This window comes from Streptomyces sp. NPDC049040 (assembly GCF_043197715.1).
GTDB lineage: Bacteria > Actinomycetota > Actinomycetes > Streptomycetales > Streptomycetaceae > Actinacidiphila.
The window spans coordinates 1-57,671 of sequence record NZ_JBICTO010000025.1; the positions used below are offsets into that span (position 1 = coordinate 1).

Annotated in this window: 40 protein-coding genes (1 of these 40 running past the window's edge); 13 read left to right on the plus strand and 27 right to left on the minus strand. The window is 72.8% G+C overall.

Features of this window, described 5'->3' with window-relative positions; translation table 11 throughout:
- The 11 genes from ACGFMP_RS33975 to ACGFMP_RS34025 all read right to left on the minus strand — a co-directional run.
- The coding region (locus ACGFMP_RS33975) for an alcohol dehydrogenase catalytic domain-containing protein (RefSeq protein ID WP_393677480.1) at positions 1-770 on the minus strand (770 nt) is incomplete at its 3' end.
- Positions 771-827: 57 nt separating this feature from the next.
- Entirely contained in the window at positions 828-1,109 is a 282-nt protein-coding gene (locus ACGFMP_RS33980; RefSeq protein WP_393677482.1) for a phosphopantetheine-binding protein, read from the minus strand.
- Positions 1,106-4,177: an amino acid adenylation domain-containing protein gene (locus ACGFMP_RS33985; RefSeq protein WP_393677484.1), complete on the minus strand. Its 3,072-nt coding sequence runs from the start codon at positions 4,175-4,177 to the stop codon at positions 1,106-1,108. The genes ACGFMP_RS33980 and ACGFMP_RS33985 overlap by 4 nt, the downstream gene beginning before the upstream one ends.
- Entirely contained in the window at positions 4,162-5,721 is a 1,560-nt protein-coding gene (locus ACGFMP_RS33990; protein ID WP_393677485.1) for a class I adenylate-forming enzyme family protein, read from the minus strand. The genes ACGFMP_RS33985 and ACGFMP_RS33990 overlap by 16 nt, the downstream gene beginning before the upstream one ends.
- Positions 5,718-11,267, minus strand: coding sequence for an amino acid adenylation domain-containing protein (locus tag ACGFMP_RS33995; RefSeq protein WP_393677487.1), 5,550 nt, complete (start codon positions 11,265-11,267; stop codon positions 5,718-5,720). The genes ACGFMP_RS33990 and ACGFMP_RS33995 overlap by 4 nt, the downstream gene beginning before the upstream one ends.
- Entirely contained in the window at positions 11,264-14,350 is a 3,087-nt protein-coding gene (locus tag ACGFMP_RS34000) for an amino acid adenylation domain-containing protein (RefSeq protein WP_393677488.1), read from the minus strand. Before ACGFMP_RS34000 ends, ACGFMP_RS33995 begins: the two co-directional genes overlap by 4 nt.
- Entirely contained in the window at positions 14,337-15,086 is a 750-nt protein-coding gene (locus ACGFMP_RS34005) for an HAD family hydrolase (RefSeq protein ID WP_393677489.1), read from the minus strand. The genes ACGFMP_RS34000 and ACGFMP_RS34005 overlap by 14 nt, the downstream gene beginning before the upstream one ends.
- Positions 15,083-16,408: a glycosyltransferase family 2 protein gene (locus tag ACGFMP_RS34010; protein WP_393677490.1), complete on the minus strand. Its 1,326-nt coding sequence runs from the start codon at positions 16,406-16,408 to the stop codon at positions 15,083-15,085. Before ACGFMP_RS34010 ends, ACGFMP_RS34005 begins: the two co-directional genes overlap by 4 nt.
- Before the next feature lies 1 nt (position 16,409).
- Positions 16,410-18,206, minus strand: coding sequence for a condensation domain-containing protein (locus ACGFMP_RS34015; protein ID WP_393677492.1), 1,797 nt, complete (start codon positions 18,204-18,206; stop codon positions 16,410-16,412).
- The gene (locus ACGFMP_RS34020; protein WP_393677493.1) at positions 18,203-19,270 is read right to left on the minus strand and encodes a putative sugar O-methyltransferase; all 1,068 of its coding nucleotides are present in this window, start codon (positions 19,268-19,270) and stop codon (positions 18,203-18,205) included. Before ACGFMP_RS34020 ends, ACGFMP_RS34015 begins: the two co-directional genes overlap by 4 nt.
- Before the next feature lie 4 nt (positions 19,271-19,274).
- Complete coding sequence (locus ACGFMP_RS34025) at positions 19,275-19,904, minus strand: SIS domain-containing protein (RefSeq protein ID WP_393677494.1); 630 nt, start codon at positions 19,902-19,904, stop codon at positions 19,275-19,277.
- 1,241 nt (positions 19,905-21,145) lie between these two features.
- Here ACGFMP_RS34025 and ACGFMP_RS34030 point away from each other — a divergent pair.
- The 3 genes from ACGFMP_RS34030 (at position 21,146) to ACGFMP_RS34040 (ending at position 25,070) form a co-directional block, all read left to right on the plus strand.
- Positions 21,146-22,396, plus strand: coding sequence for a glycine betaine/L-proline ABC transporter ATP-binding protein (locus ACGFMP_RS34030; RefSeq protein ID WP_393677496.1), 1,251 nt, complete (start codon positions 21,146-21,148; stop codon positions 22,394-22,396).
- Positions 22,389-24,203 (plus strand): ABC transporter permease/substrate binding protein, encoded by a 1,815-nt coding sequence (locus ACGFMP_RS34035; protein WP_393677497.1) that lies wholly within the window; start codon positions 22,389-22,391, stop codon positions 24,201-24,203. Before ACGFMP_RS34030 ends, ACGFMP_RS34035 begins: the two co-directional genes overlap by 8 nt.
- A 102-nt stretch (positions 24,204-24,305) precedes the next feature.
- Entirely contained in the window at positions 24,306-25,070 is a 765-nt protein-coding gene (locus ACGFMP_RS34040) for an alpha/beta fold hydrolase (protein ID WP_393677499.1), read from the plus strand.
- Positions 25,071-25,159: 89 nt separating this feature from the next.
- Here ACGFMP_RS34040 and ACGFMP_RS34045 read toward each other — a convergent pair whose 3' ends face one another.
- Positions 25,160-27,571, minus strand: coding sequence for an ATP-binding protein (locus tag ACGFMP_RS34045; protein WP_393677501.1), 2,412 nt, complete (start codon positions 27,569-27,571; stop codon positions 25,160-25,162).
- Between the two features lie 592 nt (positions 27,572-28,163).
- On the opposite strand from ACGFMP_RS34045, the gene ACGFMP_RS34050 reads away from it, so the two are divergent.
- Positions 28,164-28,604, plus strand: coding sequence for a hypothetical protein (locus ACGFMP_RS34050; RefSeq protein WP_393677502.1), 441 nt, complete (start codon positions 28,164-28,166; stop codon positions 28,602-28,604).
- Between the two features lie 51 nt (positions 28,605-28,655).
- Here the strand turns inward: ACGFMP_RS34050 and ACGFMP_RS34055 are convergent, their stop codons facing one another.
- A complete protein-coding gene (locus tag ACGFMP_RS34055; RefSeq protein WP_393677503.1) occupies positions 28,656-29,195 on the minus strand; it encodes a carbonic anhydrase in 540 nt (179 codons plus the stop codon).
- Between the two features lie 122 nt (positions 29,196-29,317).
- Here ACGFMP_RS34055 and ACGFMP_RS34060 point away from each other — a divergent pair, with 122 nt between their 5' ends.
- Positions 29,318-29,974, plus strand: a complete 657-nt coding sequence (locus ACGFMP_RS34060) for a TetR/AcrR family transcriptional regulator (protein WP_393677505.1) — start codon at positions 29,318-29,320, stop codon at positions 29,972-29,974.
- A gap of 16 nt (positions 29,975-29,990) precedes the next feature.
- On the opposite strand, the gene ACGFMP_RS34065 is transcribed toward ACGFMP_RS34060, so the two are convergent.
- On the minus strand, positions 29,991-30,602 hold the full coding sequence (locus ACGFMP_RS34065) for a redoxin domain-containing protein (RefSeq protein ID WP_393677507.1): 612 nt from the start codon (positions 30,600-30,602) through the stop codon (positions 29,991-29,993).
- Between the two features lie 301 nt (positions 30,603-30,903).
- On the opposite strand from ACGFMP_RS34065, the gene ACGFMP_RS34070 reads away from it, so the two are divergent.
- On the plus strand, positions 30,904-32,244 hold the full coding sequence (locus ACGFMP_RS34070; protein WP_393677509.1) for a phosphatase PAP2 family protein: 1,341 nt from the start codon (positions 30,904-30,906) through the stop codon (positions 32,242-32,244).
- Positions 32,245-32,265: 21 nt separating this feature from the next.
- Here the strand turns inward: ACGFMP_RS34070 and ACGFMP_RS34075 are convergent, their stop codons facing one another.
- The 7 genes from ACGFMP_RS34075 to ACGFMP_RS34105 form a co-directional block, all read right to left on the minus strand.
- On the minus strand, positions 32,266-33,606 hold the full coding sequence (locus ACGFMP_RS34075) for an MFS transporter (protein ID WP_393677510.1): 1,341 nt from the start codon (positions 33,604-33,606) through the stop codon (positions 32,266-32,268).
- The gene (locus tag ACGFMP_RS34080; protein WP_393677512.1) at positions 33,603-34,211 is read right to left on the minus strand and encodes an ArsR/SmtB family transcription factor; all 609 of its coding nucleotides are present in this window, start codon (positions 34,209-34,211) and stop codon (positions 33,603-33,605) included. Before ACGFMP_RS34080 ends, ACGFMP_RS34075 begins: the two co-directional genes overlap by 4 nt.
- A gap of 72 nt (positions 34,212-34,283) precedes the next feature.
- Complete coding sequence (locus ACGFMP_RS34085; RefSeq protein ID WP_393677513.1) at positions 34,284-35,486, minus strand: LacI family DNA-binding transcriptional regulator; 1,203 nt, start codon at positions 35,484-35,486, stop codon at positions 34,284-34,286.
- A gap of 135 nt (positions 35,487-35,621) precedes the next feature.
- The gene (locus ACGFMP_RS34090) at positions 35,622-37,313 is read right to left on the minus strand and encodes a glycoside hydrolase family 13 protein (protein WP_393677515.1); all 1,692 of its coding nucleotides are present in this window, start codon (positions 37,311-37,313) and stop codon (positions 35,622-35,624) included.
- An 88-nt stretch (positions 37,314-37,401) separates the two neighbouring features.
- Positions 37,402-38,304 carry a carbohydrate ABC transporter permease gene (locus ACGFMP_RS34095; RefSeq protein ID WP_393677516.1) on the minus strand — a complete coding sequence of 301 codons (903 nt, stop codon included), beginning with the start codon at positions 38,302-38,304 and terminating at the stop codon, positions 37,402-37,404.
- A 28-nt stretch (positions 38,305-38,332) separates the two neighbouring features.
- The gene (locus tag ACGFMP_RS34100; protein WP_393677518.1) at positions 38,333-39,295 is read right to left on the minus strand and encodes a carbohydrate ABC transporter permease; all 963 of its coding nucleotides are present in this window, start codon (positions 39,293-39,295) and stop codon (positions 38,333-38,335) included.
- A 95-nt stretch (positions 39,296-39,390) separates the two neighbouring features.
- Complete coding sequence (locus ACGFMP_RS34105; RefSeq protein WP_393677520.1) at positions 39,391-40,761, minus strand: ABC transporter substrate-binding protein; 1,371 nt, start codon at positions 40,759-40,761, stop codon at positions 39,391-39,393.
- Positions 40,762-40,954: 193 nt separating this feature from the next.
- Here ACGFMP_RS34105 and ACGFMP_RS34110 point away from each other — a divergent pair, with 193 nt between their 5' ends.
- Together ACGFMP_RS34110 and ACGFMP_RS34115 are read left to right on the plus strand one after the other, a co-directional pair.
- Complete coding sequence (locus ACGFMP_RS34110; protein ID WP_393677522.1) at positions 40,955-41,959, plus strand: LacI family DNA-binding transcriptional regulator; 1,005 nt, start codon at positions 40,955-40,957, stop codon at positions 41,957-41,959.
- Positions 41,960-42,215: 256 nt separating this feature from the next.
- Complete coding sequence (locus ACGFMP_RS34115; protein WP_393677523.1) at positions 42,216-44,771, plus strand: right-handed parallel beta-helix repeat-containing protein; 2,556 nt, start codon at positions 42,216-42,218, stop codon at positions 44,769-44,771.
- Positions 44,772-44,835: 64 nt separating this feature from the next.
- Here the strand turns inward: ACGFMP_RS34115 and ACGFMP_RS34120 are convergent, their stop codons facing one another.
- Both ACGFMP_RS34120 and ACGFMP_RS34125 read right to left on the minus strand, forming a co-directional pair.
- Positions 44,836-45,606, minus strand: a complete 771-nt coding sequence (locus ACGFMP_RS34120) for an EI24 domain-containing protein (RefSeq protein ID WP_393677524.1) — start codon at positions 45,604-45,606, stop codon at positions 44,836-44,838.
- A gap of 99 nt (positions 45,607-45,705) precedes the next feature.
- Positions 45,706-46,098, minus strand: coding sequence for a TraR/DksA family transcriptional regulator (locus ACGFMP_RS34125; protein ID WP_393677526.1), 393 nt, complete (start codon positions 46,096-46,098; stop codon positions 45,706-45,708).
- Between the two features lie 225 nt (positions 46,099-46,323).
- On the opposite strand from ACGFMP_RS34125, the gene ACGFMP_RS34130 reads away from it, so the two are divergent.
- Both ACGFMP_RS34130 and ACGFMP_RS34135 read left to right on the plus strand, forming a co-directional pair.
- Positions 46,324-47,148 (plus strand): SDR family oxidoreductase, encoded by an 825-nt coding sequence (locus ACGFMP_RS34130; protein WP_393677528.1) that lies wholly within the window; start codon positions 46,324-46,326, stop codon positions 47,146-47,148.
- A gap of 113 nt (positions 47,149-47,261) precedes the next feature.
- Positions 47,262-48,182, plus strand: a complete 921-nt coding sequence (locus ACGFMP_RS34135; protein ID WP_393677530.1) for a hypothetical protein — start codon at positions 47,262-47,264, stop codon at positions 48,180-48,182.
- A gap of 33 nt (positions 48,183-48,215) precedes the next feature.
- Here ACGFMP_RS34135 and ACGFMP_RS34140 read toward each other — a convergent pair whose 3' ends face one another.
- Positions 48,216-48,857, minus strand: coding sequence for a hypothetical protein (locus ACGFMP_RS34140; protein WP_393677531.1), 642 nt, complete (start codon positions 48,855-48,857; stop codon positions 48,216-48,218).
- 302 nt (positions 48,858-49,159) lie between these two features.
- On the opposite strand from ACGFMP_RS34140, the gene ACGFMP_RS34145 reads away from it, so the two are divergent.
- Together ACGFMP_RS34145 and ACGFMP_RS34150 are read left to right on the plus strand one after the other, a co-directional pair.
- Positions 49,160-49,672: an SRPBCC family protein gene (locus ACGFMP_RS34145; protein WP_393677533.1), complete on the plus strand. Its 513-nt coding sequence runs from the start codon at positions 49,160-49,162 to the stop codon at positions 49,670-49,672.
- A gap of 68 nt (positions 49,673-49,740) precedes the next feature.
- On the plus strand, positions 49,741-52,098 hold the full coding sequence (locus ACGFMP_RS34150; RefSeq protein ID WP_393677534.1) for an FdhF/YdeP family oxidoreductase: 2,358 nt from the start codon (positions 49,741-49,743) through the stop codon (positions 52,096-52,098).
- On the opposite strand, the gene ACGFMP_RS34155 is transcribed toward ACGFMP_RS34150, so the two are convergent.
- The gene (locus tag ACGFMP_RS34155; RefSeq protein ID WP_393677536.1) at positions 52,019-53,125 is read right to left on the minus strand and encodes a pectinesterase family protein; all 1,107 of its coding nucleotides are present in this window, start codon (positions 53,123-53,125) and stop codon (positions 52,019-52,021) included. The two genes, ACGFMP_RS34150 and ACGFMP_RS34155, sit on opposite strands and share 80 nt — an antisense overlap.
- A 216-nt stretch (positions 53,126-53,341) precedes the next feature.
- Between ACGFMP_RS34155 and ACGFMP_RS34160 the strand changes: the two genes are divergently transcribed.
- Complete coding sequence (locus ACGFMP_RS34160; RefSeq protein WP_393677537.1) at positions 53,342-54,241, plus strand: alpha/beta fold hydrolase; 900 nt, start codon at positions 53,342-53,344, stop codon at positions 54,239-54,241.
- Between the two features lie 169 nt (positions 54,242-54,410).
- Here the strand turns inward: ACGFMP_RS34160 and ACGFMP_RS34165 are convergent, their stop codons facing one another.
- Together ACGFMP_RS34165 and ACGFMP_RS34170 are read right to left on the minus strand one after the other, a co-directional pair.
- Positions 54,411-56,609 (minus strand): SpoIIE family protein phosphatase, encoded by a 2,199-nt coding sequence (locus ACGFMP_RS34165; RefSeq protein WP_393677539.1) that lies wholly within the window; start codon positions 56,607-56,609, stop codon positions 54,411-54,413.
- Positions 56,610-56,743: 134 nt separating this feature from the next.
- Positions 56,744-57,671, minus strand: partial view of a polysaccharide lyase family 1 protein gene (locus ACGFMP_RS34170; protein ID WP_393677540.1) — the 3' portion only. 635 nt of this gene lie beyond the right edge of the window; the window shows 928 of its 1,563 coding nt (coding positions 636-1,563); the start codon falls outside the window, past its right edge; it ends in the stop codon at positions 56,744-56,746.

Below are 57,671 nucleotides of genomic sequence, written 5' to 3' on the forward strand. Positions count from 1 at the left end.
GAGACGACGCAGATGGGGGTGGCTCCGCCGGCGAGGGCGAATTGGGTGGCGTAGGAGCCGAGTCCGCCGCTGGCGCCCCAGATGAGGACGTTGTCACCTTGTTTCATGGCGGCGCCGTTGTGGGAGACGAGTTGGCGGTAGGCGGTGGAGTTGACCAGGCCGGGGGCTGCTGCTTCCTCCCAGCTGAGGTGTTCGGGTTTGGGCATGAGCTGGTTGGATTTGACCAGGGCGATCTCGGCGAGGCCGCCGAAGTTGGTCTCGAAGCCCCAGATGCGTTGTTCGGGGTCGAGCATGGTGTCGTTGTGGCCGTCGGCTGATTCGAGTTCGACGCTGAGGCAGTGGGCGACGACGCGGTCGCCGGGCTGCCATTTGTTGACGCCGGGTCCTGTGCGCAGGACGACGCCCGACAGGTCGGAGCCGATCACGTGGTAGGGCAGGTCGTGCCGTTTGGCCAGGGGTGACAGGCGGCCGTAGCGTTCGAGGAACGCGAAGGTCGACACCGGCTCGAAGATCGACGACCACACGGTGTTGTAGTTGACCGAGGAGGCCATGACCGCGACCAGGGCCTCGCCGGGGCCGATCTCCGGCACCGGCACATCGTCGAGGTGGATCGACTTGCGCGGGTCCTTGTCCGCCGAGGCCATCCCCTCGAACATGCCGGCCTCGCCCCTGTGCAGCGTCGCGGCCCGGTAACTCGCCGGCAGCCGCAGGGCGGAGAAGTCACCGGGGCGGGCCTGCCCGGAGGTGATGGCGTCAACGATGTCCTTCACTGCATGCCTCTTCGGTCGATCGGATGGCCTGGTGCGCATTGCCGGTCGTGCGGCGCGCTAGCGCACGCCGCGCTCGCGCAGGTAGCCCGCGAGCGCGGGCACGGTGTCCAGCGCGGACAGGTCGTCGTCCATCTCGACGACGACCCCGTAGCGGCTCTCCACCGCCTGGATCAGCCGCACGAATCCCAGCGAGGTGAGCCCGAGCAGGCCGAGCGGCTCCGGCTGCTCGGCCAGCGCCTCGCCGGGCGTGATCTGGCCGTCGCTTGCCTCGACGACCAGATCGGCCAGCTCACGGTGGAGTTCGGGATGCGGATCGGGGTGCAGCTCTGGGGCGGTCACTCGGGCTCCTCCTGTTGCAGCTCGTCGATGGTGCTGACCACCCCGTCGATGGTCGGGGTGTCGAAGAGGGCGTCGAACGGCACCTCGACGCCGAGGTGCTGCCGGATACGGGCGATGATCTGCATGATCGTCAGGGAGTGGCCGCCCAGATCGAAGAGGGTGGCATCCGGGGCGATGTCGTCCACCCGCAGCACCTCCCGCCAGATGTCGGTCACGATCCTGGTCAGGTCGCCGGCGCCGGCCGGGCCGCCGCCCTCGACGGCAGCGGGGGCCTCCGGCACCGCGGCGCCGGACGGCTCGGGGACGGGCAGGGCGGCCCGGTCCAGCTTGCCGTTGAAGGTGCGCGGCAGCCCGTCGAGCCGGTGGAAGTCCCGGGGGATCATGTACCGGGGCAGCCGTGCCGCGACGTGTGCCCGGATCGATGCCGGCACGCCCGACCCGACAAGGAAGGCGGTCAGCTCCCCGTCGCGGACCGCCACCGCGGCCTGCTCGACCCCTGGCGCGTCGAGCAGGGTGCGCTCGATCTCGCCCAGCTCGATCCGGTGCCCGCGCAGCTTGATCTGGTCGTCGGAGCGGCCGAGGAAGTCGAACTGCCCGTCGGCGCCCAGGCGTACCAGGTCACCGCTGCGGTAGAGCCGCCGGCCCGCCGGGTCGGTCACGAAGCGCTCGGCGGTGAGTTCGGGCCGCCCCCGGTACCCCCTGGCCAGCCCGGCGCCGCCGATGCACAGCTCGCCGGGGACGCCGAGCGGCAGCGGGCGCAGCCGTGCGTCGAGCACCTGGAGGGTGGTGTTCGCGAGCGGGGCGCCGATGGTCACCCGGTCCGGGTCGGCCGGGATCTCAGCGGCGGTCGACCAGATCGTGGTCTCGGTCGGCCCGTAGACGTTGACCAGGCGGCCGACGAGCGGGCGCAGCCGCCGGGCCAGCGGGAGCGGCAGGGCCTCACCGCCGCAGAGCGCGGTGACCGGGGCGCCGGTCCAGCCGGCGTCGAGCAGCAGTTGCCAGCTGGACGGGGTGGCCTGCACATGGGTGATGCCGGCCCCGTCGATGAGCCGGGCCAGCGCGCCGCCCTCGCGGACGGCCGCGTCGGCTGCGACCACGACCCGGCCGCCGGTGGTGAGCGGTGCGAAGAGCTCGAGGCCGCTGATGTCGAAGGAGAGGGTGGTCAGGTTGAGCCAGCGGTCGGCCGGCCGCGAGCCGATCAGCTCGCCGATGGCGGCGACGATGTTGACCAGCGCCGCGTGGCCGACCTCGACGCCCTTGGGGCGGCCGGTCGAGCCGGAGGTGTAGATGACGTACGCGAGGCCGTCCGGGTCCGTGGTGGCGGGGGGCGTCTCGGGCTCGGCGGCGAAGCCGGCCAAGCCGTCGAGGTGCAGCAGTTCGACGGGTGGCACGCCCAGGTCCGCCAGTGCGTCCGCGTGGCCGAGGACGAGCTTGGTGCCGGCGTCGGTGGCGATGAGTTCGAGGCGGGCGGGCGGCGAGGCCGGGTCGAGCGGCAGGTAGGCCGCCCCCGCGGCGAGAATGCCGAGCAGGCCCGCGACGAGTTCGACGTGCCGGTGGGCGCAGAGCCCCACGACGTCGCCGGAGCCGACGCCGCGCCGGCGCAGCCCGTGGCCGATCCGGTGCGCGGCGGCGACCAGTTCCCGGTAGGTCAGCGTGCCGCCTTCACCGGAGACCGCCACCGCGTCCGGGGCGGCGTCGGCGGCCGCCCTGACCATGTCGAGCACGGTGGTGGCCGGGCGCGGCCGTGCGGTGTCGTTGATCCGTTCCAGGAGCGCGGGCTCCGACGGCAGGAGCAGGTCCAGGTCGCCGAGCGGCCGGTCCTGCGCGGCAAGCCCGGCAGCGATCAGGGTGCGCAGGTGCCCGATGACGCGCTCGCCGTCCGCCGCGGCCAGCAGCCGGGTGGGGACGTGGATCCGCCCGGTCAGACCGTCGGGAGTGTCGATGAAGTGCAGGTGCATGGCCGCGCGGACCGTCGCGGTGGCGAACAGCCGGTCCACCGGGGACGGCGCCTGCCCGCCGGACTCCGGGCGGAGCCGTATGTAGCTGGTCGAGACGGGCGCCATCGCCAGGCGGGGCGGCAGTCCTGCCACGGCCCGGCCGAACGGGATCTCGCGGTGGCCGTACACCTCCCGCGCCTCGGCCCGCACCTCGCGCACCAGCCGGCCGAAGGACACCTCGGGGTCCGCGCCCAGCGTGACGGGCAGTTCGTTGACCCACATCCCGAGCTCGCCCGCGGTCTCCGGGCGCCGGGTCGACACATCGACGGCGACCGAGGTGGTGCTGTTGCCGTACCGGGCCAGCAGCGCGTGCACACCCGCGAGCAGCACCTCGAACCTGGTCGCCCCGAGCGCCTCCGCCCCGGCGGTCAGGGCGGCGTCCAGCGTCCGGTCCCAGCCGAGGTCGAGGTGGGTGGCGGCCTCCGCCGCGGCCGGGGTGGCCACCAGCCCCGGCAGCACCACCTCGGCAGGCGGCGCCGGCCGGGCGGACCAGAAGTCGCGCGCCGCCGGCAGGGCCTCGGCGACGCGCCCGGCCTGGGCCTGCGCGAAGCCGGCGAACCGGTCGAGGGATCCCGCCCCGAGCGGGCGGCCGGCCACGGCGGCGGCGAGGTCGGCCACCAGCATGTCCCGGCCGAGGCCGTCGAGGACCAGGTGGTGGGCGACGACCATCGCGACCGTACGCCCGTCGTCGACCCTCAGCACCACGCAGCGGGCGAACGGCCCGGCGGCGGCAGCGGTGCCTGCCGCGTCCTTGAAGTCGAACCCGACGGCGAGTTCGGCGGCGAGGACGTCCGCGAGCTCGTCCGCGCCGGCCGTGCGGTGCGCGACCGGGACCGGCTCGCCGGGAAACAGCAGCGGTTCACCGTCCGCCTCGGCCACGGTCGCGGCGAGCAGCGGGTGCCGTCCGGTCAGCGCGGCCCACGCGCCGTCCAGCGTGGCGGGCTCCGCCCCGTCAGGCGCGGTCACCACCGCGGGCACCAGATACGCCGCTGCCGCCCCGATGGCCCGCTCGGCGAACCAGAGACCCTGCTGGGCGGGGGTCATCGGGATGCCGGTCACTGCTTCAGCCATTGATTCGCCGCTTCCTCTCCTGTTTCCCTGTTGCCTGGCGCGGGCTCGAACAGCGCCCGCAGCCGGTGCTTGACGACCTTGCCGCCCGCGTTGCGCGGCAGCTCGTCGACGTGGACGATCCGGCTCGGCTGCTCATGTGCGGCCAGCCGGCCGGCGAGGAACCGGCGTACGTCGACCAGCCGCAGCTCGCGGGTGGCGACGAGCGCGGCCGCTGGGGCCAGCCCGAGGACCGGGTCGGGCAGGCCGAAGACCGCCGCCTCGACGATCTCGGGGTGCTCGTGCAGGGCCGCCTCGACCGCGATGGTGGAGACCTTGTCCGCGCCGCTCTTGATCACGTCGCTCTCGCGGTCGACCAGGAAGAGATAGCCCTCGGCGTCCAGGTAGCCGATGTCGCCCATCCGGGTCCAGCCGTTGCGGAACACCCGCGAGGTGGCGCCGGGATCGTCGAGATACGACCGCGGCGAGCCCGCGCTGCGCATCCACACCTCGCCCGGCACGCCCGCCGGGCAGGACCGCCCGGCCTCGTCGCACACCCGCAGCGCGCCGCCCGCGACCGCCAGGCCGATGGCCGCCGGGCGCTCCGGGCTGAAGATCATGCTGGTCTGCGTCGGCGCGGCCTCGGTCGAGGTGTAGTAGTTGACGATCGCGGCGCCGGGCAGCGCGGCCGCCAGCCCGGTGGCCACGGCCGGGGGCAGCGCGGCCGCGGTCGAGCCGAAGAGCGCCACGCCCGACGTGTCGTGACGGTCCAGCGCACCCGAGCTCAGCAGCTCGATCGCCATCGCCGGCACGACGAAGACGCTGCCCACCTCCTGCTGCGCGATCAGCCGGGCGAAGTGCTCCGGGCTGAACCGTGCCGTCACCAGCATCCCGGCGTGCGCGGTGAGCGCGTTGAACAGCATCGTCTGCCCGGCGTTGGTGCCGATCGGGAAGGCGTGCAGGAATTGCCGGGAGTGGGCCAGGGTCCGCAGCGGCGGATCCAGCCGGGCGCCGTGGGTGAGGTTGGCGTGCGCGGCCACGACACCTTTGGGCCGGCCGGTCGTCCCCGAGGTGTAGAGGATCTGCGCGGGATCGCCGGGCCGCGGCCCTTCGCAGGGCGCCGCCGCGGGCAGGTCCGCGAGGTCGTCCGGGCCGAGGCGCAGCCGGACCGGGGCGTCGAAGCGCTCGGTGTCAGGGCCGTGCAACAGGGCGGTGGCGCCGCTGTGTTCCAGCATGTACACCACTTCCGCGGGTGCGGCCCTGGTGGACATGGGCACGGCGACCGCGCCCGCGGCCAGCACCCCGGTGTAGGAGCAGGCGTACCCGATCCAGTCCCTGGCGCCGTACAGCAGCCCGACCCGGTCGCCGGGACGCACGCCCGACGCGCGCAGTCCGGCGGCGATCGCCTGCGTCCTGTTCTGCCAGGCGGCCAGGTCGAGGGCGCCCGCGCCCTGCCGCACCGCGACGTGCGCGGGTTCCTTGGCGGCCCGCGCGGCGAGCAGCCGCGGCACGGTCAGGGCGACCGCGGCGCCGGCGCGCGTGGCCGGCGGAAGGTGTCGTGTGCTCATCGCACCCCCTGGTCGGTCAGTGCCCGCCGGTCCGTTCCCGCGGCCCGTTCTTCCCGGGCCGCCGTGTCCTGCGCGGTCGCGACGCGGCGGCGCACCGCCTCCGCCCCGACCTCGTCGTCGGGCCGGGCGTCGGGGACCTCGTCGTCGAAGTGCGCGGTCCGCGGCAGCCGCATCGCGGTCAGCGCCACGGCCGCGATGGCGACCGCGAGCAGCAGGTAGAGCAGCGCGATGCCGCGGCCTGGCCCGACACCGAGCACCCGGCCGACACTGCCTGCCAGCGGCGCGCCCGGGTCCATCAGCGGCTGGAGCAGATGCGAGCCGACCGGCCCGAGCACCGCCCAGCCGATCGGCAGGGTGGACCAGGCGATCACGGTGTTGACGGCGAACACCCGGCCGTGGAACCGCTGCGGGACCTTGACCTGGACGATCGTCGTGTAGACGCCGTTGAGCAGGACCAGCGCCAGCGACATCCCGAACGAGCCGACCGCGATGACCCACACCGTCGGCCGCAGGCCGACGACGACGCAGAAGGCGGCCAGCACCAGCGAGCAGCACAGCACCGTGTACAGCCGCCGGTGCCGCGGGCCGCCCCACACCGTCATCGCCAGGCCGCCGAGCAGCGCCCCGGCGCCGCCGACGACCGAGATCTCGGCGACCTGGTGGAGCCCCGCGAACGCCAGGACCAGCGGCGTCACCATCAAGAAGAGCGGCGACAGGAAGATGTTGAGGACCATGAAGAACAGGAGCATGGACCGGAAGCCGCGGTGCCCCCAGGAGAAGCGGAAGCCCTCCCGTATCTCGTCTGCCAGGCTCTCCTTGCGGCGCCAGGCCAGCGTGCGCGGGAAGCGGACGAGCAGCACGATGGCGACCGCGACCGCGTAGCTGGCCACGTCGATGACCAGGATGCCGCCGAGGCCGATCACCGCCAGCAGCGCCACCGACAGCAGCGGCATCAAGGTGGTGGCGCCGCCGCCGACCATCTGCACCACGCCGTTGGCATGGCCGAGGTACTGCTTGGGGACCAGCTGCGGGATGGCCGAGCTGTAGGCCAGGCGCTGGAAGGTCAGTGCCACCGCGAGGACGGCGAGCAGCGGGTAGACGTGCCAGATCTGCAGCGAGCCGGTCCACAGCAGGATGCCGAGGGCCAACTGGGTGCCGCCGGCGGCGATGTCGCCGCAGAGCATGACGCGCCGTCTGCTGTGCCGGTCGACGATGGCGCCCGCGATCGGCATCGCCAGCAGGCTGGGCAGCAGCCCGACCACGGCCAGCAGCGCGAAGTTCAGCACGGAGCCGGTCTTGTCCAGCACCCACAGCGGCAGGGCCACGTCGGTGAGGGTCGAGCCGAGCAGGGAGATGAGCTGCGCGAAGGCGACCGTCAGGAAGCGCCCCATGCTGGGCCGCGGCCCGCCTGCCGCGACCGGTCCGCTCGCCCGCGAGGTGCCGTGCAGCCACCAGGTCGCCCGCTCACCGCGAGCGGGCCGGGTCAGCGGCTCCGTCCGCTCCGCCGCCACCGCGGGGTCCACGGTGGTGACGATCTCGGCGAGCTCGCCGGCCCGCCACTTGAGGTAGAAGTGCCCGGCCTCGTCCAGCACGACGAGGCCGGCGCGGTCGGTCAGGAAGTGCCACTCGGTGAAGCGTTCCGCGTGGAATTCGGTCGCCGGGTCCCGGTCGCCCACCACGCTGATGATCGGCGCCCGCAGCCGCTCGGCCCCGGTGTGCATCAGCTGCGTGTAGTACGCCTCCGCGTTGTCGGAGTCCTGGCGCATCGTCCTGATGAGATGGCGGGCCTGGTCGGGTTCGAGGTCGTTCATGTCGACGCCGAGCCCGGTCAGCCAGTTGGTGTACAGCGTGTCGGACCGCAGCGGCTCCATCCGGGCCACCCGGGACAGGGCCGACCAGAAGCGGCTGCGCGGCCTGGCGAAGGGGAAGATCGCCCCGACGTAGACCGCTTCCAGCTCGCGGCCGCCGCGCTCCAGCCGGCGGGCGATCTCGATGATGAGCGCCGAGCCCACCCCGCAGTGGCCGTAGAGCGCGACCGGCCCCTCGACCTTCGCCATGATCTCCGCGCAGCAGCGTTCCGCGAGCTCCTCCAGCGGCATCGACGCCTCGTCCAGGCCGACGTCGTGGCCGGGGATGGCGATGGAGAACAGCCGCTGCCCGGCCGGCAGCGCGTCGGCCAGCGGCTGGTACACCACCGCGCTGCCACCGCCGTAGGGTGCGCACACCAGGCTGCGGACCCGTTGCCCGGCCGGTACCGGGCGGGTCAGCTCGTGCACCAGGTCACGGGGGCCGCGCAGGTCGAGGGGTAGGTCGACGAGACCGGCCAGCTCCCTGACGGTGCGCTGCCGGAAGATGTCCATCACCGTCACGCCCGCGCCGACGGCCCGCCGCAGCCCGGCGACCACCTGGACGGCCAGCAGGGAGTGCCCGCCGAGGTCGAAGAAGTCGTCGTCGAGGCCGACCTGCGGCACCCCGAGCAGCTCGGTCCACAGGTCCGCGATCAGGATCTCCGTGGCGGTGCCCGGCTCCGCGTACGCGGCCGCGACGTCGCGGACCCGCCGCGGCGCGGGCAGCCGGCGGCGGTCCAGCTTGCCGTTCGGGCTCAGCGGCAGTTCGGGAAGCTCGTCGAAGGTGCCGGGCACCATGTAGTCGGGGAGCCGCTGCCGCAGTGCGGAGCGCAGCGCGGCGGTGTCCTGCGGCTCGTCCACCACCAGGTAGGCCGCCAGCCTGCGGTCGCCTGGTACGTCCTCGCGGACGGCGACGGCCGCGTCGCGCACCCCGGGATGGTCGCGCAACGCCGCCTCGATCTCGCCGAGTTCGATGCGCAGTCCGCGCAGCTTGACCTGGGTGTCGATGCGCCCCAGGAATTCCAGCGTGCCGTCGGGGCGCCAGCGGGCCAGGTCGCCGGTGCGGTAGAGCCGCTGCCCTCCAGGGCCCGTGACGAACTTCTCCGCGGTCAGCTCCGGCCTGCGCAGATACCCATGGGCCAGCCCGACCCCCGCCAGGTGGAGCTCGCCGGGCACGCCCACCGGGAGCGGCTCGGCGCGCTCGTCGAGGACGTGGACGCGCATGTTGTCGATCGGCGCGCCGATCGGCACCCGGGCGCGGCCGGCCAGCCGCTCGGCGGTGCAGTGGAAGGCGGTCACGTCGATGGCGGCCTCGGTCGGGCCGTAGAGGTTGTGCAGTTCGGCGCCCGGCAGCGCCTCCAGGGTGCGCAGCGCCAGATCGACGGGCAGCTCCTCGCCGCTGCAGATGATCCGCCGCAGGGATCCGCACCGGCCGGCATCCTCCTCGCCGAGGAAGACCGCGAGCATGGACGGGACGAAGTGCATCGTGGTGACGCCCTCGGCCGTGATCAGGTCCCGCAGGTAGCCGGCGTCCTTGTGCCCGTCAGGGCGGGCCAGCACCAGCCGCGCCCCGGCCAGCAGCGGCCAGAAGAACTCCCAGACGGACACGTCGAACCCGGCGGGCGTCTTCTGCATCACCGTGTCCGCCGCGGTCAGTCCGAAGCGGCGCTGCATCCAGTGCAGCCGGTTGACGACACCGCGGTGGCCGTTGACGACGCCCTTGGGCTGCCCGGTCGAGCCGGAGGTGTAGATCACGTAGGCGGGGTCTCCTGGTCCCGCGAGCGGTTCCGGCCGCGCCCCGGCCGGGCCGGCCCAGACCGCGGGGTCGTCGAGTGCGAGCAGCGGGCGGTCGGTCGGCGGCAGGGAGTCCCGCGCCGTTCCCGAGGCCAGTACGGCGACGGGTTCCGCGTCGTCGAGCATGAATCCCAGCCGGTCGGCCGGGTGGTCCGGGTCGAGCGGCAGGTACGCGGCGCCCGAGATCAGCACGCCGAGCAGCGCGACGACGAGGTCGGGGCCGCGGTGCGCGCACACGGCGACGATCGCGCCGGGACCTGCGCCGTCGCGGCGCAGCCGGCCGGCGACCCGGTCGGCGCGCTCCACCAGGTCCCGGTAGCTCAAGGTGGCGCCCTCGAAGGTGACCGCGGGCGCGTCGGGAGTGGCGGCCGCCCTGGCCAGGACCAGGCCGTGCAGTGTCGCGTCGTCGGGGAAGCCGGCCGCGGTGTCGTTCCAGGAGTCGGGCGCCGCCGCGCCCGCCCGGCCCGCGGCCGCGAACAGGGCGCTGAGCGGCCGGTCGGGGTCGCTGGCGGCCTCGGCCGCGAACCGTACGAAGGTCTCGGCGATCCGCTCGATCGTGCCGCTCTCGAACAGGTCGCGGTTGTAGATGAACGCGCCCGACAGCCGGTCCTGCGCCACCAGGTCGAGCTCCAGGTCGAAGCGGGTCGCCACGACGTCGACGACGAAGGGCTCGACCGCAGGACCCGCCGCGGGCGCCGGGCCCGGCCCCGCCGGGGTGCGCATCGACAAGGCGGCCTGGAAGACCGCCGACCTGCCGGTGTCGCGGACCACGTCCAGCTCGGTCACCAGCTGCTCGAACGACAGCTCCTGGTGGGCGTAGCCGTCGAGGACCGTGTCGCGGACCCGGGCGAGCAGCTCGCCGAAGGTCGGGTCGCCCGCCGCGTCGACCCGGGTGACCAGCATGCTGACGAACATGCCGATCAGCGGCTCCAGCTCCGGGTGGGTCCGCCCGGCCTGCGGTGATCCGACGGCGAAGTCGTCCTGCCGGGAGTAGCGGGACAGGACCGCCGCGTACGCGGCGAGCACCGCCATGTAGAGGGTGGCGCCCTGCCGCTGCGCGAGCCGTCGCAGGGCCGCGGTGCGCTCCTCGTCCAGGCTCACGCCGATCGGCGCGCCGCGGAAGGTCGGCCGCGCGGGACGCGGGAGGTCGGTGGGCAGGTCCAGCGCGGGCAGCCCGGCCAGCCGGTCCCGCCAGTAGGCGACATCGCGCTCCCGGGCGCCGTCGGCGAGCCGCCCCGCCTGGCGTTCGCGCTGCCAGAGGGAGTAGTCGCCGTACTGCCTGCGCAGCGGCGGCAGCGGATCAGGCGGCGGATCCTGCCCGGCGGCGGCCGTCAGGGCCAGCAGTTCGCCGACGAGCAGCTCGGCCGACCAGCCGTCGCACACGATGTGGTGCACGGTCAGCGCGAGCACATGGTCGTCAGGCGCCAGGGCGTAGAGCGCCGCGCGCAGCAGCGGCCCGCGAGCGAGGTCGAACGGCTCGGCCAGCCGGGCGGCGACCGCCTCGCGTACCCACGCCTCGCGGGACGCAGGGTCGGCACCGACCGCCGCCGCGGTCTCCAGGAAGGTCGAGGCGGCGTCGTCGATGTGCAGCACGGGGCGCCCGTCGGCGGTGGCGTCGAAGCGCATGCGCAGCGTCTCGTGCCGGGCCGTGACCGCGCCGAGCGCGGCGCCGAGCGCGCCCGCGTCCAGCGCGCCGCGCAGCCGCACCACCACGGGGACCGTGTAGGCGGCGGTGCCCGGCGCGTACTGCTCCATGAACCACAGCCGCTCCTGCGCGGGGGACAGCGGCACCGGTGCGCCGGCCGGCCGGGCCGGGACGACCTCGGCAGGCACGGCGGCCGGTCGCAGCCTGGCCGCCAGCAGCGACCGCTTCGCGGCCGAGAGCTCGTCGGCGCCCGCGGTCATCGCGTCCCCGTCCTGGCGGCGAGCTGCGCCGCCGCCTCGTCGTCGGTCAACCGGTCGATCTCCGCGAGCAGTTCGGCCTCCACCGCCCGTGCGAACCCCTCGACGGTGGGCTGGTCGAACAGCAGCCGGACCGGGATGTCCAGGCCGACGACTGCCCGCAGCCGGCCGATCGCCCGCACCGCCATCAGCGAGTGGCCGCCGAGGGAGAAGAAGTCGTCGAGGGCGCCGACCCGCCCGGCCTGGAGCAGCTCGGCGAAGATCCCGGCGACCAGCTTCTCGGCGTCGGTGCGCGGCTCCTCGAACACCGCCTCGTCGGCGGCCGCGGGCGCCGGGAGCGCGGCGGTGTCGACCTTGCCGTTCGCGGTCAGCGGCAGCGCGGGCAGCGCCACCACGATGCCGGGCACCATGAGCGCCGGCAGCTGGTCGGCGGCGTAGGCGCGGACGTCCTGTACGGCGTCGGTGCCGGTCACGTACCCGACGAGGGTCTGGCCTGCCACGGTCACCACGGCCTGGCCCACGTCCGGGTGGCCGGCCAGGACCGCCTCGACCTCGCCGGGCTCGATCCGCACGCCGCGGACCTTGAGCTGGCGGTCGGCCCTGCCCAGGAATTCCAGCACCGGCTCGTCCCGGCGCCAGCGGGCCCGGTCGCCGGTGCGGTACATCCGGCCGCCGCCCCGGGGGTCGGGAGGGAACCGCTCGGCGGTGAGCTCAGGGCGGCCCAGGTAGCCGTCGGCCAACCCGTCGCCCGCCAGGCACAGTTCGCCGACCGCGCCGCGCGGCACCAGGCGGCCCGCCCGGTCGAGCAGGCAGGCGCGCACCCCGCCGATCGGGCGGCCGATCGGCGGCCTGCGGCCGGCGTCCGCCGCCGTCAGGTCTGCGGCGGTGGCGATGATCGTGGCCTCGGTCGGACCGTAGGTGTTGACCAGCCTGACCCGGTCGCCGTGCCGCTCCCGCCAGCGGCCGACCGCGGCGGCGTCGACCTGCTCGCCGCCCAGGATCACCAGGCGCAGCGCGTCCGGCCAGACCGGCCCGAGGTCGAGCAGCGCCTGCCAGTAGGCCGTCGGCAGGTCGAGGACGGTGACCGCCGGGTCGGCGGCCAGCACCTCGGGCAGCGACTGCGGACCGTCGGGCAGCAGCACCAGGGTGCCGCCGGCCGCGAGGGTCGGCCAGATCTCCTCGGCGTGGGTGTCGAAGCCGAGTTCCGCGAACTGCACCACACGGTCGGCGGACGTCAGCCCGTAGGCGCCGGCCATCCACCCGATCCGCTCCCGCAGCGCGGCGCGCCCGACGAGGACCGGCTTGGGCGTGCCCGTCGATCCCGAGGTGAACAGGACGTACGCCGCGTCGGGCGCCGCCACGGGGGAGCCGTTGCCGGGCCGTACGCCGTCGGCGGCGACCACCGCCGCGACACCGGACTGCTCGACCAGCAGGGTGCTGCGCCGGGCGGGCAGCGCGGGGTCGAGGGGCACGTACCCGGCACCGGTGCGCCAGACCGCCAGCAGGGCGGCGATCTGCTCGGGGCCGCGCGGCAGGCCGACCCCGACGAGGTGGCCGGGTGCGACGCCGGCCGCGCGCAGCTCGCCTGCCAGCTCGCCCGCGCGATCCCACAACTGCCCGTAGGTGACCTGGTCGGTTCCGCTGACCAGGGCGATCGCGTCGGGCGCGGCGGCTGCCGCCCGCTCGACCGCGGCCGGCAGCGGCGGGCCTTCTGCGGCCGCGGGCCCGGTGCCGAGCCGCAGCAGCTCCGCCTCCGCGGCCTCGTCGACGAGCGGCAACTCCCACACCCGCGCGTCCAGGTCGGCCAGCACCGCGTGCAGCACGGCGCAGAACCGGTCGGCCAGCGCCTCGGCGGTGGGCTGCTCGAACAGGTCGGCGCTCGCGGTGAGCAGGAAGTCCATCCGGACCTGCCCCGACCCGGTGTTGATCGCCGTCGGTGAGATGAAGATGTCCATCGCCACGTCGGTGAGGGTGCGCCGCGACCCCTCGCCGAACCCCTCGGCCGTGACGCCCTCGAAGCCCTCGGCCCCGTCGAAGCCGGTCGCCGACACGTCCATGGTGGAGTGCAGGGTGAGGGTGGCCTGGAAGAACGGGTTGTGGCTCGGGTCGCGGGCCAGGCCGAGGTCGGCGACCAGCTGCTCGAAGGGGACCTCCTGGTGGGTGAAGGCGCCCAGGAAGGCCTTCCTCGTCCTGCCCACCAGGTCGCGCACGGTGATGTCGCCTGACAGGTCGGCGCGCAGGATCAGCATCCTGACGAAGTAGCCGAAGACCGATTCCGCCGCCACCTCGTCGCGCCCGGCGACCGGGGTGGCGACGCAGAGGTCGTCCTGGCCCGCGGCCTGCGCCAGCGTCAGCTGGTAGGCCGTCATCAGCACCATGAACGGGGTGCAGCGCAGCTCACGTGCGGCGCGCTGCACCGCGGTCCAGACGTCGCCGTCGAAGTCCCGCGTGGCCGACACTCCGGCCGAGGTGCGCCGCGCGGGACGCGGGCGGTCCGGCGGCAGTTCGAGCACCGGGGGCCGGTCGAGCGCCGCCCGCCAGAAGGCCAGCGCCGCCTCGTCGCCGCCCTGCCCGGCGCGGGCGTGGTCCAGGTAGCGCATGCCGGGCGGCGCGATCCCCACACCCCGGTAGGCCTCCGCGGCCTGCCGGTAGAGCAGGTTCAGCGACCAGCCGTCGCCGACGATGTGGTGCGTCACCACGCACAGGACGTGCTCGGCCTCGGCCAGCCGCAGCAGGCCGATCCGGACCAGATGCCCCTGGCCGAGGTCGAAGGGGCGCCCGACCAGCTCACCGACGACCCGGTGCGCCTCCGCCCGGTCCCGCACGTCGGCGCGGTGCACCTGTACGGGCCGCGGCGCCAGCACCTCCTGCAACGGCTCGCCGTCGGACTCGACGAACCGGGTGCGCAGGCTCTCGTGCCCGGCGACGACGCTGTCCAGGGCCCGGACCAGCCGGTCCGCGTCGAGGTCGCCGCTCAGCAGGACGCTCGCGGAGATGTTGTAGGCGGGGTCGTCCGCGTCAAGCCGGTTGAGGAACCACAGTCGGCGCTGAGCTGCGGTCAGCGGGCCCCGATCACGCTCGGACACGGATGTCTCCTGTCGCCGCGCTCTCGGTGCCGGCCGCCGCCGTCAGGCGGTCGACCACGGAAAGCAGCCCCGGGGCGCGCCAGTCCGCGAAGACCGCCGCGACCCCGGTCGCCCCGAGCCGCCGCAGGTAGTCCGGGTCGTGGACGGTGGGGACCGCCAGCACCGTGCTGCCCGCCGACCGGGCGGCGGTGGCGCCCGTCACCGAGTCCTCGAAGACCAGCTGGCGGCCGGGCGGCGCCCCGAGCAGCCTGGCGGTGGCCAGGTACACGTCGGGCGCGGGCTTGAGCCGCGGCACGTCCCGCGCCGCCACCACCCGGGCCTCGCCGAACAGCCCGAGCAGCCCCGCCCTGCGCAGGATGGTGAGCGCGGTCTCGCGCTCCGTCACGGTGCCCACGGCCACCGGGACTCCCCGGCCGAGCAGCCGTTCGAGTACCGCCTCGGCGCCGGCCCGCGCGGTGATGCGGTCGACGGAGCCGACCAGCACGTCGAACGACCGCTGCTTGGCGGCCAGCGTGACGGCGGGGGGCACCCCGGCAGGCGACAGGGCCGCGACCTCCTCGGCCACCCGCGGGTCGGGTCCGCCGATGAAGTGCGGGAGCCCGCGCAGCGCCTGGTCCCAGGTGAGTTCGACCCCGGCCTGCCGGGCGGCTGCCAGCCAGGCCTCGTGGTGGAAGCGTTCGAGGTCCACCAGGGTGCCGTCGAGGTCGAAGGCGACGACGGATCGGGGGGCGGTCATCGCGCGCCCGCCGCGTCCGACCCGAGCGGCGCCAGCCGGACGACGGCCATCTCGTCGTCCTCGTGGCAGATCGAGGCCTGGTATCGGGGGGCGAGCATGGACAGCAGGTAGCCGAGGTCGTCGATCATGCCGATCCCGTCGCCCGGGTCCCTGCGCACCTGCTTGGAGCGGACGAGCAGCGCCGAGCCTGCGATGCGCAGGCTGTCCATGATCAGCGCCGACAGGTCGATCGGTGTGAGCATGCGCCACAGGTCGAGGTGCACCACGCTGTCGAAGGAGCCGTCAGGGTAGTGGGTGCGGACCCCGAACAGGTGCGGGTTGTCGGGTCCGAAGTCGGCGCCGTGGTCGATGGTCGTCGTCGGGCCGGCGAAGGACGCCGCGCTGACGCCGAACCCGATCCACAGGCTGCTCGCGGCGTCCGGCAGGCCGATGGCCTTGCGCACCCGGTCGGCGGCGACCCGGCCCGGATGGTCGCGGAGGAATTCCCTGCAGTCCTCGTAGAACGGCAGCGTCCTGGCGACCCTGCGGTGGTTGTCCGACGGGTGGGTGAAGAACTCGATGTCGTAGTGGCGGTATTTGTCGACCAGGTAGGGCAGGACCGGCTTGGTCCTCTCCCACTCGGTCGTCCAGTCCCTGAAGTGCGGTGCGTGGTGGCACAGCGCGGCAGGTTCGTAGCGGAAGCAGCCGCTGTCGCGCCCGAAGTGCCGGTGGATCCGGTAGGTGAAGTCGGTGTCCTCGTAGCCCCACTGGACGAACGACTCGTCGAACCCGCCGACCTGGTGGTAGAGCTCGCGGGGCAGTGAGAGGTTGTGGGTGAAGCCGAACATCCACCCGGTCCGCCGGTAGACGTCAAAGACTGCGGGGTCGGACTGCGGCAGATCGCGGTGGTCGCCCTCCATCGGCAGCAGTCCGCGCTCGTCCGGCAGCTCGTCGCGCAGCGTCGCGAAAGTCCCCCAGCTCGGCTCGATCCGGCGGCCGAAGACCACCTCGGGACCGGTGTCACCCGGCTCGCGCAGGTGCCGCTCCACGAGGTCGGGCGCGGCGATGGAGTCCGCGTCCATCAGCAGCAGCCGGTCGCCCAGCGCCGCGGCGGCCCCGGTGTTCCGCGCGGCGGACCTGCCCCGGTTGACGTCGTGCCGGATGCAGCGCAGCCGCAGCCCGGCCTCGTGGCGGCCCACCACCGCCCGCACGTCCTGGACGGAGGCGTCGTCGACCACGACCACCTCGAACAGGTCCCGGCCCACCGTCTGGCGGCCGAGGGAGGTGAGCGTCAGCTCCAGGCACTCGGCCTGGTTGAAGGTGGGGATGATGACGGACAGCACGCTAGGCCCCCAGGCGAGCGTCGGTGGATGGCGTCGGGCCGGCGGCGGCGGGCAGCCCGCCCGCCCGGCCGCTGCCCTGCAGGAGTACGGTCTGCCGCTCCCATGCGGCGCGGGACTCCGGCCGCTCGCCGGTGTCGCGGCAGATCACGTAGTGGTGCGGCGTCATGGTCAGGTTTCCGTCGAGCCGGCTCAGCAGGGCGGCGTGCAGCCGCTCGGGTGTCGTCGGCTCCGCCGCGACCAGGTAGGCGACCAGCCGTGACGGGCCGTCGTCCACCCGCCGGACGAACACCTGGGCGGCGGCGGTCTCCGGCAGGCCGGCGAGCAGCCCGCGTACGGCGTCCAGGTCGATCCGGCAGTTGTCGACCACGGCGGGGTTCCCCGGCGCGGCCAGCGGGGTGACGCCGACGAGGCCTGCCACCCGGTCGAGGCTCAGGTCACCGGCCTCGAACAGCCCGGTCAGTACGACCTCCAGCCCGGCCAGGACCTTCCGCGCGCTCGCCGCGTCCAGGCAGCGGCTGTCGCAGAACAGCTCGACGACCGCCCGCGAGCGCAGCGCCTTGACGTGGAAGTACAGCTTCAGCTGCTCCTTGTCGCGGCCTTCGAGGTCGCTGACCTCGGTGGCCGCGGCCAGCTCGCGCAGTTCGGCGGCGGACAGGACGGGCGGCGGTCCACCCGCTCCGGTCTCCGGCGCGACGTTGACGGTGCTCGACATGCCGATGCTGACCCCGCGTTCGGCGTTCGCCGCCGCCACCAGGCGCGCGACGTCCCGCGGATCGCTCTGGCCGCGCAGGTAGGCCAGCGCCGACGCCTGGTGCGCGTTGCGTACGGTGCGGGCCAGCGAGCCGGTGTCCAGCCGGACCAGCGCGGGCGCGACCTGGTAGAAGGTCCCCACCGAGGCGACGTCCGCCGGGCTGAACCGGTTGCCCGCCGCGAGGGCCAGCGGTATCAGGTCCGTGTCCGTCCTGATGCCGATGATCGCCGACAGCGCGCCGATCACGGCGGCCGCCGGGCTGACCCGCAGCCGCGCCGCGACCGCCTGCGCCGCCGCGGACAGCGCCACCGACCGGAGCCCGACGCCGGGGAACAGCGGACTCCCGCCGGCCGCCGGCGGATTGGGGAAGGCGGTCTGCGGCGACGTCTCCAGCATCCGTCGCCAGTAGGCCAGGGACACGTCGTTGGCCTTGCGGGCCGGCGCCGACTGCTCGTACGCGGCCCTGGCGAGCGACTGGCGGCCGGTCAGCACCGGCTCCGTGCCGCCGTTGCGCAGCAGTTCGAGGAAGTCCCCGCGCAGTACCGAGCACCCCCAGGCGTCGACCGCGAGATGCGAGAACACGAACACGACCTGCCGCGGCCGGCCTCCGGCCACGACGAGGCCCACCCTGAGCGGCCACTGGCTCGCGTGCCTGAAGGGCTCCCGCCACATCCGGTCCTCGTCCTGCTCCGCGAGCCGCCGGACCCGGCCCGGGACGGTCTCGGTGACCGCCACCGGCAGCGCGCCCTGCCCGTCGCACTCCTGCCGGGGCTCGCCGTCGGGACCGGTGGGAAACCGGGTGCGCAGGATCTCGTGGCGCCGGACGAGGGCGTGCAGGGCGCCGAGCACCCGTTCGCGGGTGGCGTCGGGCGGCAGGTGCACCCGGAGCCGGAGGCTGATGTAGTGGTTGTCGGGGGCCAGCGCCGCCAGGATGTCCCAGACGAACCGCTGCCCCCAGGTCAGCTCGGCGCTTCCGCCGCCCAGCGCGGTGAACTCCAGCGAGTGCGTCTCGCGCGAGGGCGCCGCCGCCGGTGCCGGCCCCGTCATGACGCACCGGACGGCGGCGCCTGCTGCGCGCCCTCGCGGGTGAAGAGCATGAACCAGTCGCCGACCCCGACCAGGTCGCGCACGTCCGGGTCGGCGACGGTCGGCTCGCGTGCGGCCAGCACGTAGCCGTGCTGCCGGAGCACCGGGGTGAAGTCGAAACGCAGGTAGTCGTCCTCCAGGCTCAGCAGCCGGTCGCCCTCGTTGGGCACGATCATCAGGGCGGGTACGCCGAGGCGGGCCAGCAGCCCGATCCACGCCTCGATGGCGGAGATCGGCATCTCGGAGAAGCTGTGGATGTTGACTGCCAGGTCGGGCCGCTCGGTCGCGAGCCGGTCCTCCATCACGTCAAGCGGGAGGACGGTCGCCTTGCCGTCGACCTTGCGGTACCTCAGGTAGTGCTCGCTGAGGAACGTCGACTCGGGGATCGAGTCGACGCACAGGTAGCGCGTCAGGCCGGGAACGCACTCCACCATGCGGTGGGCGAGACGCCCGTAGCCGGCGCCGATGTCGACGACGGTGAAGTCCTCACGGGACAGCAGCCCCCAGTGGCGTTCGAGGAAGTAGATCTCGTTGATCGAGTCGAGGAGGTCCCTGCTGGCCGTCGGCAGCGACTCGAAGTCGAACGTCCAGCAGCCGAAGGCGCCGTCCTCGCTCGTCCGGTCGAGGAGCTTGTGGGTGTCCAGGGAGCTGATGTAGCGGGTCAGGAGGAAGAACTTCAGCCGGGCGTTGTCGCCGAGCTGGCGCAGCTGCCACACGTAGGCGTTGTCGCCGCGGAAGTACCTGAGGTTCAGGTCCCGCAGGCGGCGGCTGCGCCGCCAGAAGCGGCCGGGCTTGAAGGGCGAGTCCAGGCGGCGGTAGCGCGTGCGCAGTTCCGCGAGTTCGGGATTGCGGTCGTCGAGCACGCCGGCCGACCCGGCGGGCAGCGGCCGAGAGTCGTCGTGGCGCCCGTGGCCGGCGTGGATCCGGTAGCTGCTGAGCTCGGTCGAGGTCCGTGTCAGGGTCAGCCCGAACAGGCCGACGAGGTAGCGGACCGTCAGGAAGATCCTGGAGCTGTAGTGGTTCACTGGGTCACCCGTCGACAGCGGCTCGGTAGCGGCAGGCGTCGCCGCCGCCCAGGACTCGGACCGCCATGTGGCCGAGCGACACGTGCAGATCCTCGGTGAGGCCGTAGTCCGCCTGGCCGAAGACGACGGATCGGTCGGACAGCCGCACCAGGTCGCCCGGGTCGCCGAGGGCGGACAGCACGGTCATCCCGAGGCCGCGGCCGGCTTCGGCGGCGCGCACCAGGTTGGGCGAGCGGCCGCTGACGCTCAGCAGCAACAGGACGTCGTGCGGCCGTCCCCAGGCGGGCAGCTGCCGGGAGAAGATCTCGTCGTAGCAGTGGTCGTTCGCGATCGCCGTGATCCGGGCGACGTTCTCGGTCAGCGCCACGGCCTGCGCCGTCCCGCCGAGATCCGCGGAGGCCGCCATGAGGTCACTGGCGATGTGGACGGCCGCCGTGCTGCTGCCGCCGTTGCCTGCCACCAGTACCCGGCGGTTCTCGCGTACCGCGAGCACCAGCGTCTCCAGCACGTCGGCCATCGAACCGACCTCGATCTGGGCGAGGGCCAGGGTCAGGTCGTCCACGTACTGCTTGACCACGGCGGCGGCGCCTGCCGATACGGAGGCGGGCACAGGGCCCGAGTCGGGTCCGTTCATGGGAGCGCTCCCACCAGCATGACAATCCCCCATCGCCAGTTTTCGAACACCGAAGGATCGGGATCTTGTCAGGGGATATGGCGGACCGTCAACCCGCTTTGAATGGCCAATTGCCGGGCTGAGGAAGGGCCTCATGGAGGGACGAAATGGCCTTCGCGCAGGTCAACCGTGCGGACGCCGGCGGGGGCCGGACGGGGTGCCCGAGGCGGCTCAGGCCGTGCCGGGCGCGGCTGGGGCCGCCGGCGGCTGGCCTGAACCGGACGGTGCCGCGGGCGGCCGGCGCGCGTCTGTCGCCGGGTGCGCCACCGCCGCCAGGAGATTCCGGATAGGGCGGCGGAGCCCTTCGCCCTCACCGGCGGGGTGAGGCCGGAAATCCGTACACGAATACGCGGTGAATTCGACCGGAGGGGCGCGGCAATCCCACTGCGGGCCAAGGTGGCGCAGGCGCGCGAATTGCTGTTCCGGCGGGTGTTGCCGCAGGTCACATCGGCCGGAAAACCGGAAAAGGGGCCACTCGGCGGCGGAGCGCGGCGCGGGGGGTGATCGCGGGCCGTATATCGCGGCACCGGCGGGGCGGTGCCGCTCGCGCCTGAGGGTGTCGCTCCGCGATGGCGCCGCGGTTCGAGTGCGCGGCGGGTTCCGGAAGCCAACCGTGCGCTGCCGTCGGCGCGGGTGTGTCCCTGCTCGGCCGGTCCCGCTGTCCCGGGCGGTCGCGGTCCTCTTCCGCGATCGACGTCAGCGTCGCCGCCGATGGAGCCACTCCGCCCCCGACTGCGGCCTGGTCCCGGATGCTCCGAAAACGATTCGGTCACGATGAAGAGAGGTTCAAATGCGCACAAGATGGGACATTCTTGCCGGGTCTGTCGGGTGCTCGTCAAGCCGGTTCGCCGGCGGTCGTCCACTCGCAGCGTGCACGGGTGGTCACATGGCGTCGTGACGCGAGGGGGCCTCAAATAGGGACATAGGACTCAAAGCAACCTCCCGATCGTGAGAAGGGTCATGGTTCCGACGCTCGCGGTTTGCCGGCCCGCCGGTCATGGGAACGCGGTCGATCACGGCCGTGGAGCGGGTGCATGTGCGCCGGACGGGTCAGGTGGGACTCAGCCGCCCGCGGCCGTTAGGTTCGATCTGGATCCATTGAGGCGGTTTTGCGTGACGGCGCACGGTCCCCGTGCGGAGCGCGGAGCCCGCCGTCGCCCGGCCGCCGGGTTCTGTCCTGTCCCCGGCCCCGGTAGGTATACGTGTCAAAGCTCGTCATCGAGCAGGTGTTCAAGGTCTTCGGGCGGAAGCCGAAGGAGGCTGTGCGCAGGCTGCAAGGCGGCGCACAGCGCAAGGAGCTACGCGAGGGAGGTACCACCGCAGCGGTGATCGACGCCTCCTTCACCGTGGAACCCGGCGAGATCTTCGTGGTCATGGGCCTGTCCGGATCGGGCAAGTCCACGCTGCTGCGGATGCTGAACGGCCTCCTGGAGCCCACCTCGGGCAGGGTGTTGTTCGACGGCCAGGACCTCGCGGCCCTGTCCTCGAAGGCCCTGCGCGACATGCGCTCCCGCAGGATCAGCATGGTCTTCCAGCATTTCGCCCTCTTCCCGCACCGCAGCGTCCTGGAGAATGCCGCCTACGGCCTCGAAGTACAGGGCCGGCCGCGCGAGGAGCGCGAGCAGCGGGCGACCGAGGCCCTCGCACTGGTCGGCCTGGCCGGCTGGGAGCGGTCCTGGCCGGACGAGCTGTCGGGAGGCATGCAGCAGCGAGTCGGGCTGGCCCGCGCGCTGGCCACCGAGGCCGATGTGCTGCTGATGGACGAGTCCTTCTCCGCACTCGACCCGCTGATCCGCCGCGACATGCAGGACCAGCTGCTGGAACTCCAGCAGCGGCTGCACAAGACCATCGTCTTCATCACCCACGACCTGAACGAGGCCATGCACCTCGGTGACCGCATCGCGGTCATGCGGGACGGCCGGATCGCCCAGGTCGGCACCGCCGCCGACATCCTCGTCGCCCCGGCCGACGACTACGTCGCCAGCTTCGTCCAGGATGTCGACCGCTCGCGCGTGCTCACCGCCGGCTCGATCATGGCCGAGCCCGTCACCGTCACGCCCGCGTGCGGCCCCGACGACGCGATGCGCGCCCTCGACACGGACGACGACGCGCACGCCGCCTTCGTCGTCGGGCCAGGCGGCGAGCCGGTCGGCACCGTCACCGAGGAGCAGGTCAGCGAGGCCCTGCACGGCCACCACGACGCAGGCCACACCATGGGCGACCTGATGGCGACCGGCCTGGTCACCACGGGCGCCGACACCACCCTCGCCGGACTGCTCACCCCCGCCTCGCGCACCGCGCTGCCGCTCGCCGTGGTCGACGAGACCGGCCGGCTCACCGGCGTCATCTCCACCGGCGCGCTGCTCGCGGCGCTCGGCGACCCGTCAGGGCCGGCCGGTGCGCCCGACGGCGGCGATACCGGCGCCACGGCGAAGGAGGTCGCCAGTGCCTAGGATCCACCTCGGGAACTGGGCGGAGGACGCCGTGAACTGGCTGACCCGCCACCTCTCCTGGCTCTTCGACCTCGTCAGCAGCGTCGTCAACGGCATGTACGACGGCGTGGAATGGGTCCTCGGCGGCCCCTCCCCGCTGCTGATGGCCGGCATCCTGGCACTCCTGGCCTTCTGGATGCGCGGCCTGCTGGCCGGCGTGGTGGCATTCGCCGGCTTCGCGCTCATCGACTCGCTCGCCCAGTGGGACCAGGCGATGCAGTCGCTGTCGCTGGTGGTCGTGTCCGGCGCGGCGGCCATCGTGCTGGCCGTGCCGCTCGGCATCTGGGCGGCCCGCCGCGACACGGCCGGCCTGGTCATCCGGCCGGTGCTGGACGTCATGCAGACGCTCCCCGCGTTCGTCTACCTGATCCCCGCGATCATCTTCTTCAGCCTGGGGACCGTCCCCGCCGTGATCGCCACGATCGTCTTCGCCGCTCCGGTCGGCGTACGCATGACGGAACTCGGCATCCGCCAGGTCGACCCCGAACTGGTCGAGGCCGCCGACGCCTTCGGCACCCCGCCGCTGGGAACGCTGCTGCGGGTCCAGCTGCCGCTGGCCCTGCCGACCATCATGGCGGGCGTCAACCAGGTCATCATGCTGGCGCTGTCGATGGTCGTCATCGGCGGCATGGTCGGCGCGGCCGGCCTCGGCGCGACCGTGTTCGGCGCGATCAGCCAGGTCGACATCGGCCTCGGCTTCGAAGGCGGCGTCTCGGTGGTCGTCCTGGCCATCTACCTGGACCGGATCACCGGCGCCCTGGGCGACCATGTCTCACCGCTGGGCCGCAGGGCGCTGGCCCGGCTCGGCTCCGCCACCGGCGGCATGCGCGTGCTGCGCTACCGGCCGCGCCCGGCCGTGGGCGTCTGCGGGGTCACGGTCCTTGCCCTGGTCGCCTGCTGCATGGGCGTGTTCGCCGGGAACGGGAACGGCTCAGCGCCGCACGTGTCCGCGGCGGCGAACGTCGGCAAGGGGCAGTCCGTGCGGATCGGCTCCTTCAACTGGGACGAGTCCATCGCGTCCTCCTACCTGTGGCAGGAGGTGCTGGAGCAGCGCGGCTACAAGCCGGCCGTCAGCACCTACGATCCCGGCGCCGCGTTCACCGGTCTTGCGACCGGCTCGCTCGACTACCTGACGGACGCCTGGCTGCCCACCACGCACGCGTCCTACCTCAAGCAGTACGGCAGGGACTACACCGACCTCGGCGCGTGGTACGACCGCACCTCCCTGGAGGTCGCCGTACCGTCCTACGTGAAGGGCGTGCGGACCATGGCCGATCTGAAGGGGCGCAGCGCCGAGTTCGGCGGGAAGATCATCGGCATCGAGCCAGGCGCCGGTGAGATGAAGCTCCTGCGCTCCACGGTCCTGCCCGGTTACGGCCTCGACAAGGACTACCAGGTGGTGAGCAGCTCCACCGCGAGCATGCTGGCGGAGCTCAAGCGGGACTACGCGCAGAAGAAGCCCGTCGCCGTCGTGCTGTGGTCCCCGCACTGGGCCTACAGCACCTACGACCTGACCAAGCTGGCCGACCCCCAGGGCCTGTGGGGGCCGGGCGACTCCGTGCACGACCTCGCGAACAAGGCGAGCGGCGCCAAGCTGTCCCAGGTCAGCGCGTGGATGCGGAAGTTCCACATGACGGAGGCACAGCTCGGCTCGCTCGAGGCCGCGATCCAGGGAGCGGGCCAGGGCAACGCCGCCCAGGGCGTGCGGAAGTGGATCGGGCAGAACCCCGCCATCGTGGACAAGATGGCTCCGGTCAACGGCGGTTGATCGGCGGACCCTCCCGCGGCCTGCCTGCCGCGCCCGTGCCCCACACGGGCGGGAGCAGGCCGCGGGAGGGTGTCCCGGCCCCGCGGGTATAGGGTCCCGCACGTGGTGAGTCCGGAAGTGACGTTCTTCGCCGGCCGCGACGGTGTGCGCCTGGCCTACCGGGAGGTGGGTGCGGGCAGGCCACTGGTCCTGCTGCACGGCATCACCGGCGACGCGGCTCTGTGGTTCGAGCACGGCACGGCAGGGACGCTCGCGGCACGCGGTCACCGGGTGATCATGCCCGACTTCCGCGGCCACGGCAGGAGCGCCAAGCCTCACGAGGCCTCCGCCTACCCGCCCGACGTGCTCGCCGACGACGGCTTCGCCCTGATCGAGCACCTCGGGCTGGACGACTACGACCTCGGCGGGTATTCGCTCGGGGCCCGCATCGTGGTGCGGATGCTGGCACGCGGGGCGGCGCCGGGCCGTGCGGTGGTCGCGGGGCAGGGCCTGCGTGAGGTGCTCGGCACCGGAGGCGGGGCGGGCGCCTTCCTGCGGCGGGTCTTCGCCGGGACGGAGGCCTTCGAGCCGGGCTCGCCAGGGGAGCGGGCGGCGCAGCGGCTCCGATCCGGCGGCGAGGACCCGGTCGCGCTGCTGCACGTACTGGACTCGATCGTCGCCACGCCGCGGGAGGCGCTCGGCCGCATCCGGGTGCCGGCGCTCGTCGCGGTGGGCGGGGACGACGAACGTGCCGTCTCCGCGGACGAGTTGGCCGCCTCGCTGCCGTACGGCACCCGGGCAGCGGTCCCCGGTGACCACAGGACGGCACTGGCCGCGCCTGAGTTGGTGGCGGCGATCGTGGACTTCCTCCACCCGGACGCCGGCTGAGGGCCGGCGGCGGTCCTCACCGACCGGTACGCGGACCGGCGTGGCAGGGCGCGGTTCCGGTCGCCCGCCGCGGCGGCCCACCGGGCGGCTCAGCGCACCGGCGGCCGATCCAGGCCCTCCAGCTGCCGGCGGACCAGTTCGGCGTCGGGGAGCCGGTGCTGCGCGGTGTAGAGCTCGTGGGCCCGCTGCCAGCTGTCGTACGCACGGTCGGGGCGGCGCTGCGCGAGGTGGGTCTCGGCCATGTGGTGCAGGACGTCCGCTTCGAGGTGGCTGTGGCCTTGAGCGCGGCAGATGGCCAGGGCCTGCTGGAAGTAGCCCAGGGCCCGGTCGTGCTCGTTCAGCCGGTGGGCGATGAATCCGAGGCTGTCGAGGATGCTGGATTCGCCGAGCTGGCGGCGGTCGGCGGGGTTCCTGCGGATCAGCGCGAGGGCCGCCCGGCAGTCGGCGCGGGCTTCGGCGTGGTCGCCGAGCCGGGTCCGCAGCCAGCCCACGCCGTTGAGCGCCCGGGCCTGCCGGTAGGTGTTGTCCAGCTTCCTGAAGACCGTCAGCGCGCGGAGGGCGTGTTCCAGGGCGCGGCGGTCGTCGCCGTGCCGCTCCCAGGCGCCGCCGAGGCTGTGGTGGATCTCGCCCTGGGCGGCGATGTCGCCGGCGAGCTCCGCCAGCTCCAGCGCCCGCGCCAGGTGCCGCAGGGCGTCGGCGGTCCTGCCGAGCAGCGCGTACGCGTCCCCGAGCATCTGGTGGGCCTGGGCGCGGACAGCGGGTTCTTCGTCTTCCCCGGCGCCCGCCACCGCGAGCTGCCAGGCCGCCGCCTGGTCCTCGATGAGCCCGCGGCGGCGGTGGTAGGGGTCGAGCGCCCAGGCCAGACGGTGGACGGGGGAGTCCCAGCCGTGGCCGCGGGCCGCCTGCTGGACGGCCAGCAGGTTGCCGTGTTCGGCGTCGAACCAGGCCATCGCCGCCGCCGCGTCGGGCAGCGGGTGCGCTACGGCGCCCTGGCCGGACCCGGCGGCCCCGGCACCGGGATGGTGCGGCGCGAGTAATCGGGCGCCCGCGCAGGCGGTGGCCACGTAGAAGTCCACCAGCCGGCGCAGCGCCGCCCGTTGCTCGGCCGGGGTGTGGCGGTCGCGGGCCTCCTCCGCGGCGTGCAGCCTGAGCAGGTCGTGCATCCGGTGGCGTTCGGGGCCGTATCGCCTGACCAGGTGGGCGTGGTCCAGCTCCCGCAGCACGGCGCGGGTCGCCGCGGGGGGCAGGTCGAGCAGGTTCGCGGCGGCGGCGGGGGTGATGTCCCGGCCGGGAGCGATTCCGAGCAGGGCGAGCGCGCGGGCGCCGCCGGGGGACAGGGCGCGGGTGGACCAGGACAGTACGGCGCGCACATCGGCCTGCGGCTCTCCCGCGTCGAGGGCGTCGAGCCGGTGGGCGTCGTCGCTCAGCTCGGCGGCCAGGGCCGTCAGCGACAGGTCGGGGTGGGTGGCGGCGCAGGCGGCGACGATGCCGAGGGCCAGCGGCAGACCCGCGCAGCACGCCAGCAAAGTGGCCGCCGCCGCGGGTTCCAGGCGCAGCCGGCCGCGTCCGAGGTGGCGGGCGAGCAGCCCGCGGGCCTCGTCGCCCGGCAGCACGCCGAGGGCCAGGGGCCGGGCGCCGTGCGCGGTGATCAGCCCCGTCAGCTGCCTGCGGCTGGTGACCAGCACCGGGCACGTCGCGCCGCCCGGCAGCAGCGGGACGACCTGTCCGGTGTCGCGGGCGTTGTCCAGCAGGACGAGCATCCGCCTGCCCGCCGTGAGGCTGCGGTAGAGCGCGGTCTGCGCCTCCTGTCCGACCGGGACCGCGGTGGGGGCGACGCCCAGGGCCTCGAGGAACCCCCGCAGGACGGCCCCGGGTTCCAGCGGCCGGCCGGTGGGGTCGAACCCGCGGAGGTCGGCGTGGAGCTGGCCGTCGGGGAACTGGTCCAGCCGTGCGTGGGCCCAGTGCAGGGCCAGCCAGGTCTTGCCGACCCCGCCCATCCCGCTGAGGACCACGGGCGCGCCGCCGCCTGCCGACCGCTCGTCGAAGGCGTCGTCGAGGCAGGACAGTTCACGGGCGCGGCCGGTGAACATGCCGGGCGGCGAGGGCAGTTGGCGCGGTGTCGGCGCCGGCGGGGCGGGTGCCACCGCAGCGGGAGCGGCGGCCGCGGTCCCGTGGCGCCTGGCCCGGCGGCCGGACTCCTCGATCCGGTCGCGGGCGGTGGCCAGCGCGCGCTGCTCCGCGGGCGTCGCGCCCAGCAGGTCGAGCAGGGCGTCGAAGCGGTCGGTCGGCGGCAGGGTGCGGGCGGTGAAGTACTCGGCTACCGCCGTCTGCGACCATCCGGTCTTCGCGGCAAGTTCGCGGTACGTCAGGGTGCTGTCCCTGCGGCCCCGCGCGTGCCGCCGCCGCAGATCCCGCAGCAGCGCGGCGAGGTCCTCCCGGGTCCGCACCGTCGCCGCGGCGGTGACGGAGCATTCGGGGGGTTCGGGAAGGGATTGCCGCACGCCGGGTTCCATCGTCGTCCTCCGTTGAGTACGAACTCGAACACTGATGGCGTGGCCGCAGCATAACAGCGCCTGCGGGGGCGGGTTGAGGGTTGCTCCGCGGTCGGACCGGACGGTGCCGGGTGTCGGAGGGGTGGCCGCCGACCGCCGGGATGTCTCGCAGCGGGCGGCGTTCGGGCCGCGCCGCGTCCGGACCGGGCCGGCGGTGCGGCGCGATGGCGCCGGTGCGGTGTGGTGTTGTGCGGTGCGGTGCGGTGCGGAGCCGTGCGTTGCCGTGCCATGCGATGGCGCCGGTGCGGTGCGGTCACCGCCGTCCCGTGGCCGCGGGGGGCTCGCAGGACGGCCCTCGGGGCGTGCGCCGTTTTTCGGCGGTCTTCGGCCGCGCACGGAATCCCCGGTGCCGCGTACGGCACGCGGTCACCATGGGGCACACGTCGGCGGGCCGCGCCGCGCCGGGGTGCGGTGCCGCTCCCCCTGCGGTGTCCGCGGACCGCCCTCGGCGCCAAAGCGGCGGTCGCGGGCGCCGCCGCCCGCCTCCCCCGCGTCATCGACCCATGACTCACGCATGCCGGAAAGGACCGTGGTGCAACCCATGATCAGACGACGTCTCCGCAGCAGACCGGTCGCGCTCGTTTCCGCGGCAGCAGCCGTCCTGCTCCTCGCGGTCGCCGCGCCGCAGTCCGCGTCGGCCGACACCATGCGCACGTTCAACGTGGCCCTCAGCTGTTCCTCCGGCCTGCCGTACGGCCTGAGCGTGGACAACGGCTCCGGCTGGTATTACCCCGACGGATCGAGCTACGCGTCCGGCGGCGTCAAGTACTTCTCCGTGTACATCCCCGCCACCGCCACCGCCCTGGCGATCAACACCGGCTTCTGCGACAACCAGCCGCAGACCCCCTACTGGGAGGGCTACCGCTACAGCGTCACCCCAGGCACCTCGACGATCAGCGCGAACGGGAACTGCCAGGACATGTACGTCTACCCCGGCCCCTTCGTCCGCTACTGCTCCCTCAGTTCGGTCACCTACAGCTGACCGCCGGAGGCCGGCCAGACGCCGCCCGCCGCGACCTGCGCGGCGGGCGGGTCAACGTGCCGCGGGCGACAGGGCGTCGACCACGGTCGTGACGCGGCCGGTCTCGACGGCGTACACATGGCCGGAGACGCTGACCTTCGGCGACAGCAGCGGCGACCCGAGCAGGCGCTCCACGTCCTCGCGGACCGTCCTGTCCGGTTCTGCCACCTCGGACGCGGCGAGCACCGGCTCCGCGACACCGGTCGCCTTCGCGGCCCGGTGCAGGAACGCCGGGTCGGCGAGGAATCCGGTCCCGCACTGGGTGTGGTGCAGGATCGCCACCTCGAAGAGCGGACCCTTCGCGTCGAACAACGCCTCGGCCAGGTAGGCCAGGTAGGCGAGGTCGTCGACCACCGACCCGGTGATCCGCCCTCCGGCATTGCGTATGACCGGTGCGTCGCCCGGCGCGAGCCCCAGGACGGCGGCGGGATCGATCCGGTGGTCGAGGCAGGTGACGACGACCACCTGGGCGGTCGGCAGGCCGAGCGCGACAGGGGTGTGGTCGCGGGCGAACCGCTCGTTGCGTGCGAGCAGCGGAGTCAACCTGGTCATGGCGCTTCCCTCCCGCCGGTGAGCAGGCGACGGGGGCGGCGGGGGCCCGGCGGCGCCTTGGTGGACAGTGTCCACCTTAGGTGCGGTGAGTGGACAGTGTCCACTATCGCTATGCTGGCCCGGTGACCCATGGCCGACCAGCAGCGGAATCCTCTCCGGCGGAGCCGCGCCGGCGGCCGCGTGGCGCGGTGCGCGACGGGCTGGTCGCCGCCGGACTCGAACTCGCCAGGAGCGGCGGGCCCGATGCCGTGGTCCTGCGGGAGGCGACGCGGTCCGTGGGTGTGGTGCCCAACGCCGCCTACCGCCACTTCGCCGACCGGAGCGAACTCCTCGCCGCGGTGTGTGCGGCGGCGATAGGCGAGCTCGCCGACCGGATGGCGGCGGCAGTGGCGAGCGTGACCGGCGAGTACGGCGACCCCATGGCGGCAGGTGAGCGGTTGCGGGCGATCGGGTCGGCCTACTTCGCGTTCGCCCGCGACGAGCCGGGGCTGTTCGCGACCGCCTTCGCACTGCCCCGGCAGCACGCGTACGGCACGCCTGACGACGCGGCGGGGCCGGATCGCACGCCGCTGGGCCGGCTGCGGGCCGCGCTGGACGAACTGGTCGACGCCGGTGTGCTCGACCCGGAGCGCAGGACCGGGATCGAGTACCCGATCTGGTCCACGGTGCACGGGATGGCGGTGCTGTCGGGCCAGGGGCCGCTGCGTGACGTGCCCGGCCTCGACCACGCCCGGCTGGAGGAGCTCGCGCTGAGGATGATCGGCGAGACCCTGCGGTAGGCCGACCGCCTGGGGGTCAGGTCGCCTTCGTGCCCGGCGTCCCGACCCCGTGCGTGCGGTCGTCCTGCTCGTACGGGTAGAACGTGGACCGGTCACCGGCGTCCCAGGCCTCGCGCAGCCCGGGGGCGGCGAGATCCCAGTCGGGACGGACCTCGCGGAGCACGTCGCGCAGGTCCCGCTGCAGGTCGTCCATCGACGGCCTGCCCCAGTACCAGTAGCCGTTGTAGAGGCTGTGGATGACCAGCCCCGGCTTCAGTACGAGTGTGTACGGGATCATCGGGTCGTGGTACGGGTCGGTGTACTCCTGGATTCCGAGGTCTTTCTGCACCTTGCGGCCGGCGTCGGAAAGAAAGGTCCACTGGGCACCCACGGCGGCGCGGAATTCCTTGGTCGACAGGAGGTTGTCGGTCGAGATGGTGACGATCTGCGTATAGGAGACGGCGATCTTCGAATAATTCGCCGCAAGTTCCAGATGCTGCTGGTTGTCCTTCGGGCAGTATTGTCCTCGCGCGAGCACCAGGATCATCGGATCGATTCCCTGGAGAGTGCTCAGCCGTCGGCGTGCCTGGGTGTGGTCGGTGAGTTCGTAGTCGGGGAAGGTACCGCCCGGCACGATGTCTGCACGCATTTTCCCGCTCCTGTGCTGTGGCACGCGTCGGCACCCCGGTGATCGGAATCGCACGCAAGGTAACACCCTGTGGAATCGGCGGGGCCGCCGACACGCACGGGGGGTCGCCGCGGGCGGTCGCGGAGCGTCGGCACGTCACCTCCCCGTACCGGGTCGAGAACCCGTGTACCTGCTCCGTTAACATGTTCGAACCCCGGTGACAGGCCTCTTCGCCCGCCCTTCCCCGGAAATGCGTACCACCCGGCGCGAAAAGTGAAAAATGATTCCAAAACCTAGCAAATCGACCAAATAATTGATAACCATGGCATCGCGGATATTTTCGCGAATACACAACAGAACCGCCTTCGCCGCGTGGCGCGAGCCGCGGGTGGCCCTGTGGGCGGCGGCGGGCGCGGTGGCCCTCGGGTTCCTCGTCACGCTCGAGATCGCCGCGCACCACTACGACCTGCCGGGCCCGATCTCCAGCCAGGTCCGCGAGGTGGTGTTCGCCCCCAAGTCGGGCGCGCTGCTCTACGCCAGCATGGCGCTGACGATGGTGGTGCTCACCTGGCGGCAGCGGCTCATCGCCCTCTGTGCCGCGATCGGTATCGATGTCGCCTTCCTGCTGGTGCGGTTGGCGGTCGGCGCCGGGTTCAGCTTCGGCAACGGCCCACTGTGGGTGATCCTGGGCTGCGCGGTCATCGCGCTCACGCGCCGCACCGGCCGGGAGCGCGCCCTGCTGCTGAAGGGCGCCGGGCTCGGCCTGCTGCTGGTGACCGGCCGCAAGACCGGCGACACCTGGCTGCTCATGACGTCCAAGACCCGGCCCGCCGTCTTCGACCAGTACGCGGCCACCGCCGATCACGCGCTGGGCAGCCCGTCATGGCTGATGGGCCGGATCGTCTCGGCCACCGGCCCGGTCGGCACCCACCTGCTCGACTACGTCTACATCCAGCTCGCGGTCGCCGCGGTCGTGGTGTCGCTCTACCAACTGCGCGACGTGGCGGACGAGCGCCGCTTCCCCCGCCACCACCTGGTGCGCACCTTCCTGGTCATCGGCCTCCTCGGACCGGGTATCTACGCGCTCTTCCCCACGGTCGGGCCGATATTCGCCTACGGCACCGAGGGCGGGCACTGGGCGGCGGCCAACATATGGCCCGACACGCCGCCGCCGATCACTTCCCCGCACCACATGGCATTCGACGCCGTCACCCCGCGCAACTGCATGCCCAGCCTGCACACCGCGTGGGCCACCGCCATCTTCATCCATTCCCGCAAGGGCCCGAGGGCACTGCGGTTCGCGGGCGCTTTCTGGCTCGTCGCCACGCTCTGCGCCACGCTCGGATTCGGTTACCACTACGGCGTGGACCTCATCGCGGGCGCGGTCTTCGCGCTCACGATCGAGGGAGCGCTGCGCTCACTCGACCGCGGCTGGGACCGGGCCGGAATCCAGCTGGTCGCCTACGGGGTGACGGTATTCGTCGCGCTCCTGCTGTCCTATCGCTATCTGCCGATGGAAATGGCCCGGCACCCCTGGGTGTCAGGACCACTTCTCATCGCCGCCCTGGTCTCGGTGGTCCACGGCTACCTGCGCGCCAACCGGCTGGCGGAGCCGAGGACCATGCCCGCACAGCAACGGGAACCGCTGCCGGAAATGGTCTGACGAGCGGTCCCGGCGGAGCGGTCAGAGTGCCTGCCCCTCGTACGCTTCGGGCGCCGCGGAACCTCGGCGCCGCACCGGCGGCATGTCGCCGTGGCGTGCCGGCAGGCTCTGCCGCCGGGATGCCGGCAGGTCCCGGACGCGGCGTATCGGGGAGAAGACGAGGACCAGGGCGGCCAGCGGGACGCCTGCCGTCGTGACCGCCATCGCGGTACGCAGGCCGAGCGTGGATCCGAGCGCGCCGCCGAGCAGCGCGCCCAGCGGGATCGCGCCGTAGCTGAGGAAGGCCGTGCTCGCGGTGAGGCGGCCCAGGACCTCCGGCGGGCAGTAGCGCTGCTGGAAACTCGCCTTGATGATGTTGCCGGCCACGACTCCCGCCGAGACGCAGAAGCCGCCCGCCACGAAGAGCAGGACCCCGGCTCCGCCGACGGTCATCGGCATGAGGACCGCCGGGACGGCGAGGCCCAGTTCGAACAGCAGCGTCGCGCGGGCGGTGCCGATCCGGGTGGCGACCCGGCGCGCCGCGAAGGCACCGGCGACACCTCCGGCACTGGTCGCCGCGATGAGCGAGCCGACCGTGCCAGGGGCCAGGCCGACGCTCCTGACGAGGAAGACCACCTGGATCGACTGGTATCCCATCAGGGCCAGGTTGGAGGCCGCCCCGAAGAGCGTCAGCGTGCGGAACCAGGGGTCGCCCATGATCAGCCTCAGTCCCTCGCCGACCTCGCCGGCCAGCGCCCTGGGACGACGCGCGGCCTTGGCCGCCGGCGGCTCGCGGTGCCGGATGCGGGTCAGGCAGACCAGGGAGACGAGGAAGGTCGCCGCGTTGGCGAACAGCCCGTTCACGGCGCCCGCCACCTGGGCGATCAGGCCGCCGGAGCCGAGCCCGGCGATCTGCGCGGCGGACGCGCTGCCGTGCAGTTTGGCATTGCCCTCCGGCTGGTCGTCGGGTTCCAGGATGTCGGGGAGGTAGGCGCTGTAGGCGGTCTGGAAGAAGACCGCGGCGGTGCCTGCCAGCAGTGCGACGGCCAGCAGCAGCCCGATGCTCAGCCGGCCGAATCGCGCGGCGACCGGCAGTCCGGCGAAGAGCACGAGGGAGACCGCGGCGGCCGCCAGCATGATCGGTCTGCGCGGCATCCGGTCCACCCAGACGCCGGCCGGCAGGCCGATCACCAGCCAGGGGGCCCAGCTCGCCGCGCTCAGCAGGCCGACCTCGAAGGTGCCGGCGTGCACGGTGGAGACGGCGACCAGCGGCATCGCCACCCCGGTGACGGACGCGCCGAACTTGCCCGCCGTCTCGCCGCACCACAGCAGGCGGAAATCGCGGTGGCGGCGCAGGAGGCCGCCGGGTGCGCGCCGGCTCATCCGGTGCCGCGTTCCTTGCGCGGGAAGGACTGGAGCTGCACCACGACGGGTCGCGCGTCGGGGGCGGGCTCGGCGTCCTGCGCCGGGGTGTGACGGGCGACTACGGCCATCAGCTCCGCGTTGAGTGCCGCCAGCTGGTCGGGCGTCATCCGCAGGTCGCGCCAGTCCGAGATGGTGCCGGCGCTCCGCCAGCCGTCGTCCCACTCCTCGCCGACGTACTTCACGACCCGGCTGAAGTAGAGCTGCACCAGCTCGTGCAGGTAGACCGACAGTGCCCCGCTGGAGTCGGGGTCGTCGCGGAAGTCGGCGGTGTTCAGCTCGTTCGTGACGCCGACCCTTTTCCACCAGCGCTCGCGTTTCGTGCCCCGGCCGACCTCCTCCTCGATGAAGCCGTGCTCGGCGAGGTGCCGCAGGTGCCAGCTGACGGTGCCGGTGTTCTCGCCGAGGCGTTCGGCGAGACCGGTGGCGGTGGCAGGCCCGTCAAGGCTCAGCAGCTCGAAGATGTTCATCCGCAGCGGATGGGCCAGCCCGCGCAGGCTGCGTGCGTCGATGCGGCGGGTGGGCCGTGCGGCGGGCCGCGGTGTGCCTTCGGGTTCGTCGGACATACCGGCAGCCTATCTTGCAGAGGATTCTCTGCAAAGGAAACGCTGCAAGGCAGGGTGCCGTGTCGCGGCCGGTCAGTCGGCCCGCACCGCACGCAGCCCCGGGGAGGCGAGGACCGCGGCCGGGCGCGCTGGTGCGGTGGAGTGTCGGACGACGAGTTCGGGTTCGTGGAGGAGTTCTTTGGGGGTGGGGTTGGTGCCGTTGATCTGGTTGGCGAGGAGGGTGACGGCGGCGCGTGACATGGCTTCTATGGGTTGGCGCAGGGTGGTGAGGGGTGGGTCGGTGTAGTTCATGAAGGCGGAGTCGTCGTAGCCGACGACGGAGAGGTCGTGGGGGACGGTGAGTCCTTGGCGGCGTGCGGCGCGGATGGCGCCGAGGGCGAGGACGTCGCTGCCGCAGATGAGTGCGGTGATGCCGGTGGTGAGGAGTTCGGTGGCGACGGCTTGGCCGCCTTCGAAGGAGAACAGGGCGTGGCCGATGGGGTGGTGGGTGTGGGGGGTGGTGGTGCGGTGGGTGAGGGTGGTGAAGGCGGCGGCTTTGCGTCGGGAGGGGGTGTGGTCGGCGGGGCCGACCATCAGGCCGATGCGGGTGTGGCCCAGTGAGGTCAGGTGGGCGTAGGCCTGCTGGACCGCGGCCACGTCATCGGTCGACACCTGCGGAAAACCGACCGGGCGGTGGACCGGGCGGTCCGCCTGGCCGCCCTGGGGCCGTGCGGCGTCCCGGCCGGCCGGGCGGACGGCGTATCCGCCGGCGCCGCCTTCGTACCCGGGCCTGCCGCCCGACCTGCCCTGCGCGGCGGCGGGCCGGTCGCGCTGCCGCGCCGCCTGGATCGCCGCCGAGTCGACCGCCGCGTTGAGCAGGACGACAGGGACGCCCCGCTGGAGCAGCGTGCCGTATTCGTCGGTGCTCAGGCCGCCGCAGAAGATGACGCCTGAGACCTGCTGGTCCAGCAGCATCGTCACGTACTCGGCCTCGGTCAGGCCGCCCGCGGTGCGGGTGCAGAGCACGGGGGTGAAGCCGAGTTGGACCAGGGCGCCGCCGGCGACCTCGGCGAGCGCGGGGAAGATCGGGTTCTGCAGCTCCGGCAGCACCAGGCCCACCAACCGCGCCCGCACCCCGCGCAACTGGGTCGGGCGCTCGTAGCCCAGCACGTCCAGCGCCGTCAGCACCGCCTGCCGGGTGCTGTCCGAGACCCCGGGCCTGCCGTTCAGCACCCGGCTCACCGTCGCCTCGCTGACCCCCACCCGCCTGGCCACCTCCGCCAGTCTCCGAGTCATGACGCGCCGCCTCCTTCCTCTTCGGGTCGTGCCGGGTCGTTTCCTGGGCCGTGCCGGGCTCTGTCGGATGGCTGTCGGGTCGCGGCGGGCGCCGCGGGGCCGGCCGCCGGGCTTCCCGCGGCGGCCGGATCCGGGTCAGTGCCGCCGCAGCCACACGGTGGTGTCGTCGGGCAGTTCGCCCGCCGCGGGGTCGAAGCCGGCTGCGCTGGCAAGGACGACCTCGGCGTCCGCGGGCAGCGGCACCGCCGTGCCCGAGAGGTTCGCCACGCAGGCGAAGCCGTCGCCGCGGGCGAAGGCCAGGACGCCCGGGGCGCTGTCGGGCAGCCAGCGGAAGCCGTCGCCGTGCAGCCCCCGCTCGGTGCGGCGCAGCCCCAGGGCCGCCCGGTAGAAGGTGAGCATCGAGTCTGGCCTGCCGTCCTGCGCCTGCGCGGTGTACCCGGCCCACTGCTCGGGCTGCGGCAGCCACGGGGGTGCGGTGGCGTCCGCGGGGCTGAACCCGAAGGGTGGCCGGTCACCGGACCACGGCAGCGGCACCCGGCAGCCGTCGCGGCCGATGTCGGAACCCCCGGTGCGGTGGAAGATCGGGTCCTGGCGCAGGCCGTCGGGGATGTCCTCCACCTCCCACAGGCCGAGTTCCTCGCCCTGGTAGAGGTAGCAGCCGCCCGGCAGCGCGAGGTCGAGCAGCAGCGCCGCCCGCGCCCTGCGGGTGCCCAGCTCCAGGTCGGTCGGTGTGCCGTTCTGGCGCAGGGACAGCGCGAAGGAGGTGTCGGAGCGGCCGTAGCGGGTCACGTGCCGGGTGACGTCGTGGCTGGACAGCACCCAGGTGGCGGGGGCGCCGACCGCGGCGTGCGCGGACAGCGTCGCGTCGATGGCCCGGCGCAGCTCCGCCGCGTCCCACGGGCAGTTGAGGTAGTCGAAGTTGAAGGCGCTGTGCATCTCGTCGGGCCGCAGGTAGTGGGCGAAGCGCACCGGGTCGGCGAGCCACACCTCGCCGATCAGCACGCGCGGCTGCGGGTAGCTCTCGGCGAGCGCCCGCCAGGCGCGGTAGATGCCGTGGACGTCGTCGCGGTCGATGTACGGGTGCGGGACCGGCGGCGCGGCCGGGTCGAAGTCCGGCAGCGCAGGGTCCTTCGCGGGCATCGTCGCGGAGTCGATCCGCACCCCGTCCGCGCCGCGGTCGAACCAGAAGCGCAGGACGCTCTCGTGCTCCTCGCGGACCTTGGGGTTGTTCCAGTTCAGGTCCGGTTGCTCGGGTGCGAAGAGGTGCAGGTACCACTCGCCGAGGGTGCCGTCGGGGTTGGCGGTACGGGTCCAGGCGGGGCCGCCGAAGACGGACTGCCAGTCGTTGGGCGGAAGTTCCCCGTCCCGGCCGCGGCCGGGACGGAACCAGAACAGCTCGCGGGCCTCGGCGCCCGGCCCTGCCGCCAGGGCCTCCTGGAACCAGGCGTGCCGGTCGGAGACGTGGTTCGGCACCACGTCGACGACGATCTTCAGGCCGAGGTCGTGGGCCTCGGCGATCAGGGCCTCGGCCTGCTCCAGGGTGCCGAACACGGGGTCGATGCGCCGGTAGTCGGCGACGTCGTATCCAGCGTCGGCCTGCGGGGAGGCGTACCAGGGGCTGAACCACAGGGCGTCCACGCCGAGGTCGGCCAGATAGTCCAGGCGGTCGCGTACACCGGTCAGGTCACCGATCCCGTCGCCGTCGCTGTCGGCGAACGAGCGCGGGTAGACCTGGTAGATGACGGCGTCACGCCACCACTGGGCGTGCGGGGCGGAGGTGGGCTGATCGGCCACGGGGGCGGACTCCTTGATCGAACGTGCGGGCATGACAGGGTGAAACGGACAAAACGCCGGGTCGAGGGCGGCGACGACCGGGCCGCCGGGGCACGGCGGCCGGGGCGGGACGCGGCAGCGGTCAGCCCTTCAGCGCTCCCGCGGACAGACCGCCGAGGATGTGCCGCTGGAAGAGCAGGAAGAGCACGATCATCGGCACCGCGGCGATGGACAGGCCGGCGATCATCTCGGTGGGCGGCACCTGCGTGGTGGAGGTGGAAAGCCGGTGCAGCGCGACCGACAGCGTCTGCTTGTCGGGGTCCTGGAGCACCAGCAGCGGCCAGAGGAAGTCCTTCCACATCCCGACGACCGCGAAGACGGAGATCACCGCGAGTACCGGACGCGACAGCGGCAGCACCACCCGCAGCAGGGTCTGCAGCCGGGACGCGCCGTCGATGCTCGCGGCGTCCAGGAGCTCACCGGGGATCTGGTCGAAGAAACGGCGCAGCACGTAGATGTTGAAGGCGTTGGCCGCGCCCGGGAGCCACAGCGCCCAGGGGGTGTTGAGCAGGTTGAGGTGCAGCAGCGGCAGGTCGGAGACCGTGAGGTAGGCGGGCACCAGCAGCGCCGCGGCGGGCAGCATCAGGCTGGCCAGCATCCCGGCGAAGATCACCTTGCCGAAGGCGGGCCGCAGTTTGGACAGCGCATAGGCGGCGCACACGTCCACCGACATCTGGATCAGCCAGCCGCCGGCCGCGTACCAGGCGGTGTTGAGGAAGAAGTGCGCGATGTCCATCTGGGTCCACGCGTCGCGGTACGCGGTGGCGTGCACGGACGCGGGCAGCAGCGTCGGTGTCCGTGCGGCGAACTCGCGCGGTGTCTCCAGCGCCGAACTCGCCATCCAGTACAGCGGGAAGAGGAATGCGGCGGCGAACAGCGCGGCGGTGAGGGCCAGCACCGTGAAATAGAGCGCGCGGTTGCGCGGCCTGGCGAGTTCCTGGTCGGAGATCAGGCTGCGGGTGGCGGGGGAGGCGGATGCGGTCATGTCGTGGTCCCTCGTGCTCCTCTGTTCTTCATCCCTGGTCGGACTCGCGGGTCAGCCGCAGATAGAGCGCGGCGAAGACGCCGAGCACGGCGAAGAGCAGCACGCTCATCGACGCGGCGAGCCCGAAGTCGTTGTTGACGGCGAAGGCGTAGCGGTAGATCAGCGTCATCACGGTGATGGTCGACGGGTCGGTGAAGCCGGTGAGCTGGAAGGGCTCGATGAAGACCTGCATGGTGGAGATGATCTGGAGGAGCAGCAGGACGAGCATGATGAAGCGCATCTGCGGCAGGGTCACGTGCCGCAGCCGGGCCCAGACGCCGGCGCCGTCCAGCTCCGCCGCCTCGAACAGCTCGCCGGGGATGGCCTGGAGCGCGGCCAGGTACATCAGCGTCGCACCGCCCATGTTGGCCCAGGTGGACACCAGCACCAGCGAGATCATCGCGGTGTGCGGCGACTGGATCCACTGCGAGGTGGGCAGGTGCGCGCCGCGCAGCGCGGTGTTGAACAGGCCGCCGCCCGGGTCGTAGAAGAACTGCCACAGCATCACGCTGACGATCGGCGGCAGCATCACCGGCAGGTAGACCGCGATGCGGAAGTACCCCTTGAAGTGCCGCAGTTCGTTGAGCAGTACGGCGATGGCGAACGGCACCGCGTAGCCGAGCAGCAGGGCGAGTCCCGTGAACTCGGCGGTGTTCTTCCAGGCGGTCCAGAAGAGCGGGTCGGCGAAGAGGTGGTGGTAGTTGTCGAGGCCCACCCACTGCGGGTCGGTGATCAGGTTGTCCTGCTGGAAGCTCAGGACGATGCCGCGGAACAGCGGATACCACGAGAACAGCGCGAAGCAGACGATGCCGGCCGCCATGAAGGCGTACGCCAGGGCGTTGTCGGCGACCCGGCGGCGCAGCCGGGCGCGGCGCGCGGAGCGCTCCCCGGTCCGGCCGCGGGCCGGTGCCGCGGGGGATCCGGGACGGAGGGGGGCCAGCGAGGTGGCCATGGGAAACTCCTTGCTCGGCGCCCGCGGGCCGCGCCGGTCAGGCGCCGGGCGGGCCCGCGGGCTGGTGCGGGGACGGGGGTTCCGGGCGGGGCGGTCTACCGGGCCGCGAGCAGGGAGTCGACCTGCCGCGAGGCGGCCGACAGCAGGGCGTCGATGTCGGCGTCCTTCTCGGTGAGGACCTTGGCCATGGCGGTGTCGATCACCGCGTAGATCTGCTGCGCCTTGGGCGGTTCGAGCACCAGCGGGATGCCGGGCAGGGCATGCTGGAAGGGCGCGTAGTTGGCGACCGGCTGGTTGGCGTACTTCTTGTCGGCGGCGGCCTTGGTCTGCGCGGCGGCGCCGGTCCAGATGTTGGGCTCGGGCAGGCCGACCGGCTGCCCGGCCTGCGCCGTCCGCTGGGCGCCCGCCTCGATGCGGTCGGGGTTCTCGTACTTGAAGGCCACCCAGGCCATGGCCGCCTTGATCTGCGCGGGGGTGTCCCGCGGGCTGAACATGAACCCGCCGCCGCCTGCCAGGGTGCCCTTGCCGCCGGGGATCGGGCCGAGACCGTAGTCCTTGGGGTCGCCCTTGTACTGCGAGGCGATGGTGGGGATGTTGTCGGCGGTGGCGAGGTACATGCCGAGCTTGCCCGCGCCCATCATCTGGAGCAGGTCCGCCCACTCCAGCAACTGCCGCTCGCCCATGGACCGGTCGCTCCAGCGCATGTCGTGCAGCTGCTGGAGGACGGCCTTGCCGGTGGCGTTGTCGAAGTCGGCCTTCCAGCCGCCGCCGGGCTGCTGCTTCGCCACGTCGCCGCCGCGCGAGTACATCTCGGCGGTGAAGTGCCAGCCGCCGGTGTTGGACTTGCTGTAGTCCCCGTAGCCGACGACGCCCTTGCCCAGGGCGGCGATCCTGGCGGCGTCTGCCCTCACCTCGTCCCAGGTCGTCGGCGGCTTGTCCGGGTCGAGCCCGGCCTGCCGGAAGAGCGCCCGGTTGTAGACCAGGCCCATCGAGTAGTTGCCCTCGGGCAGGCCGTAGGTGTGTCCGCCGGCGTCCTGGAAGACCTTGCGCAGCTGCGGCTTGACCTGTTCCACGGCGGGGAACTGCGACAGGTACGGGGTGATGTCGGCCGCCTGGTGCTTGGCGATCAGACCCGCCGGGTCGGTGTAGTAGACGTAGAACGCGTTCTCCAACTGGCCGCCGGCCAGTTTGGTGGCGAAGGTCTGGGGGTCCATCTGGCCCTCGTGCGGGACCACTTTGATCTTCGGGTGCAGCTTCTCGAAGGCCGAGACGTCCGCCAGGAAGAACTTCCGGTTCACCGGATCGGTCTTGGCGGGCATGTCGTTCACCGTGATGGTGACGGTGCCGTCGGATGAGGCCGACGAGCCGGAGGAGCCGCCGCAGCCGCTCGCTGCGAGGGCGAGTCCCGCCGCCGTGGCGACGGCGAGGGCGATGCGGGCTCTGCTGCCCGCCGCGAAACCGGTCATGGATCGTCCCTGGTCATGAGGGTGATGGAGGGGTCGGCCGCCCCCGAGGTGACGCACAAGTTACGTCGCTCTCACCAGGCACGCAATGCGGAAACACATTTACGCAAAAACCATACGGACGCGTCACGCAGGCTTGGAAGGGATGCAAGAAAGATGCAGAAAATCAACAGCGAACCGCGGATATAGTGCGCTCATGGTACGCAAACTCGTGCAGGTGGCCCAGAAGGTCGGGGTCAGCGAGGCGACGGTGAGCCGGGTGCTGAACGGCAGGCCCGGGGTCTCGGACAGCACCCGGCAGGCGGTGCTGACGGCGCTGGACGTGCTGGGCTACGAGCGTCCGACCCAACTACGCGGGGTGCGGGCGCGGTTGGTGGGCCTGGTGCTGCCGGAGCTGCAGAACCCGATCTTCCCCGCGCTCGCCGAGGTCGCCGGCGGCGCCCTGGTCCAACTCGGCTTCACCCCCGTGTTGTGCACCAGGTCGGCGGGCGGCCTGACCGAGGCCGAGTACGTGACGATGCTGCTGGACCAGCAGGTCTCAGGTGTCATCTTCTGCGGCGGGCTCACCGAGGACGAGAGCGCGGCACTGAAGGAACGCAACGTCCCCGTGGTGCTGTTGAACGCCGCCGTCGACCACGGCGGTTTTCCGCAGGTGTCGACCGATGACGTGGCCGCGGTCCAGCAGGCCTACGCCCACCTGACCTCACTGGGCCACACCCGCATCGGCCTGATGGTCGGCCCCGCCGACCACACCCCCTCCCGACGCAAAGCCGCCGCCTTCACCACCCTCACCCACCGCACCACCACCCCCCACACCCACCACCCCATCGGCCACGCCCTGTTCTCCTTCGAAGGCGGCCAAGCCGTCGCCACCGAACTCCTCACCACCGGCATCACCGCACTCATCTGCGGCAGCGACGTCCTCGCCCTCGGCGCCATCCGCGCCGCACGCCGCCAAGGACTCACCGTCCCCCGCGACCTCTCCGTCGTCGGCTACGACGACTCCGCCTTCATGAACTACACCGACCCACCCCTCACCACCCTGCGCCAACCCATAGAAGCCATGTCACGCGCCGCCGTCACCCTCCTCGCCAACCAGATCAACGGCACCAACCCCACCCCCAAAGAACTCCTCCACGAACCCGAACTCGTCGTCCGACACTCCACCGCACCAGCCCCCGCACCCCGCGACAGCCCCTGAGCGCCGCCCCGGCCGCCCGCCAGGGAAATCCGAGCAAGAAACGGACGGAAAAGCTTCGCCGCATGCACGGACGGCTGCAAGGCCGGCGCGGCGGTGCCAACGTCCCCGCAGGTCCGCGTACTTGTCAGGGGCGGCAGCCGGATTCCACGCGCCGCGCCGCCCCCGCGCGGGATCGACCGGGCGCATTGCCCCCGCCATGCGCCGGGGCTACGGTGCGGCGCACTCGAGCCACTCCCTCCTGTTGCGGAGCCCACCCATGTCCGGATCCCCCCGCGGCACCTCCATGCCCGGAACCGCGCCCGCCGCGGTCGTCACCCTGCTCGCCCTGCTGGCCGCCCTCGCCTGCTGGACCACCCTGCGCGCCTCGGCGTCCACCGCCGGAACCGTCTACGAGGCGGAGTCCGCCGCACTGACCGGCGGCGCCGCGGTGGCCGCCGACCACACCGGGTTCACCGGCACCGGTTTCGTCGGCGGCTACACCGACGGAAACCGGGGCGCGGCCACGACCACCTTCACCGTGACGGCGCCGGGCGCCGGCAGCACCCCCGTCACCCTGCGCTACGCCAACGGCACGACCACCACCAGGACCCTGTCGGTGTACGTCAACGGCGGCAAGGCGGTGACCACCTCGCTGCCCGCGACCGCCGACTGGAACTCCTGGGGCACCGTCACAGAGAACCTGCCGCTGAAGTCCGGTGCCAACACGGTGGCGTACCGCTTCGACAGCGCCGACAACGGCAACGTCAACCTCGACAGCGCCACCGTCGGCAGTGCGGCGCCGACCACCCCGCCGTCGACCCCGCCGACCACCCCGCCCACCGGCGGCGCCCAGACCTACGACGCCGCGACGGCCTTCTTCACCGGCGGCCCCTCGACCGGCACCTCCCTCCCCGGGTTCGCGGGCGCCGGCTACCTCACCGGCTTCACCGCCCAGGGCGCCCAGACCCAGATCGACACCGCGGTGCCGACGGCCGGCACCTACCCGGTCGCCGTCGGCTACGCCAACTCCACCGGCTCCGCGCAGACCCTGACGCTCTACGTCAACGGGATCAGGAACTCCCGGCTCACCCTGCCTGCCGGCAGCGGCTGGCAGTCGGTCTCCGCCTCCGTCGCGCTGCGCTCCGGCCTGAACCTGATCGGGCTCCAGCACGACTCCGGCGACACCGGGGCCGTCGCCGTCGACGGCGTGGCGATCGACGGCGGCTCCACCCTCGCCGCCCAGGGTGCGACCCTGCCCTACACCGAATACCGCGCCGCCGACGCCGCCACCAACGGATCCGTGCTGCCGGCCGGCCGCGCCTACCCCTCACTCAGCGCCGAGGCCACCGGCCGCAGCGCCGTCCAGCTCACCGGCACCGGGAAGTACGTCCAGCTCACCCTGGCCAAGCCGGCCGACTCCGTGGTCGTGCGCTACTCGGTCCCCGACACCGCCGACGGGTCGGCTACCACCGCCCCGCTCGCCCTCTACGCCGGCGGCGCCAAGGTCACCGACCTGACGCTGACCAACAAGTTCTCCTGGCTGTACGGCGGCGGCTACTACGACACCAACAACCCCGGCGACGGCCCGGGGCACCACTTCTACGACGAGGTCCGCTTCAAGAACTCCGTCACCTGGCCGGCCGGGACGGTCCTCAAGCTGCAGAAGGACAGCACCGCAGGCGGCACCGTCACCGTCGACACGGTGGACACCGAACTGGTCGGCCCCGCCTACGCCATGCCCGCCGGCTATGTCTCCGCGGCCACCTACGGCATCACCCCCGGCGGCGGCGATGTCACCGCGGCGCTCAACAGCGCGCTCGGCGGCCTGTCCGGCACCGGGCAGGGCCTGTGGCTCCCCGCGGGCACATACGGCATCTCCGGGCGCGTCAACCTGTCCGGTGTCTCGCTGCGCGGCGCCGGGCAGTGGTACACCACCCTCCGGTCCACCGCGGAGAACGGCTCCGGCGGCCTCTACGCGACCGGCGGCCGCAACCAGATCGCCGACCTGACGATCTCCGGCGACCAGACCTTCCGCAACAACGACCAGGGCGCAGCCGCCATCGAGGGCGCCTTCACCTCCGGTTCGCTGATCCTCGACGTGTGGATGGAGCACAGCAAGGTCGGCCTGTGGGCGGTGCCCGGCACCGGCCTGGACGCGGCCGGGCTGCGGGTACGCGACACCTTCGCCGACGGCATCCACGTCCACGGCGGCTCGGCCGGCTCCCGCGTGGAGCAGTCCGACGTGCGCAACACCGGCGACGACACCATCGCCCTGGACACCGAGGGCGGCAACGTCACCGGCTGCACGGTCTCGCACAACACCGTGCGCCTCCCGGTGCAGGCCAACGGCATCGGCGTCTACGGGGGCGGCAGCAACGTCGTGGAGGACAACGCCGTCAGCGACACCGTCGCCTTCGGCTCCGGCATCACCGTGAGCACCTACTTCGGCCAGAACTTCTCCGGACCCACCACCGTCCGCGGCAACCTGCTGCTGCGCACCGGCTCCCACCACTCCAACTGGGCCACCGACATCGGCGCCCTGTGGATCTACGCGGCCGACAAGGGCGACATCACCCAGCCGGTGAACGTCACAGGCAACACCATCAAGGACAGCACCTACCAGGCCGTGCTGCTCAGTTACGGCCACACGATCAGCAACCTGGCCTTCGACCACGACACCATCACCGGCGCCGGCACCTACGGCTTCGACATCGAGAACGTCACCGGCGGCATGTCGGTCGGCAACACCAGCGTCAGTGGCGCGCTCTCCGGCGGCCTCAACAACCCCGGCGGCTACCCGATCACCCGCGGCCCCGGCAACTCCGGCTTCTGACAACGACCCCACCCGCTCCCGCCGTCCGGTCGCGCGCCCCACCGCGGCCGGGCGGCGGGAACGGTCAGTCGCCGTCCGGCCCTGCGGGCCCCGGCGGCCCGGACGGCAGCAGTTCACGGGCGAGCAGCGTCGCACCCGCGACCGCGCCCGGCATCAGGACGACCGCCACGAAAGGCACGAGGAAGGCCAGAACCAGCGGTACCCCGAACCCGAGGACCAGCGTCAGCCGGCCGCGCATCAGCCGCAGTCGCCTGCGCAGATCGACGTCGCGCCGCTGCATGGACACTGCCGCCAGTTCCGCGGTGAGGAAGAACCCGGACACGCAGAAACCGGCCGCGGGCACCACGGTCTGCCCGACAACCGGCACGAAGCCCAGCGCGAAGAGGACCACCCCGAAGGCCGCTACCCGCAGCAGCACCCGCACGCTGTCCCGTACACCGATCCACAACTCCCGCAGCAGCGACTGCTCCGGCGGGTCGGGTGCGTCGCCCTCCGAGACATCCACCCGCTGGGCGAGCGATTCGTAGAACGGCTGACCCACCAGCAGTGTCACCGCGGTGAAGGAGATCACCGCGAGCAGCAGTCCGCCGCCGATCAGCACGGCGGTCAGCAACTCGCGGAAAAGGTCGCGCCATGCCGAGGCCCAACCGTCGGCGAACGGGGTCGCCCAATCGGCCAGATCGTCGGACCACACCACCAGCGCAGCCAGCGCCGCGGCGTAGCCGACGAAGGTGATCAGCGCGGGCAGCATCCCGAAACGCCAGTCCCGCCCGTGCCGCAGCACCCACCGCTGCCCCCGCGCCAGCAGCGCCAGGCCTCTCAGGAGATCACCCATGGCGCGGATCCTACGTCCGCACGGTGTCAGCAGGACCCGCGGCGGTCGATGCCGAACTCCCCGCACGGCAAAGGACAGTCGGTGGAGCGGTCCGCCGGGTCAGCGGGTGCGCGCCGCGGCGCACCGGACGCAGGTGGTCGCGGCCGGGAGGACGTCAAGCCGCTCCGGTGGGATCGGCTCACCGCAGACCTCGCACCGGCCGTACTCGCCGCGTTCGAGTCGCTCCAGTGCCTGGTCGAGAGCCACCAGGTGGTCGCGGGCCTGTTCGAGCAGTGCGCCGATGTGGGCGCGCTCGAAAGCGGTGCTCGACCCCTCGGGGTCGTGTTCGTCGTCGATCGCCACCATGGCATTCGCCTGGACGATCCCGTCGTACTCCCGGCTCAGGGCCGAGATCTGCTCGGTCGTGCCCTCCCGGGCGCCCGTCAGGCGCGCACGGGTGGCGGCGACGTCTTCCACGGGATGGACAGCGGCATTGCTGTGGGAGTCGTTCATCAAAGCGACAACACCGACATTCACGTCACCATTCCGGGTGCTCCGCGGATTCCGGGAAGCCCGCGGCCGCCGCGCGCGCCCGGCGCGCGACGGGCAGCTCCCGCGCCGGAGCGGACGGCGCACGACCGCTGCGTGCTTCCGAGCGCCGTTTTCGGTGCGCCGCCGTCATGGGACCTTGTGATACCGCTCTGGCACGGTCGCCCGGGCCTGCTCGCAGGGAGGATCATGGGACGCCGATGGCTGGTGACAGGGTGCTCGTCGGGACTTGGCCGCGCGCTGGCGGGTGCGGCGGCGGCCGCGGGTGACTCGGTTCTCGCGACCGCACGCAAACCCGCCGACCTGCATGGACTCCAGCGCTCCCACCCCGGCAGGATCGGCACGGCCGCACTCGACGTGTGCGACCCGCGGCAGTGCGAAGCGGCCGTGGCGCGGGCCGTCGAGCTGTTCGGCGGCGTGGACGTGCTGGTGAACAACGCGGGCAGCGGGCTGTTCGGCGCGGTGGAGGAGGTCTCCGACCACGAGCTGCGGGAACAGCTGGAGATCGTCGCGATCGGACCCTGGCGGCTGGCCCGGATGGTCCTCCCGCTGATGCGGGCCCAGGGATCGGGCCACATCGTCAACGTCTCCTCGATCGTAGGCCGCATGGCACTGCCGGGCCTGGCGGCGTACGTCACCGCCAAGCACGCGCTCGAAGGCCTGAGCGAGGCGCTCGCCGCCGAGGTCGACGGCTTCGGGATCAGGGTCACCGTCGTCGAGCCCGGCCAGTTCGCCACCCGCTACGACAGCTCGCTGACCGAGACCCGCACCCGCCTCGCCGCGTACGACCCCGTCACCGGGCCGGTGCGCGAGGGGATCCGAGCCATGCGGGGCAACGCCGACATCGGGGACCCCGACAGCTTCGCCGAGGTCGTCCTGCGGATCGTCGCGTCCGCGCAGGCCCCGCGGCGCGTACCGGTCGGCCCCGACGCGTACACCTACCTGGCCGCCACCGACGAGGCGCACCGCCAGGACTTCGAGGCGGCCAGGGACTTCGTCCTCGGCCCGCCCTGAGCCGCACCCGGCGGGTCCGGCCCCTCCGCGGGGGCGGGCGCCGCCCCGGGTGCGACCCGGCCGCGGAGAGGCGCCGAGGTGCGCGGGGGAGCGGACCGCCGGAGGCTGGTGCCATGCCGCCCCGCTCCCGCCGCGCAGCCGAGGCCGCCGACCGGTTCGACGCAGAGGCCGCCGTCGACGAGCTGTACGGGGTCGCGCCGGGGGACTTCGTGGCCCGCCGCCAGGAGCTGGCGGCCGCCGCACGCACCGCCGGGGACGCGGCCGCGGTGCGGCAGCTGAAGGCACTGCGGAAACCGACGCTCGCCGCGTGGGCGGGCAACCAGTTCGTCAGGGCGCATCCCGCGGAGGCCGAGCAGTTCGCCCGCCTCGGCAGGGACCTCCGCCGCGCCTTCGAGGAGGTGGACCAGGAAGCCGTGCGCGAGCTGACCTCGCAGCAGTGGCGGCTGATCTCCGCGGTGGCCCGGCAGGTCGCGGAGGTGGCCGCCGGGCACGGCCAGGCCCTCGCCGAGCCCGTGCGCCGCGATGTCGAGCAGACGCTGCGTGCGGTGGCAGCGGACCAGGAGGCGGCGCAGCAGTGGCTGTCGGGACGCCTCGACCGGGCGCTGGTCCCGTCCTTGGGCCTCCCGGCCGCGGCACCGGCCGGCAGGCGGAAGAAGAAGGCCGCGAGTGCTCCGCCCAGGGGCGACGGCCGGCGCGACGAGGCCGCGGACCGCGAGGCCGAGGAGCGGCGGCGGCGCCTGCTGGACGCCCGCGAGGCGCTGGAGGAGGCCCGCGGGAACCTGGACACGAGCAAGGCGGCCGAGCAGACCGCGGCCGGGGCCGAGGCGGACGCGGCCGCACAGGAGGAGCGGGCCGCCGCGTCCGCCCAGGAGGCGGAGCGCGATCTGCGGGAGGCCCGCGAAGCACTCGACGCGGCCGCCGGGCGGCACCGGCAGGCCGTCCGCGAGACGCGGGCTGCGGCACGCGAGCGGAAGAAGGCGGAGAAGGCAGCCGAAGGTGCCGCCGCCGCCGTCGCGCGCATCGAGGCCGGCTGAGGGCTGCCACGCCCGGCCGGGCGTGCGGCCTGGTCAGCCGCCGGGGAGCTTGAAGCCGGAGGCGACGTTCAGCGTCGTGGCGAAGGTCAGGTACATCAGCCAGATCCCGGTGGCGATGTGGAAGAGGCCGAGCCCCTTCTCGCCCCACACCATCGTCTTCCCCTTCGCCGCTCCCGCCGCGCGCCGGCCGAGCGGCACGCTGGCGAAGAACTCGAAGACGTAGACGCAGGCCAGACCGGTGAACAGCAGGCCCACCGGCCACGCCCCGACCCGGTAGAAGACCACCATGCCCAGGGCGGAGATGATGATGAACGCGATCGACATGCCGCCGTTGGTCCGCGCGTCGGACTGCTGGTAGCGGTTCCAGCCCAGCGCGAACCAGTGGATGCCGTAGACGCTGAAGGCGAGCGCGGCCATGAAGAGGGCCTTGTCGCTGAACACCTGGAACCAGGTCAGGCCGACGAAGAGGTAGATCCCGGCGAGCAGCTGGCACAGCCCCGGCATGAAGATGCCCCACACACCCGTGGCCCGGTCCACGCTGATGTCCCGTACGGGGGCGCGGAAGAGCTCCTGCGGGCCGTAGATCAGATAGCCGGTGCCCAGGCCGAAGAACCCGAGGACCACGGGCACGAAAGACGACTCGGGGAAGACGAGAGCGAATCTGACGGAGTCCATACGGTGCTGCTTTCGCTAGGGGAAACCGGAGCGTGGCGGGACTCGGGGATCCGGCCCGCATCAGATGGCCGAACCGTCACGGCGTAGGACCGACGTAAACCCACCCGCCGCACTCCGGGACTCCTGACACGCCGCTATCGCCGTGGTGACGCCCGGGTGGGCGGACGGAGCCGCTCCGCCGCGCCGGATGGCCCGGGATTCCCTAGGCTGGAGACGTGGGGGCCGGTAGGCCGTGCCCACGTGCGGTCGCAGCTCCCCATGTCGCGAAGCGACGGGAAGAGAACAGGGCAGGCAGGCATGCGATGAGCACCATCGAGGATTCCATCAACGTCCGCGTCCCGGTCCGTACGGCGTACAACCAGTGGACGCAGTTCGAGAGCTTTCCCAGGTTCATGGACGGTGTACGCCGCGTGGACCGGCCGCAGTCGACGCTCACCCACTGGGTGACCCGGTGCGGCGGCGTGACCAGGGAATTCGACGCCGAGATCCTGGAGCAGCGCCCCGATGAGCGCCTGGTGTGGCGCAGCCTGTGCAATCCCCGCCACTCGGGCACGGTGACCTTCGAGTCGCTGGACGACTCCCTCGCGCGGGTGACACTCAGGATCGACTTCACGCCCCGCGGCTTCCTCGAGCGGGCCGGCGACTCGTCGGGCGCCGTACGCCGGCGGGTGCACGCGGACCTGGAGAACTTCAAGGTGTTCATCGAGGGCCATGGCCGCGAGACCGGGCAGTGGCGCGGCGCCATCACGGGCAGCCGGGTGCGGCCGGACTCCGGTCAGGACCGCCCGCGGGTACCCGACTGGCCGAGCGGCTGACACCGGGATCGCCGGCGGGCGGTTCGGGGGTTTCCAGCCAACGGGGGAGCACAGAGAGGCCCACACGGGTGAAGAAGCCACCGACCGTCGACAAGTCCGAGGAAACGACCGGCGACCGGGCGGAGATCACCCCGCCCAAGGAGTGGGCGGCGGGGGTGCCCGCGGTGGCCCACGCGCTCACCTACGCGCTGTCGGAGACCTCAGTCCCGCGCACCACGCGGACCCTGGCCAGGATCAACCAGACCAAGGGCTTCGACTGCCCCGGCTGCGCATGGCCCGACCCTGAGCCCGGCAGCAGGCACAAGAACGAGTACTGCGAGAACGGCGCCAAGCACGTCAACGACGAGGCGACCACCCGCCTGATCACCGCGGACTTCTTCCGCCGCCACTCCGTCGGCAACCTGGCAGGCAGCTCCGACCAGTGGCTCAACCAGCAGGGCCGGCTGACCGAGCCCATGGTGAAGCGCCCGGGGTCCGACTACTACGAGCCGATCAGCTGGCACGACGCGTTCGGGCTGGTCGCGGGCGAGCTGCAAGGCCTGGACTCGCCCGACGAGGCCGCCTTCTACACCTCGGGGCGTGCCGCCAACGAGCAGGCCTTCGTCTTCCAGCTCTTCGCGCGGGCCTTCGGCACCAACAACCTTCCCGACTGCTCCAACATGTGCCACGAGTCGAGCGGCGCCGCCCTGAAGGAGACCCTGGGCACCGGCAAGGGCAACGTCAGCCTCACCGACCTCTACAACGCCGAGCTGATCCTCATCCTTGGCCAGAACCCGGGCAGCAACCACCCGCGGATGCTCTCCGCGCTGGAGGAGAACAAGCGCAGGGGAGGGCGGATCGTCGCGATCAACCCGCTGCCGGAGGCGGGCCTGCTGCGTTTCAAGAACCCGCAGAAGCCCCGCGGCGTGGTCGGACGCGGCACCCGGATCGCCGACGACTTCCTCCACATCAGGCTCGGCGGCGACCTCGCGCTCTTCCAGGCGCTGAACCTGCTGTTGCTGGAGGCCGAGGACGCCGCCCCCGGCACCGTCCTCGACCAGGCCTTCATCGACTCGCACACCAGCGGGTTCGCCGACTGCGCCGAGCATCTGCGGACGACCGTCTCCTGGCCCGAGGTGCTGGCCGCCACCGGCCTGACCCGCGAGGAGATCGAGCACGTACGCGACCTGGTGCTGCAAAGCGAGCGGGTCGTGGTCTGCTGGGCGATGGGGCTGACCCAGCACAAGCACGGCGTGCCCACCATCCGCGAGATCGTCAACATGCTGCTGCTGCGGGGCATCGTCGGCAAGCCGGGCGCCGGCGCCTGTCCCGTGCGCGGCCACAGCAACGTGCAGGGCGACAGGACCATGGGCATCTGGGAGAAGATGCCGCCCTCCTTCATGGAGGACCTGGGGCGGGAGTTCTCCTTCACCCCGCCGCAGGAGCACGGCCTGGACACGGTGGACACCATCAGGGCCATGCGCGAGGGCCGGATCAAGGTCTTCCTGGCCCTTGGGGGCAACTTCGTCCGGGCCACCCCCGACAGCCGGGTCACCGAGCAGGCCATGCGGCGCTGCCGGCTCACGGTCCAGATCTCCACCAAGCTGAACCGCTCGCACACGGTCTGCGGCGACACCGCCCTGATCCTGCCCACGCTCGGCCGCAGCGAGCGGGACATGCAGGCGGGCGGCGAGCAGTTCGTGACCGTCGAGGACTCGATGAGCGAGGTGCACGCCTCCCGCGGACACCTCGACCCCGCCTCCAAGCTGCTGCTCAGCGAGGTGGCGATCCTCACCAGGCTGGCGCGCAGGACGCTCGGTGACAAGGTGGCCGTGCCCTGGGAGGAGTTCGAGGCGGACTACGGGTCCATCCGCGACCGGATCGCCCGGGTGGTGCCGGGCTTCGAGCACTACAACGCCCGCGCGGCCAAGCCCGGCGGCTTCCTGCTGCCGAACCCGGTGAACGAGGGAATCTTCGCCACCGAGGACGGCAAGGCCCGCTTCACCCGCAACGCCTTCGCCGCGCTGAAGGCGCCCGAAGGGCACCTCATCCTCCAGTCGCTCCGCTCCCACGACCAGTGGAACACCATCCCGTACACCGAGAACGATCGCTACCGGGGCATCCACGGTTCGCGCCGCGTCGTCATGGTCAACCCGGCCGACATCGCCGCGCTCGGCCTGACCGACGGCGACCGGGTCGACCTGGTGGGCGTCTGGCACGACGGCGTCGAGCGCCGCGCCGAGGACTTCCGCGTGGTCGCCTACCCGACCGCCGCCGGCTGCGCCGCCGCCTACTACCCCGAGATCAACGTCCTGGTGCCCCTCGACAGCGTCGCCGAGATCAGCAACACCCCGACCTCGAAGGGGATCACCGTCCGCCTCGACCCGCGCCGGGCCGTGCCCACGGGGACCAGCGGTCCGGGCCCGACAGGTAGCTTTCCCGGGTGAAGGAGGCGGCCTGCGCGCGGGTGAGCTGGGGGCGGCTGTCCGGGTCGGTGATCCGCGCCCCCGGCCCGGCGTTCGCGTATTCGCTGAAGCGCATGCTCTGCCACGGGTAGCCGGCCGACATGTTCGCGTACGGCTCCGCCGCGTCGATTCCCGCGCCGAGCAGGCTGTTGCGCACGGTCAGCATCGGCACCGCGGTGGTGTCGGAACTGGGCACCCAGGGGCGGGCGAGCTTGTACGCGGCGTCCGGGGCGCCGCTGGTGATCACGCAGTCCACCGCGAGGAAGCCGTGCGGGTCCGCCGCCGTGGTGCTGGGCGCGAAGACGAAGCCGTAGGGGGCGGCGCCCAGGTCCGTCCGGTCGAGGGTGTGGAAGCGGCAGCGCTCGAAGACGGCGGTGGCGCGGCCGAAGACGAAGTCGACGTCGCCCTCGGCGTAGCAGTCGCCGAAGTACTGGCGGGCCAGGACGGTGGCCGCCGCCGTGTCGGCGTACAGCGTGTCCTGGTGGCCGAGGAAGCGGCAGCGGTGGAAGGCCGAGCGGTCGCCCTGCACCTTGATGGCGACCGCCTGCGTGCCGGTGACGCCAGGGTGGTCGGCGCGCAGCCAGTCGTTGGCGAAGGTGACGCCGCGGGCGGTGAAGCGGTCCGCCTGCGTGGTGACGGTGGCGGAGCCGGAGGTGCCGTAGGTGCCGCCCTCCGGCCGGGGGGTGCCGTTCGCGTGGTCGTGGACGATGACGACGTCGCGCGGGTCGCCCGTGGCGCCGAGCAGGGTCAGGCCTGCCGCGGCCCCGGTGATCAGGACCTTCTCGCGGTAGGTGCCGGGGGCGAGCACGATCGTCGCGTCGGCTCCCGGCACGGCGTCCACGGCATCCTGTACGGAGGTGAAGTCGCCCCGCCCGCCGGGCGATACGTACAGCGCGCCACGGCCGGGGCGTGCCGTACGGGCGTGGGCGGCGGGTGGGCGGGCGACCCCCAGTCCCAAGGCTGCTGCGGCTGTCCCTGCGGTGAGAACGGATCTGCGCGTGAGCGTCACTGGTCCACTCCTTCGTGGCTGTGGGGGGCGTCGGCCTGCCGGTGAAGGTGTTCGGCTCGAAGGTAAGCACTTACTATGCGATCTCGCCAGACTCTTGGGGAATTCCGCGCGGATTCGAAGAATATTCGACAAGCGCTTGCTAACCCGGGAATCCTCGGGCTGACGGCCCCGCACCCCGGCACGGATGCACAATGGGTGCGGTGAGGAGGCGTGCCGATGGCCGAGCGCATCATCCGCACGGACGGCGTCGACCTGTGCACCGAGTCCTTCGGCGACCGGTCGCAGCCGCCGGTCCTGCTGGTCATGGGCACGGGGGCCTCGATGCTCTGGTGGGACGAGGACTTCTGCCGGATGCTCGCGCAGGGCGGCCGGTTCGTGATCCGCTACGACCACCGCGACACCGGCCGGTCCTTCACCTGCGAACCGGGCGCACCCGGATACACCGCGGCGGATCTGGTCACCGACGCCGCCGGCGTACTCGACGCCCACGGGATCCCGGCCGCGCACGTGGTGGGTGTCTCGGCCGGCGGGGCGCTCGCGCAACTGCTCGCGCTCGGCCATGCCGAGCGGGTCCGCTCGCTGGTCCTGATCAGCACCTCACGCGCTGTGTCCGGCGGCAGCGAACTGCCCCCGCCGACGGACGACTTCATCCGGTTCGTGTCCACCGCGCGGGTGGACTGGTCGCGGGAGGACTCGGTGGTCGACCACCTGGTCGCGTACTCCCGGATGCTCGCGGGAGGCCGCCGCCCGTTCGACGAGGCCGCCGCCCGCGACCTCGTCCGCCGTGACGTCGAGCGCGCGCACGACGCCGCCGCCGCGCGGAACCACGACTCGCTCGCGGAGGGCCGGCAGCCGCCAGGGCCGCTGTCGTCGATCGCAGCGCCGGCCTTGGTGGTCCACGGGACCGCCGACCCGATGTTCCCCCTCGCCCACGGCGAGGCACTCGCACGGGAGATCCCCGACGCGAGGCTGCTGGTCCTGGAGGGCGCGGGCCACGGCGTCGACCCGGCCGACCGGGAGACGATCGCCCGCGCGATCCTGGAGCACACCGAGAGGTCCCAGGGCCCACGGGCGGCCAGGAGCGGCGCCCGAGGCGACCGCCGGCCGCCCGGCTGACGGACCGGCAGGGCGCGACGCCGCGGCCGGGGCCGAAGTGCCGGCGGACGATTGCCCGGATCATCCGGCAGGCAGGTCCTGGTTCTGCGCGACTCCGCGCCGGCCTGGCGCTGAGTCGCGGTGGCGCGCGCCCCCGCAGGGCCGGGGACGGCGGATCCGTCCGTACCGGTCAGTCCGCACCGATGAGCAGGAGCGCGATGTCGTCGGTGCCCGCGGCGGCGCTCGGGGCGTTCTTCAGGAGGAGGTCGGCGCGGGCATCGAGGGACTCGCCGGCAGGAGTGTCGGCCAGGGTGCGGGCCAGCCGCGCCGTCGACACGTCGGGGTCCTCGCCCGGTATCTCGACGAGGCCGTCGGTGTACAGCAGCAGCTCCGCTCCGGGCGGCAGCGGAATCTCGACGGTGGGGTATTCGGCGGCCCGGACGATGCCGAGCAGCGGCCCCGGGGGCACCTGGACCACGGACACGGTTCCGTCCGGGTGGCGGAGCAGCGGCGGCGGGTGGCCGGCGCTTGCCAGCCGGACGCTGCGGGCCCGCAGGTCGAGGTGTGCGTAGAGGCAGCTGGTGAAGAGCCCGGCGTCGAGGTCGTTCAGCAGCCGGTTGGTGCGTTCCAGCACCTCGGCGGGTGGCGCGCCCGCCGACGCGTGCACGGCGGTGCGGACCTGGCCCATCAGCGCGGCGGCGGTGGGGTTGTGGCCCTGCACGTCGCCGATGGCGGCGGCCGCGCCGGTGCCGCAGAGCCCGATCAGGTCGTAGAAGTCGCCGCCGATCTCCATGCCGTGTGCGGCGGCCTGGTAGCGCGCGGCCACCCGCAAACCAGGCACCTTGGGCAGTGTGCTCGGCAGGAAGCCGGTCTGCAGCCGCCGGGCGAACTGGTATCTGGCGTCGTGCACCAAAGCGCGGTCCAGGGCCTGGGCCAGCAGGCCGCCGAGTGACGCAAGGATGGCGCGCTGGTCGGAGGTGAAGGTGCGGGGGCGGTCGAAGGCCATCACGCAGCAGCCGACCGGCCGGTCGGAGGCGATCAGCGGCAGGTAGGCCCAGGCGGACTTGCCCGTGAGCGTCGACATGCCCGCGTATACGGCGTCCATCTCCTCAGGGGTGCTGTAGAAGGTCGCCTCCCGGTGGCCGAGCGCCCGCGAGGCGGGGGTGGGCATCCAGCGCATCTGGGCGCCGTCCAGCCGCCGGATCGCCTGGACGTCGTAGCCGCGGTGGCCGATGTTCTTGAGCCGGCCGTCCTCGAGGGCGAGCAGCGCCAGGCCCTGCGCGTCGAACATGGTCGTGATCGGCTCGGCGACCAGCTCCACCAGGTCGGCCACCTCGACGGCCTGGGTGAGCATCGCCGCGAGGTTCATGATCTCGTACATCGACCCCGCGGGAGCGGGAGCGGAAGCCGGGGCGGTGCCGGGGTCGGGGGAGTGCTCGGGGCGGTCGGAGCCGCCGGCCGCGGCCGGGTCGCTCCGGTGGCCGCCGGCCGCTTCCGGAGGGGGAGGTTCGGGGCGCGGCCGCTGCTCCGCGGAGGTGACGCGCACGCTCACGCCGGAGTCGCCGGGCCGGTGGTCGCCGGGGAAGATCGTGAAGGACAGTGTGGTGCCGGGCGGCCGCAGAGCGGTGAAGGCCGTGGGCTCCCGGCTGAAGAGCGCCTCGCGGAAGCGGTCCTCGAAGACCGCGTCGCTCAGCCAGGGCAGCAGCTGCCAGAGGCGCCGCCCGCGCAGGCCTTCGACCGGGACGCCGAGCAGCCCGGCCGCCGTCGGGGTGACGAAGGTGATCTGGCCCTCCGTGTCCAGCGCCATCCCGCCCTCCGGCAGCCGCCGGGCGAAGTCCACCGCGGCGGCCGTGTCGGCCTCGGTGAGGGTGTCCGCCGGGGAATTGCGCATCGTGCGCGGCTCGGGGCCGGGCAGCAGCGGGTGCCCCTGCGCCGAGGCGTCGGCGAGCAGCCGGCCGAGCGACCGGCAGCACGACTCGATGGCGGCATGCTGCCGGGGGGCCAGCCGGGGCGGCTGGGAGGCGGGGAAGAGCAGGGTGATCGAGCCCCACACGGTGTCGTCCTCGGCGATCGGGGCGCTCACGGAGCCGAAGCGGTAGGGCAGTACGACCGCGGTCGGCGAGGAGTAGCGGGTCGTCTCGCCGACCGGGAGCCAGATCAGCCGCCGTTCGCGGGCGGCGTCGGTGACCGGTGTCCGCATGTCCAGCCACAGCCGCCGCCACGGCCTGACGAAGGCGTCGGGCATCCCGGCCTCCACCGCGAGCCCCAGCACCTGTTCGCCGGCCGGCAGCAGGAAGATGCCACCGGAGTAGGCACCGGTCTCGCGTAGCACGTCGTACAGGAAAGTATCGAGTACTTCCAGGTCGGGATGGCGGTGGGAATGAGACATTCTGGCTAGTTTACGCCTTTTGATCCCCACGTCACCGGCCCGCGTGCGTGCCGGATCTCCCGGCCGACCTCCCGCAGGCCGGGTGCCGTCACCTGCGACGGAACCCGGCCTGCGGGCGGGGCGCCGGCGCGGCGCTACCCGGCGTAGGTCTCGTACTCGGCGACCTTGGGTGAACCGGTCGATCCGGTGATCTCGAAGGTGATCTTGCGCAGCGAGGTCCTGGTGAAGGTGAGGGGACTGCCCGCGCCGCTGCCTGAGGCCAGTACGGCGCCGGTGTCGGCGTTGACGACCCTCCAGGAGCCGATGGCGCCCGCGGAGCCCGCGGCCTCGCGGATGTTGATCCTGGACACCGCGGTGGCGGTGTCCCACTTGATCGAGATGGACCCGGTCGAGCCGGCCGGCGACCAGTAGGTGCCCATGTCGCCGTCCCGCACGTTGCCGTAGCTCGTCCCCGAGGCCTTGCTCGACCCGTCGGCGCCGGCCCCCAGGCTGAGGTTGGTCCCGCTGGGCTGGGTCGGTGACTGCGTGGGGGTGGTCGGCTGCGAGGTGGGGGTGCTCTGGGTCGGTGTCGGGGTGGGTGTCTGCGTCTGCGGCGTGCAGTTGCCGTTCGACACCTGCAGGCCCTTGTTCGCCCCGGCCGTCTGGGTCACGACGGCCGGCACGCAACCGGCCGGGTCGAGGCTGTAGGAGTACGGGATGCTGACGGTGGTGTTGGACTGCGGGTTCGGGCCCGCCGGGTGGTTCTCGGTGCCGGCCGCCGTCCAGGTCACGTTGTCGAAGGTGTTGCCGGCGACCTGCCAGTAACCGGTCAGGTCGGTGTAGAAGGTGCCCAGCACGTCCTGGGAGTTCTTGAAGTAGTTGTTCTCCACCTTGACGTGCGCGCCGGCCCGGGAGTTGATGCCCGACTTGGTGAGGCCCACGAAGTAGTTGTCGTAGGTGTGGGCCGTGCCGCCGCGCAGCAGCGGCGTACGCGAGTCGATGTTCTCGTACAGGTTGTGGTGGTAGGTGACGAAGGTGCTGTCGAGGTCGCTGTCGCTCGACCCGACCAGGCCGCCGCGGCCG

Coding starts and splice junctions, on each gene's coding strand:
- ACGFMP_RS34135 (WP_393677530.1), top strand. CDS start 47,262: ATGCCGCCCCGCTCCCGCCGCGCAGCCGAGGCCGCCGACCGGTTCGAC.
- ACGFMP_RS33990 (WP_393677485.1), bottom strand. CDS start 5,721: ATGAGCACACGACACCTTCCGCCGGCCACGCGCGCCGGCGCCGCGGTC.
- ACGFMP_RS34105 (WP_393677520.1), bottom strand. CDS start 40,761: ATGACCGGTTTCGCGGCGGGCAGCAGAGCCCGCATCGCCCTCGCCGTC.
- ACGFMP_RS34090 (WP_393677515.1), bottom strand. CDS start 37,313: ATGCCCGCACGTTCGATCAAGGAGTCCGCCCCCGTGGCCGATCAGCCC.
- ACGFMP_RS34055 (WP_393677503.1), bottom strand. CDS start 29,195: ATGACCAGGTTGACTCCGCTGCTCGCACGCAACGAGCGGTTCGCCCGC.
- ACGFMP_RS34120 (WP_393677524.1), bottom strand. CDS start 45,606: ATGGGTGATCTCCTGAGAGGCCTGGCGCTGCTGGCGCGGGGGCAGCGG.
- ACGFMP_RS33995 (WP_393677487.1), bottom strand. CDS start 11,267: ATGACCGCGGGCGCCGACGAGCTCTCGGCCGCGAAGCGGTCGCTGCTG.
- ACGFMP_RS34110 (WP_393677522.1), top strand. CDS start 40,955: ATGGTACGCAAACTCGTGCAGGTGGCCCAGAAGGTCGGGGTCAGCGAG.
- ACGFMP_RS34015 (WP_393677492.1), bottom strand. CDS start 18,206: ATGACGGGGCCGGCACCGGCGGCGGCGCCCTCGCGCGAGACGCACTCG.
- ACGFMP_RS34085 (WP_393677513.1), bottom strand. CDS start 35,486: ATGACTCGGAGACTGGCGGAGGTGGCCAGGCGGGTGGGGGTCAGCGAG.
- ACGFMP_RS34050 (WP_393677502.1), top strand. CDS start 28,164: ATGATCAGACGACGTCTCCGCAGCAGACCGGTCGCGCTCGTTTCCGCG.
- ACGFMP_RS34095 (WP_393677516.1), bottom strand. CDS start 38,304: ATGACCGCATCCGCCTCCCCCGCCACCCGCAGCCTGATCTCCGACCAG.
- ACGFMP_RS34160 (WP_393677537.1), top strand. CDS start 53,342: ATGGCCGAGCGCATCATCCGCACGGACGGCGTCGACCTGTGCACCGAG.
- ACGFMP_RS33985 (WP_393677484.1), bottom strand. CDS start 4,177: ATGGCTGAAGCAGTGACCGGCATCCCGATGACCCCCGCCCAGCAGGGT.
- ACGFMP_RS34080 (WP_393677512.1), bottom strand. CDS start 34,211: ATGTCCGACGAACCCGAAGGCACACCGCGGCCCGCCGCACGGCCCACC.
- ACGFMP_RS34100 (WP_393677518.1), bottom strand. CDS start 39,295: ATGGCCACCTCGCTGGCCCCCCTCCGTCCCGGATCCCCCGCGGCACCG.
- ACGFMP_RS34070 (WP_393677509.1), top strand. CDS start 30,904: ATGGCATCGCGGATATTTTCGCGAATACACAACAGAACCGCCTTCGCC.
- ACGFMP_RS34025 (WP_393677494.1), bottom strand. CDS start 19,904: ATGAACGGACCCGACTCGGGCCCTGTGCCCGCCTCCGTATCGGCAGGC.
- ACGFMP_RS34115 (WP_393677523.1), top strand. CDS start 42,216: ATGTCCGGATCCCCCCGCGGCACCTCCATGCCCGGAACCGCGCCCGCC.
- ACGFMP_RS34005 (WP_393677489.1), bottom strand. CDS start 15,086: ATGACCGCCCCCCGATCCGTCGTCGCCTTCGACCTCGACGGCACCCTG.
- ACGFMP_RS34125 (WP_393677526.1), bottom strand. CDS start 46,098: ATGAACGACTCCCACAGCAATGCCGCTGTCCATCCCGTGGAAGACGTC.
- ACGFMP_RS34145 (WP_393677533.1), top strand. CDS start 49,160: ATGAGCACCATCGAGGATTCCATCAACGTCCGCGTCCCGGTCCGTACG.
- ACGFMP_RS34165 (WP_393677539.1), bottom strand. CDS start 56,609: ATGTCTCATTCCCACCGCCATCCCGACCTGGAAGTACTCGATACTTTC.
- ACGFMP_RS34075 (WP_393677510.1), bottom strand. CDS start 33,606: ATGAGCCGGCGCGCACCCGGCGGCCTCCTGCGCCGCCACCGCGATTTC.
- ACGFMP_RS34140 (WP_393677531.1), bottom strand. CDS start 48,857: ATGGACTCCGTCAGATTCGCTCTCGTCTTCCCCGAGTCGTCTTTCGTG.
- ACGFMP_RS34065 (WP_393677507.1), bottom strand. CDS start 30,602: ATGCGTGCAGACATCGTGCCGGGCGGTACCTTCCCCGACTACGAACTC.
- ACGFMP_RS34130 (WP_393677528.1), top strand. CDS start 46,324: ATGGGACGCCGATGGCTGGTGACAGGGTGCTCGTCGGGACTTGGCCGC.